This window comes from Armatimonadota bacterium, from assembly GCA_016789105.1.
Classification (GTDB): Bacteria; Armatimonadota; Fimbriimonadia; order Fimbriimonadales; family Fimbriimonadaceae; genus UphvI-Ar2.
Window position 1 is genome coordinate 115,344 of the sequence record JAEURN010000002.1, and the last position, 56,559, is coordinate 171,902.

Genomic DNA, 56,559 nt, shown 5'->3' on the forward strand with positions numbered 1-56,559 from the left:
GGGCTATCCCAAGGTGGCAACGGAACGTTTGAACTTGCAGGATCCTTGGCATGGCAATTTGCCGCGGCCGCCCCAGTTTGCGGGTGGATCGATTCCGAAGGAGCCGCCGCCAAGATCGCGCACATCCCGGTCTGGGTGTTCCATGGCGATGCCGACACCGCCGTCCCCATTGCCAAAGGCCGAGCCGCTGTTGAATCGATCCGTTTGGCCGGCGGCAACGCCAAACTCACCGAATATCCGGGCGTCGGGCACAATTCATGGGACAACGCCTACCAAAAAGAGTCGCTTGGGGCCTGGTTCCTTGAGCACAGCCTGGATTAACGCCGCAATCCCGCGAACGGAGGGTTAACCGTCGGCCTTCACGCCAAAGAGCCGGCGTCGTCCGCCGCCATTGTTTGATGCGGCAACGGGGGCCTCACGCACTGGTTCGGGCTTGGGCGCCGGTTTGGCGGCCGGTTTTTCTTTTTTCGGCTTCTTATCTTTCTTTTTTTCAGCTTTTGGTTCTTTCTTAGCCTCAGATCCAGCCGGGGGCACTGGGGCGGCCTCGGGGGCAGAGGAAGGCTTAGGAACAGCAACAGGTTTAGGTTCAGCAGCGGGTGCTTCCGCCAAAGTGCTCCTCAAAAGCCATGCCGATTTGTCGTGGGCTTGCACGCGGCGAACCAAAATGTCCTGGCTGCCGGGATCGCCCGCCTTTTCCAAGGCCGCGATGTCGGCCAGGAGCCCAGATGCCAAGGCTTCGTTGGCAGAAACCAAGTCGCCGAGCATCTCTGAAGCATTCCCTTTCACTCCCTCGGCCAATCGCGTGAGCTTCAAATATTCGGCCATTGTTGCCGGGGCCGGTGCGCCCAGCGCGCGGATGCGTTCGGCCAATTCGTCTTGAGCCGCGAACAAGTCCTCATACTGGCTTTCGGTCAATTTGTGGACGCCATAAAAATCCCCACCCGACACATTCCAGTGGACACCTTGGGTTTTCACCGTCAAAACCGCCGTGTCTGCCAAAACCCGCGCCAAAATCTGCGCTGCTGCCCGCTTGTCCATGTCGCCCACAGTCTATCATACGGGCCCTTTTGGCTGCGCATCCCCGACTTGAGGACGTAGACATTCGGGTACATTCCAGCCGATGATCGCCCGCCTGCGCGGTGAAGTCCTCGAAGCCGGGGGGAGTCCCATCGTCGTTTTGTGCCACGGTGTCGGCTACGAAGTCCACGTCCCCCACTCGGTTCTTGTCGAGCACGCCTTGCCCGGCGAACCGATCGACCTCTACACCCGGTTGGTGATCCGGGAAGACGAGCACACCCTGTACGGATTTGGGAACGCAAGGCAAAGGGCCTTGTTCGAGATGCTCCGGGAAGTCAAAGGATGCGGGGCGAAAATCTCACTCGCCCTCATTAGCACTTTGGGCGAAGGCGGTGCCGTCGAAGCCATCGCCAGCCAAAACTCCAAGTCGCTAGCCACCACCCCCGGGATCGGCACAAGATTGGCCGAGAGGATCATCTTGGAACTCAAAGAAAAAGTTCTCGAACTCCACTCGGCAATCGGTGGGCACGATGCCCATATCCCGGCAAAACCCCTGCCCCAAGATGACCCATTGGCCGAGGCCCTGCTCGCCCTCGGCTACCGGCGTCAAGAATTTGAAGAGGCCGCCGCCCAGGCCCGCGAAGCCACCGGCGACCTTGGCGAGCAAGTCCGCCACGCCCTGAGGAGCCTGAAGAAATGAGCCGAAACGATCAGATTGCACCCGACCGGCTCCCCGGTGAAGATGAATACTCCCTGCGACCCCGACGTCTCAGCGAATTTATTGGGCAGGAAGGCGTCAAGTCGAACCTCAGCATCTTCCTGCAAGCCGCCCGCCAACGCGAAGAACCGCTCGACCATCTCTTGCTCTATGGCCCGCCCGGATTGGGCAAAACCACCCTCGCCCACATCGTCGCGGTCGAAATGGAGGCCGTCATCCACATCACCTCGGGTCCTGCCATTGTCCGCCCCGGCGACCTCGTCGGCATCCTCACCAACCTCGAGCCCGGCGCAGTGTTGTTCATCGACGAAATCCACCGCCTCAGCCGCCAAGTCGAAGAGATTCTCTACCCTGCCATGGAAGACCGCAAGGTCGATATCATGATTGGGCAAGGGCCGGCCGCCCGCTCCATCCGGCTGGATGTGCCCCCGTTCACCGTTGTCGGGGCAACTACCCGCCAAGGCAACCTCACCGGCCCCCTCCGCGACCGCTTCGGCATCGTCATGAACTTCGGCTTCTACGAACCTGACGCCCTGGAACTCATCATCCGCCGAAGCGCAACTATCCTCGGCATCGAAGTCGACCAGCCGGGCGGACAGACCATTGCCCGCCGCTCTCGGGGTACCCCCCGCATCGCCAACCGCCTGCTCCGCCGAATCCGCGACTTTGCCCAAGTCGACGGTCATGGCACCGTCACCGAACCCGTCGCCGACCGCGCACTTGCTGCCCTCGGCATCGACCACCTGGGGCTAGACGGCCTCGACCGCGCCGTGCTCAAAAGCATCATCGAAAAGTACAAAGGCGGCCCGGTCGGCCTGGAAACCATCGCCGCTTCCACCGGCGAGGATTCTGGCACCATCGAAGATGTTTGCGAACCGTTCCTTCTCCAATGCGGACTCCTCGCCCGCACCCCCCGAGGGCGTGTCGCCACCGACCACGCTTTCCGACACCTCGGCCTCACCCCACCCAAAAAGTCCGCCGACCTCACCCTCCCCCTTGAGGACTGATCCATGCGGCCCGATGACCGCCGCTGGATCAAGCGGAACTTCGCACTCCGCCCCTACGAAGCGGCCCGGCAATGGCTTGCCCTGAACTCCGACCAACCCGTCACCATCCGCGAAGCCGCGCAGATCGCGGGATATTCGCCCAGCCACTTCACCCGGGCATTTACCGAATCCTACGGTGAAAGCCCGCGCGACTACCTGGCCCGACTGAGGATCGAAAAAGCCGTGCGGTTGCTCGCCGGGTCAAAGATCTCTGTCCAAGAAGCCGCCAGCGAAGTCGGGTTCGGCTCTCTCCCAACATTCTGCAACCGGTTCAAAGCCCTGACCGGCCAAACCCCGGCGGAGTTCCAACGCGCCGCCCTCGCCCATTCCCGCGAGACGGGCCAGCCCGCCAACCCCGTCATTCCGACCTGCCTCTCCGGATCTTTTTCTCCGCCCAAAATCAGCAAACCGGAATAACCGCTGCCGATCTGGGCTCAGGCATCATGGAGGGCGACATGGTTACAAAACTTTCCCACGCCACCATTTGGGTGCTCGACCACGAAATTGCCTACGACTTCTATGTGAACAAACTCGGGTTTGAGGTTCGCACCGACGCCAAGATGGACAACGGCTTCCGCTGGCTCACGGTCGGCCCCAAAACCCAGCCCGACCTCGAAATTGTCCTCATGAAACTCGAACCCGGGATGGCCTTGAACGAAGAGCAAGCGGCCACCCTCAAAGGACTCATCGAATCGGGCGCCCTCGGCGCCGGAGTCTTTGAATGCGACGATTGCGACGCCACCTACGAGGAACTCGTGGGAAAAGGGGTTGAGTTCAAATCGCCCCCGACCCAACAGTTCTATGGCAAAGAAGCACTCATGAAAGACCCGTTCGGCAACTGGTTCAGCATGACTTCGCACTAGGCATCTCGAAAACCCACCCCGGCCGGCCCAAGGCCGCGCCCTCGTCCCCGCTCCACGGGGACTCTGCCCCGGCCGGGGGGTTCCTGAATCCCTGAGACGACGGGAGCCCTCATTCCCGCGCAGGGCGGGAAGCGGGATAACCCGAACCGAAATCCCGGATTATCCAAAAGGCTAACCTTGACCCTTCCCAGTCCTGGGGAGGGCTATGGTGGGGTCGAGCGCGGAGGCAACCACCTTCGCGAAATCACTAAACCCCGAGGTCGATTCCGAGCTTGCCGTAAAGCCGCCGTTCCAAACGCTCCCGCACCACCTCGTCGGAAATCAGTTCGAGAACTTCAGCCGCAAACGCATACACCAAAATCGCATCCGCCTCGGCTTTGGGGATGCCCCGCGAGCGCATGTAGAACCGAAACGTCTCTTCGATCTGCCCGACTGTCGCCCCGTGCGTGCATTTCACGTCGTCGGCGAAAATCTCCAGCTGGGGCTTGGAATTGATCGTCGCGTTCGGGGAGAGCAGCAGGGCCTGGTTGGTCTGCTTGGCATCGGTCTTTTGGGCGTCCTGGTGGACGAAGATCTTGCCGTTGAAGACCACCGTGGCATCGTCATCGACGATCTGCTTGTAGATCTCAAAGCTGTTGCAGTTCGGCAAGGCGTGGTCGAGCTTGGTGTGGTTGTCGATGACTTGCGAGCCGTTTGCCACGACAACGCCATCCAAGCGCGTCGTGATGTGCTCGCCGCCCAAGACAATATTCTGGTCCAGCCGCGCCAAAGAACCGCCGAACGCCACGTTATAGCTCCGGTATTCGCTTTCGCCAGCCTGTGCGGTTTGCCAAAGCGCGATGTGCATGTTCGTGACCGCTTCATCTTGGAGCCGCACATGTTCGATGTTGGCGTGCTTGCCCACGATGACTTCCGTCACCGGGATCGTCAGGTTTGCCGAAGGGCCATCGGACGTGTAATGCTCCACAATCTTGGCGGTCGAGCCGTCTTCGGCCACCACCAAAATGCGGGGGGCAACCACCATCCCCTGGCCTGAGGTCACATGCACGACCTCGATCACCGGCTCAACCGCCGTTCCTGCCTTGAGGTGCAAAAAGAGCCCATCGACGAAAACCGCCGTGTTCAAGGCCGCAAACGTGAAGCCTTCCAACGTCGCTACCGAACCTAAAAGACCCTCGATCCCCGGCCGCTCATAAACCGCGTCTCTCAGGCTCATCGCCGTCAAACCAGGCTGCGCCGGGATTTCGCTCAGGTTCCGATCCAAACGGCCGTTGACCATAACAAGCCGGATCGGTGAATCGGAGTAGCGGCCCAGTTCGGATTCAAAGACAGCCGGCCCGGGTTCGCCAGGCTGCCAATCGACGGAAGCTACCGGGCGCAAAGCTGTGTACTTCCACTCTTCTTGGCGCATGGTGGGCACTCCCGATTCCCGGTGGATCGCGGCGCCCTTTTCGCGCAAGGCCGCCAGCCAGCCCGGCTCCTGTTCTCGGGCGACCAAGTCGATGACCGACGCCAGGCTGCTTTCGTAGACGAGGGGTTTGGACACGATCAATTCACCGCCAATTCGTCAAGCCAACCGTAACCTTTGTCCTCAAGTTCCAGGGCCAGCTCTTTGCCCCCGCTCTTGACGATTCGCCCTTCTTTGAGGATGTGAACATAGTCCGGGACAATGTAGTTGAGGAGCCGCTGGTAGTGCGTGACCACGACAAAGGCCCGCTCGGGCGAGCGGAGCGCGTTCACCCCGTCTGCCACCGTCTTCAGGGCGTCGATATCTAGTCCGGAATCCGTTTCATCCAAAACGCACAGCGCCGGTTCCAAAACCGCCATTTGGAAGATCTCGTTTCGTTTCTTCTCCCCGCCGCTGAACCCCTCGTTCACGCTCCGGGTCAACAAGTCGTCTTTCAAGCCGAGCAACTTCACCTTTTCGCGGATGAACGACATGAATTGCAGGGAACCGATCTCTTCTTCCCCATTTGCCACTCGTTTGGCGTTCACCGCCGCCCGCAGGAAATAGGTGTTGCTCACGCCGGGGATCTCGACCGGGTACTGGAACGCCATGAAAACACCTTTGTGCGCCCGGTCTTCCGGTTCCATCTCCGTCAGGTCTTCTCCCTGGTAGGTGATCGAACCCTCTGTGACTTCGTAATCCTCTCGGCCGGCCAGGATGTTGGCCAGGGTGCTCTTCCCGCTGCCGTTCGGACCCATGATCGCGTGCACCTCGCCCGCCTTCACCGAAAGGTCAATCCCCTTCAAGATCTCTTTCCCGTCTTCGGCAACGCAGGCGTGCAGATTCTTAATTTCCAACATTTGCGTAGAGCAGTTTACGACCTGCCGATTGGGCCACTGAGCCCGAACCCCCATCAAACCTTACAAAATTGTCATGTTTCAGGCCCTTTGCCCGGAACTTTCGCGGAGTCGCCACCTGCCCAGGCTAAATTTCACGCTCGCCCTTGCCGAACATTTTCCTTGACGGGCCCGCCAGAGGCCCGCATGTTTCAGCAACCAGGGAAAACAAGCTGAAAGAGGGTATGGGCGCTCCACAACGGGGCGCCATTTTTTTTGTTCCAGCCAGCCAAATGGGCATTCCGCTCGTTCGCCCTGAAAAACATTGGCTCCGGGCCGGGGATCGCGTATCGTTTTCCATATGACCAAACTCGCTTGGCCCGCCGCCCTTGCCCTGGGGTTCACTCTCGGATCGGTGGCGACCCATCAATCCGCCCCCACCACTCCGGATAACGCGGAGCTCGCGGAGATGTACAGAATCGACCAGGCTGACAGGGCGGGCGATCTATCCAAACTGGATTGGAAGGCGATTGCCGAACACGATGATGCCCACCAAAAGCGGGTTGCCGAAATGCTCGGCCAAGACCTGGTGAAAACCCCAAGGGACTACTACCACGCCGCCATGGTCTTCCAACATGCCAGCACTCCCCAAGGCTACAAAATGGCCCACGAATTGGCCATGATCTCGGCCGCAAAAGGGGAACCGGACGCCAAGTGGCTCTGCGCCGCCTCATGGGACCGGTTGCTCCGCAGCCTCAAGCAAAACCAGAGGTTTGCCACCCAATATTCGTCAAAAAATATGAAATCATTTGAACTCGACCCGGTCGACCCCGAGCCCACAGATTCCATGCGCAAAGCCCTGGATTGCCCGACCTTGCAAGAAGCCAAGCGACGCGCCAAAGATTTCTGAGCCGCCCGCCCCCGCAAGCCAACGGGTAATCTCGCCCCTATGCTTCTGGAAGGCAAGAAAGGACTTGTCCTCAACGTCACCAACCAAAATTCCATCGGTTGGGGCATCGTCCAAGCCCTCCACGCCCAAGGGGCCACCATCGGGATTGGGGCCCAAAACGAGCGAACGCTGCCCAAAGTCGAAAAACTGATCGAGGGAATGGATCGCATCGACACGTTCGTCTGCGACTTCACCTCCGACGACGACCTCAAAAAACTCCGCGACCAAGTCCACCAGAAGTACGGGAAAATCGACTTTTACGTCCACAGCGCGGCATTTGCCAACAAAGAAGACTTGGAGGGCCGGTTCATCGACACGTCTCGAGCCGGCTTCGCCCTCGCCTTGGATATCTCCGCCTATTCGTTGGTGGCCAGTTGCAAAGCCCTGGAAGACTTGTTCGTCGACGATGCCAGCATCGTCACCATCAGCTACATCGGCTCAACCCGGGCCGCCGGGAATTACAACATCATGGGGGTCGCCAAGGCCGCATTGGAATCCGCCGTCCGCTACCTGGCGGTCGACCTGGGAGAGCGGGGGATCCGCGTCAACACCATGAGCCCCGGCCCCATCAACACGGTCAGTGCCCGGGGGGTCAAAGGCCTCCTGGATATGCTCAAACTCATGGAAGAGCGCACCCCCCTCAAACGGCCATATGGCCAAGATGAATGCGGGCTCAGTGCCGTCTACCTGTGCAGCGACCTCAGCAAAGGCGTCACCGGGCAAATCCTTTTCATCGATAGCGGCTACAACTTCCAAGGGTTCTGATGCCACTGCTCACCGTCCCCAACTGGTCTCTGGGACGCGAGCGGTCGGTACTCAGGGAGGCGTTCGACTACTTGACCGCCCAGCCGGTCACCGTCCATTACGCCGAAGCCGACATCGACCACAACCGCACGGTCACCGCGTTTTCCGGGACACCGGAAAACGTCCGCGAGGCCCTTCTCGGACTCGCCGCAATATTCCTCCCCTGTATCGACCTCCAACGCCATAGTGGCGTCCACCCCCGGATCGGCGGGCTCGATGTCTGCCCCTTTGTGCCCCTCCCCCCCCTCCGGTCCCCAGGGGACGAAAACTTCAGCCAAGACCCCCCCGGGCATGATGCTGGCAACGCCGGAGATCTCAACCGGTACATTGCCAGTGTCGCCCAAACCCTGGCCGAAACCTTTCAGATCCCCATTTTCCTCTACGAGCATTCCGCCCCCGGCCGGGATCTGCCAAACCTCCGCAAAGGCGGGTTCGGAAGCCTCCTCGATCGGACTCTCTCCCCCGATTTCGGCCCAAACCGCGCCCACCCCCACCTCGGCGCAACCGTCCTGGGCTGGCGGGATTTTCTTGTTGCCCTCAACGTCAATTTCCCAGACGCCCCCGGGGCGGTCGAGACCATGCGCCTCATCGCCTCTCAAATCCGGGACAAGCGACGGAACGGTGATCCGCTCTTTCAAGGCGTCCGGGCCCTCGGGCTCTCCCTGCAGGCCCAGGGGCTCTGCCAGCTCAGCATGAACATCACTAAACCCGACGCCGCCGACTTCGACTCCATCGTGGCGTTTATCGAAGAAAAGGCCGCCAAACACGGCATCGGCGACGGCTACACCCAACTCATCGGGGTCATCCGCGACACAGATGTTGAACGTTCAGTCAAAATTTTCCCCCGGGTCGAGCAAATTGTCCCGACCCGGCAAGCCACCCACTGGTCGGAGGATTGGCAGTGACCTACCGCTTCGATATCGGGTTTTTGGGCGGAGGGCAGCTGGCCCGGATGTCCATCATGGCCGCCCAACGCATGGGATTCCATTGCCTCAGCCTCGATCCCGGCCGGGTGACCCCCGCAAGCCAAGTCGCCCCATCGCTCGAGGGCGCCCTGGACGACCCCGAGAAGGTAGCCCACTTCATTCACCAGTGCCAATTCGTCACGCTCGAAAACGAGTTCATCCCCGCCCAAGCCATCCGCCAGGCCCTCATCATTGCCGACCGGGAGCCCGGTTGCCTCACCCCGGGGCTCGGCACCTTGGCGACCATTCAAGACAAACTCCTCCAACGCCAGGCGTATCTGACCCATGGGGCACCGAGCCCGCTGGCCGTGGCTTTAGAAGGTGATTTTTCGACCGCCTTTGAACAAATCGGGTTCCCGATGGTGCTCAAGGCCCGGTTTGGCGGATACGACGGCAAAGGCACCCGATACGCCCGCAACCCGGAGGAGTTTGCAACCCACCGGGAACTCGTCGCCGGGGGCAACTGGATGGCTGAACAGTTCGTGCCGTTCACCCGCGAACTCGCCGTCATGGTCTACCGCTCCAAAACCCAGACCGGGTGCTTCCCCACCATGGAGACCATCCAGGTCAACCACGTGTGCGACCAAGTGTTTCCGAGCGGAACCGATGCCTCCGCCGCCGCCATTGCCGCTGTCGAAGCCGTCCAGGGTTACGGCCTGTTCGGAGTGGAGCTGTTCGAAACCGGGTCTGGCGAATTCTTGGTCAACGAAATCGCGCCCCGGCCCCACAACACCGGCCACTACACCCTGGATTGGGGTGGAGTCAGCCAGTTTGAACAACACGTGCGCCTTGCCACCGGGCTCACCTGTGCCCAACCGATTGGGCAAGAAGCCTGCATGGCCAACGTATTGGGCCCGAGCGCGATGGGTTCCACGGGCGAAACCGGCACCGACTGGCTCACCCGGGCCCGCGCCGCACTCTATGCCGCGGAACCTGCCGCCCACCTCCATTGGTACGGCAAGGAAGAATCCCGGCCCGGCCGGAAAATGGCCCACATCAACGCCGTCGGCCCCGATTGCCGCGCCCGCGCGCTCCGGGCCCGAGAAGCGTTTCTTGCGACTTGGACCCAAAACTCTCCGAGCTAGCCTGCTTGGCCGAACCGGGACCCCAACCGGTAAGAGGGCCGCACCGGGTATCTTTTAGCGCTTGCGAATCCTGGGTTCGAGTGAACCTGGTTCGGGACGGTTTTCCACATGGCTACGTTGCAACTCACCACCCGCGAAGACGCCTCATCGGCCGGCACCCGCCGATTGCGCCGAGACGGTGTCCTCCCCATGGCGCTCATCGCCAAAGGCGGCGAGACCAAAAAGGTCCAGGCCGACCGCATGGACACCAAACACCTGTTCCACGACATCACCGGCGTCGCCATCTTCGATGTCGCCATCGACGGCGGTTCGCCAACACGGGTCATCATGAAGGACGTGCAACGCGACCCCGTCAGCCGCCGGGTCAGCCACCTCACCGTCATGGAAATTGCCGAAGACGACATCGTGAAGGTCTTCATCCCTGTCGTGGTGGAAGGCACCCCCAACGCGGTCGCCAAACGCGCCGCCACCCTCATGGTGCCCATGAACCAAATCGAAATCAAAGCCCGCGTCAAAGACCTGCCGGAACAGATCCTGGTCGACGCCAGCAAAATGAAGCAAAACGACAAAATTGTCGTCGGCGACCTGAGTCTCGGGGAAGGCGTCGAATTCCTGGCCTCTGACCAAACTGTCCTCGCCTCCACCAAACAACTCCGCGGGATGGCCGCCCTGGAAGAAGGCGGCGAAGAATCCCCGGCTGAAGAAGGCGGGGAAGCCGCTGCCGAAGAAGCATCAGCCGAGTAGCCTGTCCCTGGATCGGCCCAACCTCCCCTGGCCCAAAGCCGGGGGAGGTTTTTTGTTCCCGTACCCCCTCCCAATTCCCACTTTTTGGAAACCGGTTTAGGCTCCGCTGACTCCGGGATAGGTCATTCCATCCGCCTCACCCACAGGCACTTTAAATACAGGCTTTGCGGGAACTCGGCCACGGCGGGATGATCCCGATCCTGAAGGGTTACCGCCTCCAATGCCACTTTGACCCCGCAATCCCCCGCCGCCAACTGGACGACATCCCAGCAATCCTCAATCCCCATCTGCCAGGTGCAAGCGCAAACCACAACCCGCCCGCCGGGATTCAAATGCGGCAAGGCATCATGGACTAACTTCCATATTCCCCATTTCAGCGAATCCCGCTTATCCCGGGTTTTGGCGATGGCCGGCGGATCCAAGATGATCCAGTTGTAACCCCCCTCGGCAGACTCCGCAAGGTAATCGAACGCATTGGCCTGCACAAACTCCACTGTGAGGCCGTTCAACTGGGCGTTCGCCTGCCCGCACAACACGGGCAGTTGCTTGATATCCACACCCAGGCAATCCGCCCCCGCCGATGCCGCCGCCAAGCTGAACCCCCCGGTGTAACAAAAAAGGTCTAAAACCCGGTCGCCTTGCCGGACTTGCTTGGCCAGGTGGGCGCGTGAGTTCCGCTGATCCAAAAAGTGGCCCGTCTTTAAACCGTCTTTGGCCGGGACCAGATACCGCAGGCCACGCTCGCGGATTTCAATCCGCTCTGGAGTCTCTCCCGCCAATTGGCCCGAAAACTCTTCCATGCCCTCCTCCTTCCGGCCTTGCATGTCCGAGCGTTCAAAAACGCTTTCGCATCGCTCGGCCAGGATGGGCAGCCAAACAGGCTTGAGCTTTTCCATTCCCAGGTTCCGGACTTGCACCACGGCATGGCCGGCAAAAAAATCGACAATCAAGCCAGGGAGGCCATCTGCCTCACCATGCGCCCATCGAAAGGCATCGGATTCAAGATCTATGGTCTGACGATAATCCCAGGCGCGGTCGAGACGGTCGCGGAAAAACGCCCCGTCCACCCCGCCATCGCCTAAGCGCAAGATCTTCACGGGATAGCGCGCGCCCGGGTTTACCAGCCCCATGCCGAGCCGAGTGCCGTCGGCCCCGCACAGTTCGGCCAAAGACCCCGGCGCCACGTCCGATTCCCACCGGACATCGCTCCGCTGGAGCCACGGGTAGCCCCGTTGGAGTTTGCGGATAGCGCTGCCTTTGACCGTGACGACCGACATAATTCAAGCACAGTCTATCCGCCCGTGAACGGATGGCCCCCCTCAACCGATCATGGTAATATATGCGGATTCCGGACAGGTGGCTGAGTGGACGAAAGCGCCCGCCTGCTAAGTGGGTAGGGGAGCAATCCTCTCTCGGGTTCGAATCCCGACCTGTCCGCCAGTTTTCTTACCGAGGGCCAACCATGTTCAAGCTCCTCCCAGCCGCGATCCTCGCCACCGCCCTGTTCGGCGTGGCCCATGCGCAAGGGTTCGACCAATACATGGCCCTCCGCAAGCAATACGGGATCACCCAGGCCTCCACACCCGCTGCCCTCACCTCGTTTGTCGGGGAAAAAACTCTGGAAGTGCGCGGCGTCGTCCGAGGCATCATCGGATCGGCCAAGGGCCAGTTGCTCGTCCTGGAAAACCCCGATTCCAACCGCGAGATCTACATCAACGCCACCGATGCCCCGGCTTGGCTCAAAACGTCCAACACCACTGCAAGGCTCATCATCAAAGCCAAACGCGATTCTGAAAGCGCTGCGCTGGAAACGATGCTCCTCGCCGCCAGCGCCGAAGGGCCCGTCGCCGAATTCGAAGCCAGGGAAATCGAAAAGGCCCGCAAAAAGGCTGAAGAAGAAGCCAAGCGGCAAGCTGACCGGAACAGCCGCAATGCAACGGCTCCTTCCGATCGGGGAGGGCGGCCGCCCAAAATGCCGGGCAACCTGCCAGACCTCAAAACCAATCCCCTGCAGGACGGTCCGCAACTCTCGGCCGACTTCTTGGCCCTCGTTGCCCCGTACACGGATTTCATCCTCAAGCAAAACCGCAAACTCTCGCCCGCCCAGGCCCAACACATCGCGGAGACCATCCTCGCCTACAGTGCTCATTACGGGGTTGACCCCCGGCTGGTCATGGCACTTGTTTTGTGCGAGTCGAATTTCGACCCCAACTCCACCAGCGGGGCAGGAGCCCAAGGGCTCGGCCAACTCATGCCCGGCACCGCCCGGGGGCTCGGCGTCGGCAACAGCTACGACACCGAAGAAAACCTCTACGGCACCGTCAAGCTCCTTCGCGGCAACCTGGACAAATACACCGCCAAAACCGGCGACTCGTTCGAAGGTTTGGTCCTGGCTTTGGCCGCGTATAACGCCGGCCCGGGGGCCGTATCCAAGCATGGCGGCGTTCCGCCCTACCGCGAAACGCAGAACTACGTCCGCAAGGTCATTGCGACATACAAAAAGCTCTGCGGAGAGTGATCAGCCGCCCGATTGGCGCCCTTCGATCGAGGCCAGCAGGCACGCCCCAGCCAACACCATGCGCCGATCCAACTGGTCTGGCGGCTGGAAGCAATCGATCGCCAGGTGGTAGGTGAACGGGTTGAAGTTCTGCTTCAAATCCGCAACCCTCATTTCCCCCACCAACATGTCGTAATTCTGGGGGATCAAATTTGTGAGCAGGCGCCGCACCAACGCCATCCACAACTGGTCTTCGATCAGAACCGCTACCGGCTGATCCATGGCGTTCATCACCGTCCATTCGTCGCGCGCCAACGAAGCCCAGCCCTTCCGCTGGAACGCACCGATCTTCTGCCCAGTTCGCGCATCCATCACGTCATAGGCGGCCGAAAAATCGATGATCTGACGGGCGAAAATCCCGACCAACTCGGTTTGAAAACCCGGCCCGCCAAATATCCGGATGTCTTCTTTGAGCTTGAATCCCTTTTTTTGCGCCTGCAACACCTGTTGCCCGCCGGAATCATAAATATCGAACGTCGCGCCGATCATCTTCAGCAACTGGCGCTTGAGATAATAGTGGCTCCCCGCAAACGGGTCGATTTCAGAAGGCACAAGCGGCGGCATCGACATAACCGCCGGATTCTAACCCGGAAACCCAATCAATTACAATCGAAAATTTGGTGGAGGCGCCGGGAATTGAACCCGGTTCCAAAACTGTCGTCCCTAAAGCGTCCACGAGCGTCCCCTTCTTTTTGTGTCTCGGCGCGGGCCAATCCCGAAGGTTAGGCTGGCTTCGCACCCAGTCCGGTTGATCTAGCCTTTGGGGTACGGACAGAACCCTTCCAGGCGATCCCTTATTTGCGACGTCTAACTAGGCGGGAAGGGAACCCTACTAGCCGACGAGCTGCGTCAATTAGGCAGCGTAAGCGAAGTTGTTATCTTCGGCAGTTGTTTTTTTGCCGTTTGTTTACGAGGCCAACGGCACCTCGGCTCGCAACCTTAAAGCGATCCAGCTCTGTCGAAGCCTGACGCCCCCAGTTGTCTATCCATTATAACGTCGGGAGCTCCGCCGCGTTCCATAGCCCTAGCCGAGTTGATCAGAACTCAAGGTGGAGAAAACATTCTAGTTTCTCAAACAAACCTTAATATTTGTTTCGTAAACTCGAATGGCTATGCCGACTAAAGTGTACGAAACCCGCATCCGGGCCTCCGTGCAAAGCGTCTGGGACTTCCTGGCTTCCCCCCTTTCGCTGAGGCTCCTCACACCCCCCGACCAAGAAATGGAGATCGTCTCCAAAGACAACCAACTCCGAGAAGGGGTAGTGCAAGAATTCAAAACCAAGCAACTCGGCATTTGGGTCACTTGGAAAATCAGGGTCACCAAAGTCTCAGCCCCCCGCGCCTACACCTATTCCGGCATCAAGACCCCGTTCAAGGAATTCACCCACCACGTCGACCTCATCGACGATTGCGGCGAATCCATCGTGAGGGAAACCGTTCATTACGAACTCAAGGGCGGGGCAATCGGGAACCTGGTCAACGCGGTCAGTTCCGATGAGCGGCTTGACAAATACTTCAAATTTCGGCAACGGACCCTGCGCAACCACATGGAAACCAGCAAAGCCGCCATCAACGCCGAACTTTTTGAAAAAGAAACGGAATATGTCAGCGACTTCGCCCTAGACGAGCAGAAACCCGTCGGCTAATCCATCAGCGATTCCAGGCCGGTCAAAAACCCGTTCCGCCCTTGGATTTTGCGGATGGCCAGCAAGACCCCGGGCATGAAACCGGCCCGGTCGACCGAATCGTGCCGCACCGAAAGCCGCTCGCCAGGGCCGCCGAACAGCACTTCTTGGCTGGCCACGTAGCCGGGCAACCTCACGGAATGCACACGCACCCCTTTGACATCCCCGCCACGGGCCCCATCTGCCTTTTGGACTTCCCCTTGTAGGCGGCGCGGCGCATTCTCCCCCCGGGCGGTAGCAATCCGTTCTGCCGTGTGCCATGCGGTTCCGCTCGGTGCATCCAGCTTTTGCTCGTGGTGCAACTCAATCACCTCGACTTGAGGGAAAAAGGCCGCGGCCCTCTCGGCAAACTGCATCATCAACACCGCACCGATTGCAAAATTGGGCACCAGGATCGCCGGGGTCCCGGAATCTTCGACCGCCATTTGGATCGAACGGAGGTCTTGGGAACCCAAGCCGCTAGTGCCAATCACCACCGCACAATTGCGTTTCAAAGCGCTTATGGCATGGTCGGCCGCACCCGCCAAATGGGTGAACTCGACCAACACGTCGGGGTGGCATCCGTCCAGCATTGCTCCGAGTTTTTGGCTGATCGGGACATCTGGCAAATCGGGGCCCAACGCCGCTGTCGAGGCGAAGTCGCTTGTCCGGTCATAGGCTCCGACGAGTTCCATATCCGGGGCACCGGAGACGGCTTTAACCACTTCCCGGCCCATGCGCCCGCAGGCCCCCGCCACCGCAACGCGCGTCACTTTGCCCTCCGGGTCATTTTCCCATTCGGGGTTTCCACCACATAGGGGTCACCGGATTCGTCCAAGTAAGCCTTGGCATCGCCCATGGTCACATAATGCGCTTTCACCGTTTTGCCCGCCCAAGTCACTTCCCGGGTTCCCAGATACGTGCAATTGATCTCCTTCCACGTCTGGCTGCCGATATCGAAACGGGAATAATTTCGCTGGCCACCTGAGGCCACCTGATCCCGGATGAACCAAAACTCGGGCAGGGCGGCAATCGATTTTCCGCTCGGATAGGCAACCAGGTCGTTGACCGTTTTGCCTCCTTGGTCGACCTTGACATTCGCACCCGATTCATCGAATGTCACCACAATCGATTGCGTGGCAGAATTCCCCTTGAGCGAAGTCCGCTGCAACATCCTCACAGGTTTCCCCTCCTTGTCGTAGGTCGATTCTTGCAAAACGCTGACCTCACGGCCAGCCGATTCCTTGAGCAACATCCCCAGGCGAACGTATTTCGATCCGTCCGGCAAAACTTTGTTGACCAATGTCGCCGACCCCTTGAGGTTCCCGGCGACAACGTCCATCACAACTTCCCCCGCTTGGGCTGCCGTCGCTGATCCGATTGCCAAAACACAGGCGATTACTTTCATACCGTTTCCATGATCTGTTTCGCCGCGCGGACCCCGGCCGAATAAGCTTGGTGGATCCGGGCTCCGCTCAAACCGTCACCCGCAACCAAAATCTTAGCCCCTTCTGGGTTTGCCGATTCAAACCCCACCGTGTTCGCCGCATGGCTGTACCGCCACCGCTTCACCTGAGCTTCAATGAAATCGGGCCGGGAAATGTGCAGCACGCGCCGGACATCCACCCATGTCTCAGCCAAGATGTCCTCGTCCGGTCGCTCAAAGCTGTAACGGCTGTACCGCGCGCTCATCTGGGCCAAGACAGCCGATTTCCCCTTTGGGGCCCGGAACCCGCCCGGAACCTTCACATGCTCTAAGCTGAGCCACGTCAACGGCTGCGACTGGTCCGGGTCGATCAAGGCATGATACGGGCGGTCCAATTCTTCATCGACGCAAAACATCACGCTCAAACATTGCCGGTATTGGGAACCGGCAAAGGTGCGCCGGTCGTTCGCCGATGCCAACAGGGCTTCGGCCTGGGGCAAAGGGGGGGTCAATACGACGTGGCTGAAGGCCTCCCCCCCGATCCGGTAATGGTGGTCCGATTTTTCGAGCGATTGGACTTGGGTCTCCAACCGGACGTCCAATCCATCCGCCAACAGCTTCGCCAAGGTGTTGTTGCCTTGCCGGTAGGAAAACCTCCTCAGCTTGCCCCCTTCCGGATCGACCGGGGTCACCCGGTCGCCCGAAGCCATATGGATCGGGCGGTCGATTTCCACCAGTTCCTCCCGGGGAAGGCTGTCCAAAATCACCTGTTCCAGCTCCGTCCCCCGCGGTGAGATAATGGTCGCGCCATGGTCAAACACGTATGGCCCGATCCGGCGGGTGGCAACGCGCCCACCTAGCCCCCGGGATTTTTCAAAAACCACCGTGGCAATCCCCGCCGCATGGAGGGTTCTGGCCGCCCCGAGCCCGGCCATGCCGGCCCCAACGACCGCAACCCTCACGCCCCGACCGGCTCCCGGTCCGGACTCAGCACATGGGCGGCGGCCTGCTGGCCGCTCAGAACCGCCCCATCAAGCCCGGCATAGGTCGTGTGTTCGCCGGCAACCACCAAGCCCGGTTCTGGGGTTTGGGGCGTCAGGAACCGTTCAAACCCTGCTGGTTGCGGCATTTGGGCGCGGGGGATCCGATCCACACGCAAGGGCCGCCAGGAGTCCACCTTCTGGTCTTTAAACCACCCGCTCAGTTCATATTGGACTGATTTCGCCAGGTTCAAATCAGTGCCCCGTGGGCGACCCAGCACCGTCGCCGCCACCAAGTGCTGACCAGCCGGGGCAAGCTCCCGGCTCGCATTCGTGAGGCAGGCGACATGGTTGACCAAGCCGGTATCTGTACCGTTCAGCATCAGAATCGACTCGTGCCAAGGGCGCTCGGCCGCCGCAAAGTGCACGGTCGCGCAAGATTTGAATGTCCACGGAGTACCGATCCCACTCAAGCGGCAGCTCTCGGGCTGATCCACTGCCAAAACGACCGATTCCGCCGCCAACGTTTCGCCAGAATCCAAAACGACACCCGCCACCCGCCCCGCATCGCGGTGCAACGCAACCGCCCGCGCGCCCATACGCAGCGAACCAGGGTCGACCCCCTCCAAAATCTGCTCGGGGATGGCCTGCATACCCAGGGCCGGGATCGTCGCCGGAGAACGGTCGAGCATCTGCCAATAAAACGCAAATGGACGGCAACTCACGTCAAGTGACCGATCCAAAAAGACCCCACCGAAGAACGGGCGCACAAACCGATCGATCGCTGATGCGCTGACCTTGCGGGCAGCCAAGAATTGCCCGAGCGGCACATCCTCCATCGCCCAAATGTCCGATTCCGACATCTTGTCCAGATCGGCCCCTAACTGGTAGAACCGCATCAGGTCGTTCACCGAGACCCAACCGCCGAACGCCGACTGCAGGATGTGCTCACGGTGCACCTCGCGCATTTTGCGGCCGTCAAAAACCAGGCAGCCCGGTTCAAAGTCTTTCAGCCGCAAACGCCCGAGGTCGAGTTCCAGGCGGGCATTGGGATAAGCCTCGAAGTAAACCTGGAAGCCCCGGTCCAGCAAAAAACCGTCCACGCGGTCTGTGCGCACGCGGCCCCCCGGCGCATCCGCACCATCAATGACCACGACATCCAGACCCGCCTGCTGCAACCGCCGGGCGCAGACCAACCCCGCCAGACCGGCGCCCACCACAACCACAGGTTTTTGCATTCAAACCAAATTTACCTGGTTCGGTTTTTTCGTCCGTGGAGGATTCCTTCAACCAAGAGGCCCCCGGCCCTAGTAAACTTGCCGGACCAACCGAGGAGTGAACACGATGAACCGCCCCCTTGCCATCCTTGCCGCCGCTGCAATCGCCGCCACAGGTTCTGCCGACTGGGTCTTCGGTTCTGGCCGCTACAACGGTATGGGCCGTGCCGGATTGGCCCTTCCTGGCGATTACATCTATTCCGGGCGCCTCAACCCCGCCATGTACGGGTTAGCCCCGTCCAGCTTCCGATTCCAGGTTCCCCGGTTCTCGTTTCGGCTCGATGGAGTTGGGTTCAATGATGTCCAAGACTTTTTTGGCGATGTCAACGGCGGGGGGCTAGATAACGACAAATTGGCCGAAGCCGCCCGCCGGCTCGGAGATGGGGATTTCCAATTCGGGGCGGGGACCGGGCTCGGATTTTTGTTCAACGGGTTCGCCTTGGATTTTGAAGGGGACGCCGTTGTTGCCGGCCTCCCCAACGCGGCCCTCCAAACTTGGGTCGGTTCAGGCGCCCAGGGCAATGTTCCGCTCGCGTCGCGCCTCGACGCCTATGGGCTCGGGGGATACCAGATTGGGGTCGGATACGGCCGGAGGCTCAACACCCCCGGCGACATGGATCTTTCCATTGGGGCAAGGGCCAAATTCGTCCGCAGCTATTTCACCCACCGCTTTGCCGATGCCAACAGCATCCAAAACAACACCGCCGGGGCCCTCAGCCCAGAAATGGGGGGCAAGGACGTCCTCGATGAAAGTGGGTTCGGTTTGGATCTCGGGCTGGTGGCAAGCACCTCTAAAGATCGGGGTTACTTTGCCGGCTTGACGGTTGAAAATCTGATCGTTCCCAAAACCACGTTCGACGCCCTCGCCCCCAACCTCTCTACCAACACCGTCCGGCCCTACTCGCGCACCGTCAACACCGGGTTTGGCTACCTGGCACCCGGCAAGTTTGTCTTCGCAGCGGATTTCGTCGATGTGTTCAACGGTGCGGCCCAACAGGAACTCCGGGTCGGATCCGAACTCACGCTCGGCCGTTTCGCCCTCCGGGGAGGATATGAATCTCGCTCGGGGTTCACCGCCGGGGCGGGTTTCGGGGGTTTTAACATCGCCTTTGGCGGGAATTCCAGCGCGGCCCTTTCTTATGCGCTCCGGTTCTGAACCCAAAATCCGGCAATAGTCCCTCCAGGGAACGGAACGGGGCACCAGCCTGTTATTGTCACCGGGCAGGACGGTCTTTTCGCTCGGGCACCCTGGTTCCCAACCTATGGGTCCTACGGATGCATCCTGGGTAACGAGTCGCCCGTCCCTAACATTTGTGGGGGTGTCTGCCAAAAATGCAGGTGTCCCAGCAAAACCACACTGGAGACAAAAAGAACAATGAAAACATCGAAACTCTTCCTGATGGCCATCGTTGCCCTCATGGTCGGCGCTTTCGCACTCGTCGGTTGCGAACAACCCGCTGCCGATGCCGGTAAGACCGAAGACGCCGCGACCACCGGCTCCACCGATACCGCAGGCAAGCCCGAAGCCCCCGCTACCACTCCCGATGGCGGCGCAACAACCACGCCGGACGAGCACAGCATGGGCGGCGAAACCGCTAAGCCCGAAGGCGAAGCCAAGCCGGAAGGCGAAGCTAAACCCGAAGGCGAAGCCAAACCGGAAGGCGAAGCCAAACCCGAAGGCGGAGCCAAGCCCGAAGGTGAAACCAAAACCGAAGGCCACTAAACCCTCAGGTCATTAAACAAAAGGTGTGCCCCCCGTGCCGTGCATGGGGGGCACACCTTTTTACCCAAATCCGCCAACCAGACCATAATGGAGCATGCGGGTTTTTTCTTCCGTGGCCGTTGCGGCCTTCCTCATCGTCGCGGGGTGTTCGCCAAGCGCACCACCCAAACCAAAGTCGAAGCCGATCAAAGTCGGGGCCGGGGATGCGTTCCTCAAAGACCTCGTCGACTCGGCATGCGGGGCCAATTGCGTCTTTGTCCAATCTGATGGGGCCGAATTCAAAGTCACTTGGGAAAGCAACCGGGGGCCAAAACCGGACGAGAACACGCTAACCGTCGCCACCGGGTTTAGCGGCGGGCGCAGCGGCGGGGCAAACGGGTGGCAAAACTTGGAAACATGGTCGCAAGCGGTCGCCAAACTTGGGCCGATGCTTGCCAAACTCCGGCCAGAAGTCGCAAAGGAGGTCGAAGAGCGGGCCGCCAAAGCCGCCGCCGATATGATGGAAACGGAAACCCAATTCAAAGCCGCCTTGGCCGGTTGCAAAGGGCCGCTCATCACCGGCAACGCCAAACTCGGGCCATTTGCCGAACACTATGGGCTCACGGCAAACGTCAAAGCGGCCGAGTTCAAAGGAGATAAGCCGCCCAAGGCTCTGTTCATCGAAGGAGGCGAGGACCCCAGCCCTGTCAAAGCTCTGCAAAAGCAGCTCAATGCCAAAGGTGCCGATATCAAAATTGCTGGCGAGCTCTTTTCAGACCGGCTGGCCCCAGGGCAAACCGTCACAGAAACGCTCCGCCACAACGTGGAAGCCGTTGCCGCCGGCCTCAAATAACCTCCGAGCAGGCCATGATGTAGAATCGCCCGCATGACCCGGCGGGCGATTTATCCCGGCTCGTTCGACCCTCCGACCATCGGACACATCGATATCGTCGAACGAGGGGCCGCCATGTTCGACGAGCTTGTCGTCGCCATCGGGAACAACACCGAAAAATCCCCCTACCTCCCCCTAGACCAAAGACTGGGCGCCCTCAGGGAATCCACGGCCCACATCCCCAACGTCAAAGTCGCCTCGTTCGACGGATTGCTAGTGGATTACGCCAAACAGGAAAGGGCCCGCATCATCCTCCGGGGGCTCCGGGCCATCAGCGACTACGATTACGAACTCAGGATTGGGCTCGCCAACCGCAAACTGAACCCGGAAGTCGAAACCGTCTTCCTCATCGCGCGAGAGGAATTCAGCTTCCTCGCCAGCTCCGTCGTGCGCGAAGTCGCGCGGCTCGGAGGGGATTATCGGCAATTCGTCCCCCCTTCCGTTGTCCCACTCATCGAACGTAGACTCGCAGAAACACGTGGGCCGTGAACCGATCACCATCCCCCATCCGTGTTAAAATGTAACCCCGCCAAGGCGGAACATGACCATGTCGATCCGAAAAGACTATTCCATTGACGTCATTAGGCTCCTTGAGAACCTCAAACGGGACATCGACAGCAAACGCGCAATCGGGCGGATCGTCTTTGGACTCGATAAAGTCGATCTCGGCTTCCAGGTCGAGCAAATCAAAGCCCTCATGCCCAGGGATCTCAAAGACGCCGCTTCCCTGAGCCGGGAAACCGAAAGGATGCTGGCCAGTGCTGAAGAAGAATCGGCCGCAACCTTGGAATCAGCCCGGGCCCAAGCGCAAAAAATGGTCGAAGAGGCCGAAAATCACGCCGCCCTCATCATCCAACAGGCCGAACTCAAAGCCCAACAGCTTGTCGCTGAAGACGAAATCTCCAGGATTGCCAAAGCCCAAGCCGACGAAGTGCGGCGATCGGCCGAAAAGGACGCCCGCGAAATGAAACGTGGGGCCGACCACTACGCCGCCGATGTGCTTACCAACCTCGAAAACGTCGTCGGAAGAGTGCTCAGCACGGTGGAAAAAGGCAAGCGCGAGCTAGAACAGCAAATCGCACCCCTTGAATCCAGCCACGCGGTCGTCGAGGTCGAGCGAGAACGCGCCAAAGTCTGACCCGTGGACAACCTGAGCCCCGCTGCCGCCTATCTGACTGTCGGGATCGGGGGGGCGGCTGGGAGCATGGCCCGCTTTGCCGTCGCCCAAGCATTTCTCAAATTCAAGCCAGATAACCCGTTTTTGGCCGTGGCGGTCGTTAACCTCGTCGGCTCGCTCCTCATCGGATTGGTTGCCGGCCATTATGCGCAGAAAAATGCGGTGGAATACCTGCTCCTGGTCGTCGGGTTCCTCGGGGGGTTCACGACGTTCAGCAGCTTCTCACTTGATCTTTTCGCAATGATCCAACGGCACCTCTATGCGCAAGCCGCCCTCTTTGCCGCCAGCCAGGTTGTGCTGGGGATCGGCGGCGCCGCCCTCGGGTTCGCTGTCACTTCACGGCCGGGTTAGACCTGTTCGGGGCTGGCCGAATCTTTCTTTTCCCGTTTCCGCTTTCGGCGCTTCCACTTCTCAAACTCCTGCACGTTGTCGCTGGATTCCCCCGCAACAAAGGAAAAAAGGTGGATGGCAATGGCGATTCCCCATCCCATCAATGGCCAGTAAGCCCAATTCAAACCGTCCCCGTTCATCAAGTCGATTGCCACCAAAAAGGCGTTGACCGCCAAATAGGAACCCACGTGAGAAATGAGGTCGCCCCGCTGGCTGCGGCGGAACTGCTTCCACAATTGGCGTTCGTTTTCTTCCCGCTCGGCCAAGGTGCGCTCCCCCTTGACTTTCTGCCGATAGGCCTCCTCGGCCGCCGCTACTTGCTCCGGGGTCAAACCGATCTCTTCGGCCGTTGTCATCAGGCGGGTTCGTAGGCTTTCGGATTCTGTCCCGGTCTGCTGCACCGCCAGCCGCAAAATCGCCTCGATGTCTTCGTCTGTTTTCAGATGCTCGTCGGCCATTTTCTGTCGAGGTTACCGGCCCCATCCGCCAAATGGGTTGCCATCCGGACCGTTCATCGTCCCGGTCTCGCGGAACCGCCGGCCCTTGCGCACCGCCTTCACCGCGAACACCATCGGAACCCACATGAACCAGCCAAAGTTGAACCCGCTGCTCCCGCTGGCAACCACGATGAACCCGATGGCCAAGGCGGCAAACAATCCTTGGGTTGCCATGGATCGCCAAAAACGCGCCCGGGACTCCTTTTGTTCGCGCTGCCTTGCGGCTTCTTCGGCCTCTTGAGCTGCCAAGGCTTCCCTTTTGGCCCGATATTCTTCTTCCGCCTCTTGCAACTGCTCTTCGCTGATCCCCAACTCACGGGCGGTGCTGGTCAATCGCTGACGCAGCAGATCACCATCGACAGATGATTTTTCCATCGCGAGCTTGAGGATCTCTTCGACATCCTCGTCTGAGCGCAGGTGCTCTCCGGGCATTGCAACAAGTTTACGCTTTATGCATGGGCCGGGTTCAAAAATAAGGGCCGGGCCGATCTTCATTCAGACCGGCCCGGCGCTATCGAGGGCACGCCGCCCAGCTTATCGCAGGGCTTTTTCGCCCTTGCCGCCGCCCTTGGGTGCGCGGGAGCGTTGATAGTCGCCCAGCGGGTCGGGGTTCGACTTGCTGGAGGCAGCCGGGCTCGCCGCATTGCCGCGGTTCGAGGCATTGACCTCATGGGCTGTCAGGATGAACACGATCTCAGTCTTGTCCTTGCTGTTGTCGGTGCGCTGGAACAGAGCCCCCACGATCGGCAAGTCTTTCAAGAGCGGGATGCCGCTGACGCGTTTCCGGTCTTGCTCCAAGATCAATCCACCCACGGCGAGTGTTTCGCCGGAGTGCATGTTCACAACCATGCTCGTCAGGCGGTCGCTCGTTTGCGGCAATTGGCCGCCACCCGGAACCGGCGTGAAACCGGTGAGGATGTTGAAGTTTTGATCCAGGTTCAACGTGATCTGGCCGTCGCCGCCGATGCGGGCGCCGATCTTGAACGTCACGCCGACCTGCACTTCATCCGTCTCGACCGTCGTCCCGGTTTGGGTCGCCTGGATCGTCTTGATGTAGCGGACCGTGTCGCCGACGAACAAGTTCGCCGTCCGGCCATCGCTGACCAAGGCGTTCGGCCGGGCGATCAGGTTGCGGCCGCCATTGAGCTTGTCGATCGATGCCAAGAAGGTCGCGCTATCGTTGGCATTGAACTGAATGCCGCCCGAAACCGTGCCCGGGCTGGCCGCGGTGTCGCCGGCACCCTGGTTGCTGCGGAACGGGTTGAGCCGCCCACCGGTGATCAGGTTCCAGTCGATCCCAAGCCGCAGGGCTTCGTTTTGGGTCAATTCCAGGACCCGCAGTTCCAAAGCGATCTGCTTCGGAGCGACATCCACCATCGCCAGGTAGGCCTTGGCTTCATCGATCTGCGAGCGGGTGCCCCGGAGGACGATCTTCATCGGCTCGATGCCGGTGATGGTCTTTTCACTCGAAGAGGTCGAGGATTGGCTTTCGCTACCGCCGTTGGCTTGGCCAGCCGCACCGGCTGCACCAGAGCCCTGGCCCGTGCTGTTTTTGCTCGTTTCAGAACTCGTGCTCTTGCCGGACATGCCCGGGGTGACCGGGTTCGGCATCAAGCTCACCTGCAGACCCTTGAACCGGGACTTCAGATCGAGTTCGGCCAACGTCGGTTCGATGTACATCAGTTCGACGACTTCCCACTGCTTTTCCAAACCGGCAAGGTCTTCTTCGTAGGATTTGCCCATAACCGAGCACAGTTCTTTGTCCAAGGCCTTGGCAAAGTTTTCAAGCTTGGCCACATCTTCTTTAGGCCCAATCATCAGCAAGGTCATCGTCGAAGCCTCGCCCTTGGTCGTGCCTTCCAAAATGCTTTCTTGGATGCTGAACTCGGCGGCGCGCGGATGCTCGCTCACCAAGCGGTCAATCATCATCTTGATCCGGCCCGTCTCGCCGCTCTGCACCGGCACGACGACGGTCGCCATGTCGGCCTTGCGGTTGAAAGAACTGGAATCGGCGATCCGCTGGTCAAGCTCGCGGATGTAGTTATCCACTTCGGTGACCCGCTCCGGATCGCCGACGACCATCAGGTAGTAAACGCGGCCCGTCGAGGTCGGCTTAGCCGGTTGAGTTTTCCCATCCGCATCTTTGGTGCCGCCGTTGTCCAAAGCGACGCCCGGAAGGTCGTTCGCCGTCGGAACAATCACCTCATAGAAGCCCTTGGGGCCAGCCGGGGAAAGGGCTTTTTCTACTGCTTCCTTGATCTTTTGCGCTTGGCCGCTGATCAGGTTGACGACGCGGGTTTCATACCGGCCGCCCATCCGTTCCATGACCTGGCGCATCGCGGCACTGAAGTTCTCGGCCGGAGTCACGATGTAGGTGTTGCCTACCTTGGCATAACGCAAGTTGGCGATGGCGGTGACATAAGTCAAGGCTTCGTCAAGCGAAACCCGGTTCAACGAAATCGTCACGCGGACCGGCTTGTCGTTCGGGCTCACTTCGGGCGAGCTCACGATGTTCACTCCCGATTGGATCGAAAGCGCTTTCAAAATTTGGATGATGTCCGTGCTGACAAAGTCCAGGCTCACCATCTGTGCGGCGGGGATCCCGGCTGTCACTGCCGCCGATTGGTTAGCAGAGGTTGTCTCCGTCCGGGTTTGATAAGAAGCCTGCGCCGTTTGGCTTTGGGCCAACGGGCTTCCCGGAACCGGGGTCGGGGCACCGGCTTCGCCGGGCATTGGCAGGGCGTCGCCGGTCGGCAATTTGGGAACCGCAGGCGTCTTGTCCGCAACGGGTTGGCTCACCGGCGCAACCGGTTTGGAAACTTTCGGCGCAACCGCCGGGGTTCCAAACTGGATTGCCCAACCACCCTTGGCCGCAACGACCGTGGGAGTGAACGCACCGTTTGTGCGGAAGGCCACGCGGACTTTGGGCGGATTGGCCGAATACCAACCGTAAGTGACGGTGGCCACTCCGGCGGAATCGACCGCAAAAGAGCCCTTGGCCGTGCGGAGGTTGGCCGCAAATTCGACGATCGTCGTCTTGCGGGCGGGAATGGCGATGACCGTCGGCTTCGCCAGATCTGTACCCTTCACCAAAACGGTGTGGGTGCCGTCGGAGCCCTTGTGAAAGGTCACCGACTGGATATCGGACCGTGCCTGGGCCAGGCTCGCCGTAGCGGCAAGGCCGAGGGCCACAATCCATGTGAGTGTCTTAGTCATTGCGTGCTTCCTCGTCAATCGTGAGCGTGTGCTCTTTTCCTTTGTGGGAGACCCGGACTTTGCCCTTTTCAATGGCAACGACCTTGGTGTCCCCGTCGATCGAACCGCCCAGCGGCACCAGTTTCTGGTTCCCCGAGCCATCTTCGAAAACTGCCATGGGCTTGGCGCCCAACAAAATCCCTTTCACCCGGTACATCGGTGTGGCAACCATCGGCGCACCCGCCGGGCCGGATTGGCCCGGGGCCGGCAGAGAACCCCTCATCGGATCCATCGGCTGATAGCCAGAGTTCGTGCCCGGGCGGACCGGTGCCTCAACCTTGGGGTTTTTCGGCGGTGTCGGTTGCGCCGGCGGCGGGGCCGGAACGTTCATTGCATAGGTGCTGGGAACCAAGAACGGATCCCGCGGCACAAACGGGGTTGCCGAGAGCGCCCCCGGATTCTCTGGGGTTGCACCCGTGGCGGTATCGGCCGTCGCCGCACCTTGGTCGCCGGTTGCCGGAACAGGGTTTGTGCCAGTTCCTTCCGGAGTGCCGCCCGTTGCCGGCAGAGACTTGCCGGTTTGCCCGGCCTCGGAGCCAGAATCGGTCGCTGCCCCAGCTTCGGCTGAACCAGTGGACCCGCCTTTGGGGGCCCTGTCGGTATGGGTCGATGCCACGACGCTGCCGCCGCCAGAACCGCCACCCATAAAACTAAACGCCCCGACGGCCACAAGGACCAAGCCTAGCGCCCCCAGGATGAGGATCTTCTTTTTGTCGTTGTTCATAGGGCACCTTCCTTTGAGGGTGTGTTCGTATGCAAGTCGGAGCTTTTCGCGCCGGGAGCCGGTGCCGCATGCGTGCCGGAACCGTTGCCGGTGCCCGGAGCCTGCGTGCCGGTGCCGTTTGGCGAGGTGCCGCTCGAGGTGGTGTCGTTCGGGGTGGTCGGCTGTTCCGATCCCGCCGCGCCATTGGCCGCACCCGGTTGCGCCGGAGTGTCCGAGACCTGGGCCGGGTCAACCGGCAGGCCGTTCTCATCCAGCTGCTGCTTGAAAACATAAGCCCGCAACCGGATCGTCGCATCCAGCAAACCGGTACCAGTTGCCTTCGCATCTTGCCGGGGTTGCATGGAAATTGTGCTCACCGCCAAAATCTTGGGGAATCCCTTCAAAGCCGAAATGAACTCCAACAGGGCGCGATAAGTCCCCTGGCCCGTGATGTCGATCTCAACGCTTTCGTAAGCTTCTTCGCCCTTCTTGGCCTTGGGGTCAACAGAGGCCTGCACGATAGGGCGGATTCCGGCGATCTTGACGTTCTTAGAAGCCCCGAGGGACTCCAGTTCCTTCAGCAAGGTCGGGATATAGGCCGTTTCCGGCAAAGATTTCTCCAGGTGATCCAACTCCATGCGGGCCGCTTGGAGATCCTGCTGGCTTTTGGCCAAATCGGCGTTCACTTGGTCGGCATCCGGCAACTTCGACCTCAAGTCGCTCAGCCGGGCTTCCGCCTCGGATCGCGCGCCGAACTGCCAGTAGGTCAATCCGCCACCGATCAAGATGACGACCAACGCCAACAAGATCACAGTCTTCAAAGAATCGTTTTTCATTTCTGCTTCACCTCTTTGGCATCGTCTTCTTGTTTGGTGCCCTTCATATCGGCGGTGACCTCGAATTCGACCAATTGGCCCTTTTCAGTCACCCGGGGCTGCGTGTATTTCAGTGTCGGGTGCTCCAATTCGCTGCAAAGGCCCAACCGGTATTGGAAGTCCCCGACGAACTCTTGCTTGGTGCTGACCCCATTAAACGTCACGACCATCGGGGTGGCGATATCCTGTTTGAAAGCCTTCACACTTGTCAGCCAGGTGTCGCCCGGGGTGTTGGTCGTCAAGTACGCCAAAACGTTTTCCCACTTGGTGGAATCCTTGCGGGCCGCGTTCAGGGTCTCGATTCGGGGCTGGTAAGCCTCCAACGCCTCCTGGTTCTTGTCCAACTCCTCAAGGGTCGGTTTCAGCTCGTCGGCCTTTTGTTGCAAGGCGACGGCCTCAAGGTTGAGCCGCGTCGTGTCCAAAAACAGCGTGACGGCGGCCAAAAAGAGCAAGGCGCCGAGGCCGCCCGTGCCCAAAATCGCAAACTGCACCTGCTTTTGCTGCGCCCGCGCAACCAGGCGCTGTTCTTGGATGAGGTTGATCGATGGCATGGTTCTAACTCCTTAAGCCGCCTTCATGAAGGCGCGCATGGCAAGTCCGGTGGCAACCGACCACTCCAGGCCTTTGCCTGGCGGCAAGTCGCCGATGGGGATGAATTTCGGGTTGTCGTAGATCCCGGTCGTGATCACTTCGGCGCCGAGCTTGCTCGACATGTATTCGCCAAGGCCGCGGAGCTTGGCGCCCCCGCCTGTCAGCAAAATGTGGGTCACGGGGTTCGATTTCGCCCCTTCCGCCTGTTGGGTCTGGAAGTAGCCGATCGACCGGCGGATCTCACGGGCCAAGTCGTCGACATGGCCTTGGACCACCTTCAGCGGCGGGTTGTCCGTCAGCGGGTTCGCCGCCAACGGCGTGAAATCAAGCTGCGATTTTCCGATCTCAGCCTGCTCATCATTCAGTTGGAAATAGCTCTTCAGGGCATCCGTCATCGCCTGGCCGGCGGCAACGATGGTCCGCGTCATCATGAACTTCCCGTCGCTGACCACGCTCACCGTGGTCGCGGCAGCCCCGACGTCCACAATCGCCACCGTCATGTTGTGCAAAACCGAATTCTCGTCGGCTTCAATCAAGCTCCGGTAGATCGCAAACGCCTCGATATCCACAATGTCGACTTCAAGGTCGGCACGCTCTACCGCGCGCTTCTTGCTTTCAACCACTTCCCGCGGGGCGGCGACGATCATCACGTCCAATTGGCCGTCTTCCGTCTCGCCCAGGATTTCAAATTCGATATAGCTGTCCTCAATCGAGGAAGGGACATAGTGGCCCGCTTCGTAGCGGATCGACTTTCGCAGCATTTGCGGTGTCATCTTTGCCGTCTTGATCATCCGCACAATCACCGATGCCCCAGAAACGGCGACAACGGCCGAAGAGGCCGAAATCTTGAACTCCCGCAAGGCACCTTTAATCGCAATGCCCACAACGTCCGGGTCGATCACCACGCCGTCTTTCACCGAATCGCTCGGCGTGGGGATCATCCCCTGGCGCGACACTTTCCAACCGTGGCCAACCTTTTCGAGTTGAACCAGGTTGATGGTCTTGTGGCCGATATCAATGCCCACGTAGCTGCGTTTTTTGAAGGGGTTAAGCGACATCGTCGATCTCCTCTTGGCCATGCTGGTTCAGCATCAGCCAGTCGTCCAAGTTCGGCTTGGGGAACCGCCACCGGCCATCGATCAAGATGCCGGGGATCTCGCCTTCTTCGGCGAGCTTCATCAAAGTGTCTTTGCCAATCCGGAGATAGGCGGCCGCCTCGCGGGCCGTCATCACCGTGTGCTGGCCAGCCATGATCGCCCGGAACATCCCGGACATCTGCTCTGCACTCAAAAAGAGCTCAAGCCGCACCACGTTGCCAGCAAGCACCGAAGCCGATGCCGGCGCCGGCAGGCCATCGGCACAGAACCCCAACTGAGGCACGCCGGAATTCGGCTGAAGGTCATAAGCGTCCGGTTGGACCGCGGCTTGCGGTTCCCCGTGGACTTTGCGGATCGCATCGGCAAAATTCATGCGGCGGCTCCAAAGTCGTTGGCAATCTCGTTGATCAAGAATCCATCGACAAACTTTTCTTTGCGGGCCATCGCCATCAACATCGCGTTGTCGGCCAGTTGGATCGCAACCCGGGGCGCCCCGTTGCTCAGCCGATGGATCTCATGGATCGCCTCCGGCGTGAACGGGCTCCGGTCACCAGAAAATCCGGCGACGCGCAGGCGGAACAGAATCAGTTCGCCGGTGTCCAAAATGTCCAGCGGTTTAATCAGGTGCTTCACCGCCAACCGCTGCTCCAGTGCCGGAACCTTTTTCAATTTCGGCAGCAACTCCTTTTGGCCCAGCAGAACCAGGCTCAACAGGAACTGGTCGTTCATCTGACAATTCAGCAGCAGGCGCAACTCTTCAAAACTGTTGCTCGAGCGAATCAAGTGCGCCTCGTCGATCATCAGAACAACGCGGCGACCCCGATCGTAATTCTCGATCAAGGTCAGGTGGAGCTGCTGAACAAGCACTTGGCGGTTGCGCGAAGTCGTCTCCACATCCAACTGGGAGAGGATCTCTTGCAGCATCTGGGTCGGGGTCAGGATCGGGTTGACAATGAGCACGATCCGGTATTGCACCGGGTCGAGCATCTCAAGCAGCTTCCGGCTGATCGTCGTCTTCCCAAGCCCGATCTCGCCGCAGAGCATCGCCGCCCCTTTGTTGCGGGCAATGGCGTAATGCAGCATCATCAACGCATCTTCGTGAGAGCGGCTCATATAGAGGAACCGCGGATCTGGCGTCAATGTGAATGGTGCTTCGTTAAGTCCCCAGTACTGCTCGTACATTCCGATAACCTTCTCCGGTCGATCTGACCCAGGTATTTCTATCGGCCCGACTCAATCGGATTCTTAGGGGGATGGATGAGGTTTGAGCCGCAACAACCTAGAAAATTCCTCGAATGCACCGTTGCGGCCCCGGCACGGATGCCGGATTCAATGGAAAGAAGGGGGCATTGAGTTCAGCGGTGGGCCGGTGGCGGCGAGCCCCGGATTCCTTTGTACTCGTTGCGGTACTTCTCAAGAAGCTCGTAATACTTCTTCCGTTGCGCTTCTGGCAACGAATCGATCGGGCCGGATTTGCCCGAAGGCTGCGTCAACATTGTGAACGTGCCGCCGGGAACCTCATAGACCCCAAAGTGGACCGTCAGCTCCACAGTCAGCTGCTGGGTGGCCGCCACGCCGTTCATTACCGGAGGCGTGTAGCCGCTATCCGGCGGGAACGCTTCCATCGATGCCTGCTGCATCGCCAAATCATCCAGCGATTGGAACTGGGTGAACGTAAAGGTTTGACCGCCAGAACTGTACGTGCGCTCCACCACATAACCTTCCCTCACACGGGCCCGCAAGTGGAAACTTGGAGGTTGGGCCTGCCCAAAGGTCAAAAACACCGAGGGCTCATGGTTCCACGCCACATCGGGGATCCCGCCCGGCAACGGCTCCAAGGCCTGCCTGTCCGGCCGGGGCCTCGGCTCGTTCGCCATCTGGGCATCAGAGTTCGCCACCGTGTCGGCAAACAACTTGCGGATTGCGGGCGGGGCCGTGAGCACGTCCACCGTCAGTCCTTCTGGAGAAAACACCTGCTTGCGCTGCTGGGGGCCCAACGCGGCATAGCTAAAGAGCAAGAAATCGCTCCACTCGTAAGGCTGGATGTAGCTGCTTTGGTCATATTGGCCGGTCAGCGAGAGCGCGGCCGGCACAAAGAGCATCGCCTGAACCCGCTGGCTCAGCGAACCCACGCCGTCCGCCAAGTCATCAAACGTGAGCCGGCCATTGGCCATGGCGCGCCGGGCCACCTGCGCAATGGCCGGGCGCGAGACCAGGAACTGATAGATCCAAGATGGCATCGGCTTGGAGATAACCAAACTGTTCCGTGACGGCTCCATCGCCCCAAAAGGAGATTGCATCAGCAGGGCCGCAAAGGCCTGGCCCGCGGTCACCTTTTCCAGGCCCGTCAGGGCCTGCGTCGGCATCAGCACCTCGCAAATCACCTCGTTGCCCGTTTGATCCGCCCCGAAATCGAAAATCCGGCTGACGACGCCAGAGAACGGCTCGTGCTCGTCCACATGGGCGAGCCATTCGATATCTTTCGCGACGGCTTCCGATGCAGCCCGATTCCCGCCAAACATGGCGTTGATCCGCCGGATCTCGTCCCGTTCATCCCCCGAGAGTTTCATCTCCTGGGTCAAATCTTTCGTCGCTTCCGCCACCCTTTCCTGCATGGAGGCAAACCCTTCCATGTCAAGACCCGTGAGTTGGGTTTGATAGGCCGCGATCCCTCCCCCATCTTTGTCATACATGCTGAAGGTAACCATGTACATATAAGGCATCCGGCGAATGGAAAGCGTCATGGCGGCCACCGGCCGCGCCAACCCGCCGGCTACGGCCTGCAACTGGCTCATCGGAAGCCGGTTGCTGTCCATCACCATCCCAAAGCTTTCCATGTTCTCCGTCGCTTCAACGACCTCGTTCCGGATCTGCATCGCGGCATTCAAACTTTGGAGCTCGGCGGCAGGCTTGCCTGGCCACGGGCGTTGCATCCGCGTTGGTTGGGTCGAGTACACCACCCGTTCAAAATCTCGGATCCCCAACAAGTTCTGCACCCCTACCCCTCGCAGTGCGACCGCTGCCGCAACCGCCGCCGGATCGAGGTTTGCGAAATCCGTCCACTTCTTGAAGTCCGGGCTCGAAGCGGAAAACGTTCCCGATTGCATCGCCTTTTGGATCCGCGCCAGTTCCGGGATTGCCTCTTCGATGTCAGCCCGGGTCGGCATTTTTGTCGGCTTGGAATCCAGCTCCTTTTGCAACCCCGGGCCATTCACCAACCCGACGGGTTGCACCGTTGGCGAAACCATCAGGGTCAGCGCCCCGTTTTTGTCCGAGACTTTGACCCCGGCCGCCTGTTCCAATAAATCGTAAAGCTCAGCGAATGTCCGGTTCTTCAAGTGAATGTAGACCATCCGGTCACGGACTTCCGGCACCACGAACACAGGTTTGCCAACCTCTTCGTGAAGCCAATCCGCCAACTGGTGCACCGGCATCACAGGGAACATAAAATCCCGCCGGACTTCCTGCACCGGGTGGAAGAGGAGTGTCGCAAGGATCGTTGTCAGCATCGATTTCACCCAGTGCCGGCCAGCCGCCGAGCCTATTGACTTATTACCGCGCGAACCCTCTCAGAGGTTCAGTTTTTTTCGACTTTCAGGGAGCTGAACTGGTCTCCTGTCAATCGGTAAACCGGTTGGATCAACAGCCGCGAATCGTAGAACGGACTCCGCTGGAAGAACCAGTCCAGCCGTGCCGACGGGTTTGCCGCAAATTGGGGATCCTTCAGAGCCTCTTCAAACGCCGCCTTTACCGCGGGGTCTTCGAGCATCTTTTTCGCGACCGGCTCCATGGCGTAAGCCTCCGCATATTCTTTCTGCTCAAAAAAGTTGTTGAAGAAGCCCCAGTTGGCGAAGCTCTCGCCCGACTGCGGTTCCAAAAGCTGGGCCGCCAACCTGACCAAAGGTTGCCCGACCGGGACGATCACGCTCCCCTCGGGGACGTCGACGGTGCGGCGGACTTCCACAACCTTGTAGCGGGGCATGGTGCGGCCCTCGAAAGTCTCCGTGCCCAGGGCGACATTTTCGAACCGGTAGGCGGTGAGTTCGACCCTGCCCGGCCGCGCGGGAACCATCACAATCTTGTGGAGAGCCAACCGCTCGATGACATCGGTCATCGGAGCCGGCACCAGCCAGCCTGCCGGCGCTTTGACCGTCAGCCCCGGTTCATATTGGTCGCGGATCACCGTCGGTGTATCCACCTTCTCCTTGGTCCAATGCGGGATCTCGCCCCCGCTCACCTCACTCTGATAAGGCGCAAACTTGAATCCCCGGAAGGTGAACGGCCGGGTCTTGCCGGAATTGCGCGCGGTCAACACAATGTCATCGCCTTCTTCCACTGCCTGCCCCAGCATGTCGGCCATCCGGCCCGCCTCCATCAGCGCCTGGCCATGCTTGCCAACCCATTCCAACGTCAGCCGGTTCGCTTCCAACGTAGCCATTACCCGGTCCCGGTAAGGCTTCAAAACATGGGTCTCAACCAACATCGAAGGCCGGTTACGGGCCGCCCAATATCCCGTCGAATACCGGATCCCAAACGTGCCCACGGTCAGCCCCCGCTCGGGGTGACGCTCGTCGAAGCCGCCGAAGTAAGGAGCGGTCAAGAACCCTGCCTTGTCCAACTTGGGCATCACGTCGTCGACGAAATTCTGCGAAACGGCGACCACCCGATCATCCATCGTCGGGTTCCTCGGCACGTCGTATTGGACCGTGTATTGCCAATCCCCGCCGTCGGTTGTGTGATTGTCCACATAAAAATCGGGGGCCAGGTCGTTGACAAAGTCGACCAGATTGCGCATTTCTAGGGCGTCCAATTTGCCCCAATCCCGGTTCAGGTTGATGTTTTGCCCCGTCACTCGCCACCCCATTTCCCGAGGGCCGTTCTGGTTGGCTCGGTTAAAGGGCGACATGCGCTCGTGGGCATCCACGCTCAAAACAGGGATGAACGCAAAGCTGGCCTTGTCCAACAAATCGCCCCAAAAAGGTTCATCCGGCGCGCCATCGGGGTGGAGCAACCGGCGCGCCAAAATCAAGTCGGCATCCTTTCCTTCGATCTCTCCGCTGTGGATGCCGTTGTTGATGAAAAGCAGCGGCTTTTTCCGTTCTTTGGGCAGCAAAACATTGCTATCTGTGCTGACCACCACCACCAACATCTCCCGGCCTTCCGGCGATTTGCCGATCGGGAAGACATGGGTGTTGGGCTGCAGGCGCAACTGGTCGCAAAATGCCAGGGCCTCGGCATAGCGACCCGTCTCGGCGTATTCCGTCCGCTCGCATGTCAAGGTCCAATCGAAGTCTGCCCGCACCATCCCCAGAGCCAAGGCCGCCGTCACCATCCTTCCATTATCCCCCCAATCGGCCGGCCCCGGATCAGGCGAGCCGTTTGCAAAACCCCAAGTAAACTCCGGACATGACTCCCACCGTTCTGGCGGCAGCAATGATCACCCAAGCCTGGCCCTATCCCCCAACCAAAACCGTTGACCAAAAGGACACCTACCACGGAATCACCGTCGCTGACCCCTACCGCTGGCTGGAACAACCCATCTCCACGCCCGAAGTCAAAGCATGGGCCTATGCAGAATCCGAACTGACCAACCGCTACCTTGCCCAAATCCCCAACCGGCAAACGCTGCTTGGCGAACTCATGCGCCGTGTCAACTATGAACGGTACGGCGTGCCCACTACCAAAGGTCAACGCACGTTCTACACCTACAACACCGGGTTGCAACCCCAAGATGTGATCTATGTCGTGGACAAACCGGGTGCCGAACCCAGGATCCTCCTTGACCCCAACAATCTCAGCAAAGACGGCACCGTCGCCCTCACCGCAACCGATTACGACAACTCAGGAAACCGGATGCTCTATGCCGTGGCGGCTTCCGGGTCGGACTGGTTGGAATGGCACATGTTGGATGTGGCCACCGGCAAGGAAATCGGTGACCCCGTCAAATGGGGCAAATTCGGAGTCGGCACCATCAACGCGGACGGCACCGGCTTCTATTACCTGCGGTTCCCCGAACCAAAGGGCGACACCGCTTTCACGGCTGCCAACGAAAACGCCGCCATCTATTTCCACAGCACGGGAACCCCGCAATCTCAAGACCAACTGATCTATAAAGATCCGGATAACCCGCAACGGTTCTTCTCGCCGGTCTTTGACGATGCCAAAAAAGAGCTCTTCCTTTATGTGGAAGATCCCGGTTCCACCAACAACCGCATCTGGTGGGTTCACCACCAAGGGGCCTCGGTCAAGATCGACAAGATCCTCGACGCCAACGACGCCAACTATTCGCCACTCGGCGTTCGCGGATCTGATCTCTATGTCCAGACCAACAAGGGGGCCCCGACCGGCAAAATCGCAACCATGCCGCTCTCGGGCGGCACACTCCGCGATGTCGTACCGGCGCGCAAAGAAGCCATCGAGGGCGCATCCCTCAGCCTCAGTCGGATCACCGTCCAATACATGAGGGATGCCCACGCCCTCGTTTCGACCTTTGACCTGCAAGGGAAGCCGGCCGGTGACGTCCCGCTCCCGGGGCTGGGGGCCGTTGCCGGATTTGCCGGCGACCCGGAAAACGATGACACCTATTACAGCTATGCAGACTTCACCACGCCCGTCGTGATCTACAAGTACAATTCCAAGACCAATCAGTCAACAATTTACAAAAAGCCCGAACTCCCGCTCGACCCCGAAAAGTACACGGCCAAGCAAGTTTTTGTCACCAGTAACGACGGAACCAAAGTGCCGATGACTATCGTCCACCGCAAGGATTTGAAACTGACTGGTCAAAATCCGACTCTCATGTATGCCTATGGCGGTTTTGGCCTAAGCCAGACCCCCTGGTTCAGCACCTCCCGCACGGTTTGGATGGACATGGGCGGAATTTGGTGCCTGGCCAACATCCGCGGCGGGGCTGAATATGGCAAGGAATGGCACGAAGCGGCCACCAAAGTCCGGCGACAAAACGCTTACGATGACTTCATCGCATGCGGCGAATACCTGGTTGCTAACGGTTACACCACCAACAAGCACCTGGCCATCCAGGGCGGATCCAACGGCGGGCTGCTCGTCGGGGCCACCATGGCCCAAAGGCCCGACCTTTGCGGGGTCGCCATCCCAGAAGTCGGGGTCATGGACATGCTCCGGTTCAACAAGTTCACCATCGGTTCGGCATGGGAGGGCGATTATGGGTCGCCGGAAAACCAAGACGAGTTCTTTGCCCTCTACCGGATCAGCCCCTACCACAACCTCAAGCCCAACACCAACTACCCGGCAACGCTGGTGACAACTGCCGACACGGATGACCGTGTCGTTCCCGCCCACTCATTCAAATTTGCCGCCCGGTTGCAGGCCTGCCAAGCCGGCCCGGCCCCCTGCCTCATCCGGATCGAATCCTCGGCCGGCCACGGCGGCGGCAAACCAATTCAAAAGGCGCTGGAAGAAGTCGCGGATATCTACGCGTTCATCCTCCACAACATGGATACCGCCATACCGGCCAAGTTCTAAAAAAATCTGGAGGGGTGGAATCTCTCCACCCCTCCAGACTAACCGAATCAGTGAGAGCGGTTAGCTCTTCTTGCGTCGGCGGGCAGCGATGCCAGCGGCGGCAACGGCGAGCAGGCTCATCGTCGCCGGTTCGGGAACCGCTTGGCCCCGAATTTGGAAGACCGCGTCGCCACCGAGCGGGCCAGCGCCGCCATCGACGAAAGCCGGGGCAAAGGCGCCACCAGCCAGCGACTGTTGGGCGTTTTGACCGTTGACGGCTTGGCCGGTCGGGATTGCCGGGGCCCACGGGCCGCTGTTGGCCGTGCTGCCAACAAAGTTGAACTTAAGGAAGTAGGTTCCCGCGCTCAGGTTGATGTTCAAGCCACTGACTTCAACCAACTGCAAGCGGCGGTTTGCATCGCTGGTTACACCTGTGGCCACCCGGTAGGTGTTGGTGAGAGTCGTGGTGACGGTTGCCGCCGGATTGACCGTGACCGAAGTCAGGTCGGAATCGATGGCAAAGTTGACACCGGTGATCGTCGCCGTCGTAGCGCCGGTTTGGTAAGACCAGAACCGCAGCCCCGTGATGTTCCAACCACCCGCGCCGACGGTGAAGTCATCGGCCATCACGTTGGTGTTGGCCGCTTGCGCGCCCCAACCAAACAGCGTTTCGGTTCCGGAGAGTTGGCTCAGGTCGGCACCAGCAATGGCACCGGTTCCGCCGCCAGCAACGTTGACGACATTGCTTTGATCCCAAAGGACTTGTGCGAAGGAGACAGGGCCGAGGGCGGCCATTGCAAGCAGGGTTATTCCTTTCATTTTTTCCTCTTCTGTTCAAGCGCGACCGAAAGTGCCGCGGAACTTCAACACCACTATAGCTAAACTGAGCATGGAATTTCTTAATATTGCGAAAGCAAGTACTATTACTGGCCGTAATACCGTTCTCACTATTGGCATTGCAGTCACGTTGCAGACATTTGGCCCATCAATAGGCAACCGGCATTCCTTGAGTGGTGCCGGTTGCCCGTTTGACATTTGCCTAAGACTTATTCCAGACCATAGATTCCGGCATATTTTGCCCGGATCCGCCGCAAGTAGGGCTCGGCATCCAGCCCGCCGCCCGTGACCCGCTGCAAAAGCTCCTGGGGCGGATATTTGGAGCCCATCCGGTAAACCTTCTCCCGGAGCCAACCCAAAATCGGGGCAAAATCGCCCTTCTCCATCAGCGCATCCGTATCGCCCAAGTCAGATTCCAAGAGTTCCCATAGTTGGTAGCTCAAAATGTTCCCCATTGAATAGGTGGGGAAGTAACCGAGCATCCCCCCGCTCCAATGGACATCTTGCAGGCATCCCTTGGCGTCCGAATCCGGGACGATGCCCAAATAGGTTTTGTACCGGTCGTTCCATTCCGTTGGGATGTCGGCAACCTTGATCGAGCCATCCATCATCCCTTTTTCCAGCTCGTACCTGACCATGATGTGCAGGTTGTAAGTGACCTCGTCGGCCTCTACCCGGATCAGCGTGGGCCGGCTCCGGTTAACCGCCCGGTAGAACGTTTCTAGATCAACCGATCCCAATTGCGGGAACGCCGCCTGCAAGTCCGCGTAATAGTGCTTCCAAAACGGCAGGCTTCGTCCCACGATGTTTTCCCATGTCCGCGACTGGCTCTCGTGCCAGCCCAAACTGACCCCGCCGGCAAGCGGCGTCCGATCCCACTCGTCTGGACTCCCTTGCTCGTAATGGCCATGCCCCGCCTCGTGCAAACTCCCGAAAATGGCGCTCGGAAGGTAATCCAAAAACCGGGTGGTCAAACGGACATCGCCAATCGCGAAGTTTGTGCAGAACGGGTGCGGGGCCGTATCCAAACGGCCGCGGTCCATGCGGAAACCAATCCCTTCGATCAATTTGAGACTGAACGATCTCTGTGCGGACTCGTCCCAATCCCCGTAAAGGAACGAATCATCGGGCTGGCTGGGGCTGTTCTTGATTTCAGACACCAGATCCGTCAACGGCTGGCGGATCGAATCGAACATCGCATCCCAAAACTTCCGGGTCGCCCCTTGCTCGAACTGGTCGGTCACTGCGTCATAGGGGTGGTCTTCATATCCCAGGCACTCGGCAATCTTCCGACTGATATCGACCGTTTGTTCCAAAATAGGCTGGAACGATTTGTAATCGTTGTTCTTGCGGGCCTTGACCCAAACCTCGTGCCCGACCGCCGCCAGCTTGGCCTGCTCGGCCACCAGGTCTCCCGGGATCTTGGTCTTGATGTCCATCTGCCGACGCACAACCCGCACCATTGCAGAATCGTCGTCGTCGCCGCCGCTCACTTCTGATTCGGCCGATTCCAACGCCCGTTGAGTTTCTTCGGCAACAAACAGGCTATGGGCCATCTCGCTCAGCAAGCCCACGTGCTCGCTCCGCGCACCGGCCCCGCCTTCCGGCATCAAGCACTGTTGATCCCACTCCATCAGGGCGGTGGCCGCGCCCAAGGCGTTCACTTGGGCCATTCGGGCCTTCAAAGATTCCAAACCTGAACTCATGGCGGCAGATTACTCGGGACCCGCGAACTTTGCATGAAACCATGTCCCGACATCCATCAGACTTGGCGTATGGTGCCCATTTCTTTCGGCGATTTCGAGCGGGTCGAACTCCGGGTCGGAACGATCCTGGCCGCCGAACCCTTCCCGCAGGCCCGCAAGCCCGCCTACAAACTCACCATCGACTTCGGCCCCGAATTCGGCACCAGGCGCAGCTCCGCCCAAATCACCCGCCACTACACGCCGCAAGACCTGGTGGGCACCCAAGTCGTGGCCGTCTTGAACTTCCCGCCCAAGCAGATCGGGCCGTTCGTGTCGGAGTGTTTGGTCACCGGGTTCGCCGATGCAGAAGGCGCCGTTATCCTGGCCCGGCCAGAGCGGCCCGTCCCCAACGGAACCAAGCTGTTCTGACTAGGGCCGCCCCTCAGCCGATCCGGCGAGGCGTGAAACTCGTGCCGCAACCGCAAGAGCGTTCCGCATTCGGATTCTCAAAACGGAAGCCGCCACCCATCAGATTTCCCGTGTAAACCAAGGCTGCGCCCTCCAAGAACTTTGCCGACTTGGCATCAAGGCGGACGGCAAAACCTTCCCCTTCAAAGACAAAATCGCCGTCGCGGGGAACAGTGTCCAGCATGAAGAGATATTCCAGACCCGAGCAACCGCCACCTTTGACTCCGATGCGCAAAAACGAACCCTCCGTCCCCTTTCGGGCCAAGAGCCGCACAATTTGCGCAGCCGCTTCCGGCGCAATGACAACCGGGAAATCCGGCACCGGCGTCACGCCCCCTCGCGGCTGGGCCGCGAAACCGAGAGGTGGATAGCCGGGGCTTCCACCGATCCATCCAAAAGATCCTGAACCGTATACCGCCCCAAGACCCCGTCTACCGCCTGTTGGACACCCGTCCAAAGCGGCCTTAAAGCGCAGTCGGTTTCATGGACGCAGGCCGCTTGGATCCCGGTATGGCGCGCACAAAATTCCTCGCCAAAAAGTCGCCCGCCCAACGGGGAGAGCACATCGCGCAAAACCATTTCTCTGGGCTTCATTGCCAGCTGGTAGCCGCCCTGCTGACCCCGCGTGCTGGTGACAAAGCCGGACCGGCGCAGGATTCCCAAGATTTTTGCCACGTGGCTCGCCGTCAGGCCTTCCACTTCGCTGATCTCGGGGATCGTCATCGATGCCCCGGGGCCGCGCCGGGCCAACGAGACCAGGCAACGCAGGCCGTACTCTTCTTGTGCACTGAACTTCATCGCTTAAGCCTCAAAACAACCCCAATTCCAGCCGGATGTGCTCCGGCATGCGGTCGATCGTATAGGGGGGATCCCACACCAACTCCACCGTGGCATCCGTGACCCCCGGCGTGTTGCGCGCGGCATCTTCTGCCTGGCCCGGCAAAATCCCGGCAACCGGGCAAGCCGGGCTTGTGAGGGTCATCGTGATCGCCACCTCACCGAATTGGTCGACGTGGATGCCGTAAATCAAGCCCAAGTCATAGATGTTCACGGGCAGCTCGGGGTCATAGACCTGGCGGAGGGATTCGATCACCTCCCCTTCCAACATGGCGCGTTCAATCGAATTCAAAGCCTTCCGGCCGGTTTCGGGAGGGGGGATCGGTTCAGGCACCGGCTTCTCCTGCACCCAAGGCATCTTTGACCGCATGCCACGCCAGGGTTGCGCATTTGACCCGGTTCGGGTAGTTTTTCACGCCGGTCAGGGCTTCCAATTCGCCAAGCCCTCCGCTCGGGGCACCTTCCACTGTCACGGCCTGTTGGAATTGGGTGAACAGATCCCGGACTTCAGCAACCGACTTCCCACGGATCATTTGCGTCATCAGGCTGGCGCTCGCCATGCAGATCGCGCAGCCCGACCCCTTGAAACGGATCTCTTCCACCCGGTCGCCGCGCACGGCCAAACTCACCAAAACCCGGTCGCCGCAAAGCGTGTTGAATCCTTCCGCCACATGGGTCGGATCTTGGAGGTCGCCAAAGTTCCGGGGTTTCCGGCCGTGATCCAAAATCACGTCTTGGTACAGGTCGTTCAGCATCAAGCGAATATCCCCCGCGTAGCGAGAACCCCTTCAATCAGGACTTTTAAGTCCACATCAGTATTATACGCCGCGAAGCTCGCCCGGACCGTCCCCGGGATGCCAAGCCGGTCCATCAGCGGCATGCAACAGTGGTGGCCCGTCCGCACGGCCACCCCATGGCGATCCAAAACGGTTCCCACATCATGGGGATGCGCGAATTCCGTCACGAAACTCACAACCGCTGCCTTTTCTCCCCCTTCCGCCACCAAACGCACTCCGGGGATCTCGCGCAATGCCTTGCGGCACGCTTCCGCCAATTCATTTTCGTGGCAGGCAATGGCTTCAACCCCATTTTCGACCATCCAGTCCAAAGCCCGGCTAAACCCGATCGCCCCATCGACGTGCGGGGTTCCCGGTTCAAACCGGTTCGGAATGGTGTTGAACGTCGTCCCGTCAAAACTCACCGATCGAATCATATCCCCGCCGCCCTGGAACGGGGGCATCGAGTCAAGCAGTTCCCGCCGGCCGTAGAGTGCCCCCATCCCCATCGGCCCATAGACCTTGTGCGAGCTCATGGCGTAAAAGTCGGCGCCGAGGGCTTGCACGTCGACCTGCACATGGGCTAGAGCCTGGGCACCGTCAACGACTGCGACCGCCCCAACATCATGCGCCATCCGGGCGATTTCGGCGACCGGGTTGACCCGGCCCGTCGCATTGCAGACATGTTTGACCCCGACCACCTTGACCGGTCCGGAAAGCATCCGCTGAAGGGCCCCCAGGTCGATCTGGCAATCGTCATCGATGGGGATTGGTTTGACCTGCGCGCCAACCCGGTTGGCGGCCAACTGCCACGGCACGATGTTGGCGTGGTGCTCCATCGTGCTCAACAAGATCTCGTCCCCTGGCCCGAGATTGGCCGCTCCCCAAGAGTGGGCGACGAGGTTTAGGCTCTCCGTGCATCCTTTGGTCCAGATGATTTCTGCCGACTCTTTGGCATTGACAAACGTCCGCACGCGGTCGCGGGCCGATTCAAAGGCATCGGTCGCCTCCTGGCTCAATGTGTGCACCCCGCGGTGCACGTTTGCGTTGCAACTGCGCGAAAAAGCGTCCATCGCCGCCAGCACACAATCTGGCCGCTGCATCGTCGCCGCATTATCTAAATAGGCAAGCGCCCGGCCATGAACCTGCCTTTCCAAAATCGGGAATTGGGGATGCAGATCTTTTCCGACCACATTCCGTTTCTACCGGTTTTGAACCCCGTGGACGCTTCAGGTCCCGGCAGGGGGCAAATTGCAACTGACATTTGCCCTTTTTCAACACATTTTTCCACATATGGGGAAAACTCCGGCCAACACTGGTATTATTCCCGCTGGCATTAGTTCGGGCATCGAATGGTGAGAACCCGAATTGATCCAAAGAGGATTCATCTTGCCATTGCGCGCGTTCATTTTCAGCGCCCAAGGCCGGCAAAAAAATGAATACCGGGGCTCCGGGGTCGCCGTCTTCAGCGACGACCGGGATGTGGCCGCAAAGGGTCGGGGATTGGGACAACCCGATTTGGTCAACGGCTCGGTGTTCCATTTCGCAGGCCACGGGTGGGAAGAAGCCCTGGAAGGCTTTGCGCAATCCCTGTCACACGGTGAGATATCCACATGTGCCGCCGTGCGCTACTGCTCCGATGAACCTGTGGAGCCATGGCGGGCCCTGTCTCTCGGCGACCTGCTCACCCAGATTTCCGGCAAATGGTTTGAAGACCTATTGGACGACAACCGGCTCATTGCCCACTTCCAGCCGATCTACAGCCTTAAATCTTGCCGGACCATCGGCTTTGAAGCCCTGGCGCGCGGAGTCGAGCACGACGGGCTCCGATCCGGGTTCGAACTCTCATCCACCGCCAACCGGTTGGGAATGGGAAAGATCTTTGACCAACGCGCCCGGCTTGCCGCCTGCGACGGTTTGAACGGACTCGTCCATCCGGATGAGTCGATCTTCCTCAACTTGGCGCCCGCCGAATACGGCACCGGTTGCGATGAAATCCATATGACGGTCTTTGCGTTGCGGAACGCTGGCGTCGCCCCCGCGCAAGTCGTTTTCGAATTCATTGAATCCGAAGGGTTCCCAGGCGAATCCGCCCTCCTCAACTTGGTGGCTTGCATTCGGGAATCCGGGGCCCGCATCGCCCTCGACGATTTTGGATCTGGGCACAGCACCATCGCCACCGCAGAAATCGTCCGGCCTGACATCGTCAAATTCGACCGGTCACTGATCCAATCCGCCGATTGCGAAGCCAAGGAAGCCGTTTGCACGTCGCTCGTGGCCTTTTGCCGGGCTCTGGGATCCCAAACCGTTGCCGAAGGGATCGAAACCCTCCCGCAGCTAGCCTTTGCGGAACGGTGCGGGTTCGATTGCGTCCAAGGGTGGCTGATCGGGCGACCCGCCGCTGTCCCCTTCCGGCCGAACCTCGAACTCCAACAGAGCCTGATCGACTACTGAGCCCAAGACCAATCGTCGAGACGGTTCTGGGGTACCCGGAGCCCCGGGCCGACCAATGTCCGGAGCACGCCTGGCCGCATCGAAAACTCCAACACGTCGAACCATGATTCCTCGCCGTCGATGACCACCGGCAATTGGGGATTGGTCTGCAACACCAAACGGTCTGTCTTCATCCAATCGACCTCCTCGGTTTCGGTGTGCTTGCCGGCCAACGCCAAAACCGACGCCCCGATCATATGGCCCACATCGATCGGCTTCACCGCGTAAACGTCGAATTGGCCGTCGGTCACCGTTGCATCCGGACTGGCCAAAAACGGGCCCGCATGCGTGCGGCCATTGCACACCACCACCTGGATCATCTCGCCGCTGATCGTTTCGCGTTCCCCCACGATCTCCACCTCGAACGGTTTTGCCTTGCGGATGGCGGAAACGACTGCCGGGCCGTAACTGGCCTTGCCCAAAATCCCCTTTCCCTGCAGCCCCCGGGCGATGTCGGTGGTCAGACCCACGGTCGCCACGGTCAAAAACGGGCGACCGCTGCAAACCCCCATGTCTAGCCGGGCGACCCGGCCCTGGGCCAAGGTTTGCGCCGCGCCCGCCAAGTCCTGCGGGATGCCAGACTCCCGAGCGAATTGATTGCCCGTCCCCAATGGCATCACTCCAAACACGGTTTTGGATCCGGCGAAAAGCCCGGCTACACTGCCCAGCGTTCCGTCTCCGCCCCCGACGATGACGGCTTTGGCCCCGCCTGCGACCCGTGATTCCACCAAGGCCCGCATTTCTTCGAAGCTGGAACAGAGGCGCGACTCGGCCAATTCCAGGCCCGCCGCCAACAAGGCGCCTTCGGCCGACGGGAACTCCGATTGGGACCGCCGTGACCCTTCATTGGCATAAAAGAACACCCCGCCCATAAGCCAGATTATCCATACGCCGCCAAACTGCGAACATTTCCGGCGTCCAAAACATTAGGACGGACATGAAGGCACTCCTCATCGCTTCCCTTGCCGCACTCGCCGGGTTCGGCCTTTACGCCACCCAAAACCGGGCCCAATCCAATGGGGAACCCGAAAAGATCGGCGGAATCCCTGTGACCAACAAGTCGCCCCAACGCAAGGACAAAGTTGTTAAGACCGATGCCCAATGGAAAGCCCAACTCACCGATCAGCAATACCGGATTTTGCGCGCCAAGGGCACCGAGGCTGCCTTTTGTGGCGGTCACCTAAACAACCACGAAGAAGGCGTCTTCTCGTGCGTCGGTTGCGGGCTTCCTTTGTTCAAATCGGATGCCAAATTTGAATCCGGCACCGGATGGCCCAGCTTTTTCCAACCCTATAACCAAGAAAACATCTGGCTCAAAGCCGACGACAGTTACGGCATGCACCGGATCGAAGTCCTTTGCGCCCGGTGCGATGGACACCTCGGACACGTTTTCGATGACGGACCGAGCGACAAAACGGGGCTCCGGTATTGCATCAACGGAGACATCCTGACGTTCAAAAAATCCGGAAACTGATTTTTGGCCGCTTCGTCGGGCACAATGCAAAAATGTTGCGTGCCCGAATTTTCGTGGCGTTGGCGGCCCTCGCCGCCTTGGCAGTCCCCGTTGCCGCCCAAAACCCCCAGGATCAGTACCAAAAGTACGAGTACATGATCCCAATGCGGGACGGGGCAAAGCTCTACACCGCCGTCTATGTGCCCAAAAGCCTGACCGGCCAATCGCCGATCCTGCTGGAAAGGACGCCCTATTCCGCCGGGCCATACGGGCCCACCGCCTACCGGGGCGGCCACCGGGGATCGCAAAAGTTCAAAGATGCCCAATACATCTTTGCCTATCAGGACGTGCGGGGGCACTACATGTCCGAGGGCACCTTCGTTGATGTCCGGCCCCAGCTCAGCCAGACCTTCCAGCACAACGGGATCGAACCCAACCCCCACGACATCGATGAAAGCACCGACACCTACGATACTGTAGACTACTTGATCCAAAATGTGCCGCACACCAACGGCCGGGTCGGAATCTGGGGAATCAGCTATCCCGGGGGCTATGCCGCACTTGGCGCCCTGTGCGGGCATCCGGCCCTGGTGGCCGCCAGCCCCCAAGCCCCAACGGCCGATTGGTTCCTCGGTGACGACTTCCACCACAACGGCGCATTCATGCTCCAGGATTTCATTTCCTTTTACAGCGGTTTCGGCGTCGTGCAAGATAAACCCGGCCCCACTCGGCCGCCGGGCATCCCGATCAACATCAATGGGGACGCCTACAAATACTTCCTGGATCTCGGCGGCCTTGCCAATGTCGAGACCAAGCTCTACAAGGGTCAAATCCCGTTTTGGCAAGACGGCATCCGCAACGACACCTACAACGACTTTTGGCAGGCCCGTTCCATCCATTCGCACCTCATTAACGTCAAACCCGCGTGCCTTTGGGTGGGCGGGTTCTATGACGCCGAAGACTGCTATGGTCCGATGGCCTGCTACAAAGCGATGGAACTCACCGGCCGCCAACCCAACAACTGGCTGGTGATGGGCCCCTGGTACCACGGCATGTGGGCCAGCGGCGCCGGACAAAAATTCCATGTGCACGACTGGGGCTCAAACACCAGCACCTATTTCCAGGACGAAATCGAGTTCCCGTTCTTCGATGCCTTCCTGCGGGGAGACCGCAAGTATTCGCGTCCCAAAGCCACCGTTTTCGATAGCGGGGCAAAGGTTTGGAAAACGTTTGACACATGGCCGCCAACGCAGTCCAAACTGGCCAACCACTACCTGGATCCAGCCGGAAAGTTGACCGAGACCAAACGGTCTCAAATTGGCAAGTTGAGTTATGTCAGCGACCCCGCCAACCCGGTTCCTTACCAAGGGGGCACCCTGACCAGGCGCACCCGGGAATACATGCTCGATGACCAAAAGTTCGCCATCGGCCGGCCCGACGTCCTCACATTCACCACCGATGCGCTCACCGCCGACTACGCCGTGGCGGGCAACGTCCAGGCCGAGATTTTCACCCAGATCTCCGGTACCGACTGCGATTTCGTCGTCAAGGTCATCGACGTGTTCCCTGCCAACGACCCGGTCAACCCCAACTTCCACATGCTCGTCCGGGGTGAAGTCATGCGTTCCAAATTCCGCAATAGCTTCAGCAACCCCCAACCCATGGATCCAGACCGGATCGAAAGGGTGCCCTTTAGCCTGCCCGACATCTGCCACACCTTCAAAAAAGGCCACCGCATCGAAGTCCAGGTGCAGTCCAGCTGGTTCCCGCTGGTCGACCGGAATCCCGGGAAGTTTATGAACATCTTCACGGCGACGGACGCCGACTTCCAAAAGTGCAACATCGCCGTGTTCATGGGAGGGGATTCGCCCAGTCGGATCCGGCTCGGCAAAACCGATTGACGGCCATCAGGCCCGGGCGGCGGCGCGCGCTTCTTTGCTCACCCGGCTGAACAGCGTGTGGATCTGCCGGGCCTCTTCGTCCGTCACAACTTTTTCCCAGCATTCCAAAAGGGCGGTCTGTACGATTTCGCACGCCTTGTGCCGGGCGGCAATGCCTTCCGGAGTTACCACGGCGAACCATCCGCGGCGGTCATCGGGAAACGGCTCACGGCGCACCAACCCCTGTTCTTCCAAACGGTCAACCATCCGGGTCAGGCCACTCCGGCTGAACATCACCGTGTCGGCCAACTCGCTCATCCGAAGCCGATGGCCATCCGCTTCTTCCAAGGTCGAAAGCACATCATAGACTTCCAGCGGCACTTCGTGCGCTTGTCTCAGGCGCCTATCCAACTCTTTCGTAATCGAAGATTGCGCTTCCAGTAATGTTCGCCATGCTAGGCGGTGATTTTCCGAAATGATGTGAGGCATTTTTCTCTCAGGACCGTTTGAGTAGGCAAAACCCGCAATTGTTCCATGCCTGGTATCAGTTACGGGCCAAATTCTCTATCCGACGCAGCCACTGGCTCAACATTCCATTTGCAACTAATTTTCACCGCAGTTTTCAGACTCAGCGAAGTCATTGAATCGGAAACATGAACAAATATTTATGAAGATCAATTGTTCCAAAAACAACCACCTTGACCAGCTGGAACATCATGCCGGGCACCCATCCTGACGGGCTGGGGCCAGCGGCGTTGCAATGCGGTCAAAGATTACAAAACCAGCGCGCTGGCGCCATCTCGCCGCTGCCCCGCAACCGCCAAGGGCATTTAACCCACGGAGTGTTCCAGAGAAACCGCCAAAAGCTTTTGGGCCTCCACGGCAAACTCCATGGGCAGCTCGCGGAACACATCTTTGCAGAACCCGCTGACGATCATGTTCACGGCGTCTTCCTCGCTGATCCCGCGCTGGGCCAAGTAAAACAGCTGATCCTCGCCGATTTTGGATGTTGTCGCTTCGTGCTCCATCATCGCCGTGTTGTTCTTGACTTCAATATAGGGGAACGTGTGCGCGCCGCACCGGTCGCCCATCAGCATCGAATCGCAAACGGAATAGTTCCGGGCGCCCGCCGCGCCGGGATTGATCTTGACCAGGCCGCGATAGGTGTTCTGCCCGTTGCCTGCGCTGATCCCTTTGCTCACGATCGTCGAGCGCGTGTTCTTGCCAATGTGCACCATCTTGGTTCCGGTGTCGGCTTGCTGCTTGCCTGCCGTCAACGCGACCGAATAAAACTCGCCGACGCTGGAATCCCCTTTCAGGATCACGCTTGGGTACTTCCAAGTGATGCTGGAACCGGTTTCCACCTGAGTCCAAGTCACCTTGGAGCGGTCGCCTTCGGCCCGGGCCCGTTTGGTGACGAAATTGAAAATTCCGCCCTTGCCCTCTTTGTCGCCGGGATACCAGTTTTGGACTGTTGAGTATTTAATCTCCGCATCCGCGTCGGCCCAAAGCTCAACCACGGCCGCATGCAGTTGGTTTTCGTCCCGCTTTGGAGCCGTGCACCCTTCCAAATAACTTACCTTGGCCCCTTCTTCACACACGATCAATGTCCGTTCGAACTGGCCAGTGTTCTGCTCATTGATGCGGAAGTACGTGCTCAGCTCCATGGGGCAGGTCACCCCTTTCGGCACAAAGACAAACGAACCATCCGTGAACACCGCCGAATTCAGGGTCGCATAGAAGTTGTCCGTATAGGGGACAACCTGCCCCAGGTACTTCTTCACGAGCTCAGAGTGCTCCTTGACCGCCTCGCTGATCGGCATAAAGATCACGCCCGCCTCTTTCAACTTCTCCTTGAATGTGGTGGCCACGCTGACACTGTCGAAAACCGCATCGACCGCGACATTGGCCAGCATCATCTGCTCTTGCAGGGGAATGCCCAATTTGTTGAAGGTCGCGATCAGCTCGGGATCAGCTTCATCGAGCGAATTCAACTTCGGCATCTTTTTTGGCGCGCTGAAATAGCTGATTGATTGCAGATCCGGCTGTTGGTAGCCCACGTTCGGCCACTGCGGGTATTCCATCGTCTGCAGGTGGCGGTACGCCTTGAGCCGGAAATCCAAGAGCCATTCAGGTTCGCCCTTTTTGGCGCTGATGAACCGGATCACATCCTCATTGAGCCCCGGCGGAAGCGTGTCGCTTTCGACATTGCTAACGAATCCCCATTTGTACTCGCGCTCCGCGTAATGCTCCAAAAGGGCGTCGTCGTTCTCGAATTCAATGGCGGTGGCTTCCGGGTTTTCCAACATCGGACAAATGCATCCTGTGGGAGGGGAGATCCCCGTCCCACGACCAAAGTGTACTTTATGGTCCGGATTGGGCCGGGGCAGACGCCCCGGCCCAATCCCGCTTAGGGCAGGACCCGGAACCGCACCCGGTCGACCCGGGTTGTGAACTGGGTGGCCGGCGGGCCGCTGACGACCAGGATCACTTGAAGCTGGCCACTGGGCCCGACATAGATCGAGGGGTTGTTGAGGTCGATCTGGATCACGCCGTCGGTAGCCCCGAGAGTCCCGGTTCCCAGCAGATTAGTTTTGGACGTCGTGACGCCCGGCACGTAGACCGCATAGGAAACCCCAGACAAGCTGGACGACCCTTCGATTTCGATCCTGACCTTGGAGGGGTTGACAACCCCAATCACCGTCTCATAGACCGCCTTGGAGGCTTGGCGGTCGATCCGGTCGATTTGCCAGGTCTGCCGGATGTCATCCGAGTTCAGGATCTCCGGCAAACCGCCCGAGATGTTTGTCGCATTCAGCAAGTTGAATGCGGTCGCGGCAAAGTCCGTCGTGGCCTTGATGGTGACAGTCGCCGAAGCCGAAGCCCCCATGGAAGCCGTGACCAAGGCGTTTTCGTCCACAGCCACCTCATCGGTGGTGTAGGCCACCTGCGCCGAACTTTGCCCAGCCGGAATGAACACCGTTGCCGGCACGTGGAGTTTCGGCGAACCCGAAGCCAGCGGCACAGTCACGCCGCCTGCCGGGGCCGGTCGGTCGATCGTCACCGTGACAGAACCGCCATCGCCGCCCATGACCGAAGTCGGGCTAACGGAAACACCGGTGACAACCGCAGGAACCAACTTGATCCGCCACATGCCCCGGCCAAACGTCGCCGCCGTCAGGTATCCGGTCGCCGCGTTGGCCTTGAGCCGGCTCACTTGGGTGTTGGGCAGCCCAAGCGGGCGGGTCATGTCGGTATAAGACCCGCCCGAGTTCGCCGTTGTGAAAACCCCGACGTCGGTCGCGATGTACCAGCGCGTTTCAGGTTGCCACGGATCCCGCGCGATGGAGTTCGCCGCCAGGTTGGGCAGGCCCGTCGCCCCGCTGCCGCTGACGTCGGTCAACGTCGGGGTGGGGGTGTCCGTGCCGGTGATCCGGTACAGGTGGGGGCCGGAACCGCCAACCGCAACCAAGATGTCGTTTTTGTTGTTCGGGTTCACCGAGATGTCCAAAATGGAGCGGTTAGTGAATCCGATCAGGTTGTCCAACCTCGTCCAAGACGCCCCGAAGTTGCGGCTCATGTAGAGGTCGCCGTCGCTGGCACCCGTGTAGATGATGTTCGAATCCCCGGGGGCGATGCCGACCGCGCGGATCTGGCCAGAAGTCGAAAGGGCGGTGCCGCCCAACCGGGCCGACCAAGTCCCCGTGCCTTCTTTGTAACGCCACAGGTAGTTGGTGTTGATGTAGACGTTGGTTTGGTCGTTGGGATCCAGCCACAGGTCGCCGATGAACGGGACACTATCGCTGCCAAAACTCGGCGCAAAGCTGGAAGAGCTCGCCCAGGCGTTGGTCGTGCGCTCCAACCCGTGGAATTGGCTGGAATGGTATTGGATGTTCGGGTTCGTCTGGTTGATCCCGCAACCGGCCCCGTCACCCGCCCCGGGGTTGCCCCATTGCAGGAGGTTGCCAAATGAGTGGGGCGATGAGTTGTCTTGAGTCCCGCCCATGGCGTAGTCGCCGTTGGTCGGGTGGGTGGCCAAGGTGTAGAACTGGGTGATCCCCAAGTTCTTGTTCAGCCGGATCCACGAATACGTGTCGCTAGCCGGGTTATAGACAAAATCAAACGCCCCCCCGTCCGTTGTGATCACCGCATGGTTCGGATTGGTCGGGTCGACCGCGCAGTTGTGGTTGTCTTGGTGGACAATCGCCGTGTTGGTGTAAGCCGCCGTGTAGTTGCTGCCGCCGATGTTGCGCCAAGTCGAACCGCCGTTGACCGAAAGCACCACGTCGATCAGCCCGACAAAGACCATGTCTTGGCCGTTCACGGAAGACGTTTTGATGTAGTAGTCGTACCAACCTTGGCTCCAGTTATAGGTGGATGTTCCACCGGTGCCGTTGGGGAATCCGGCCGTCACATCGGTCCAGGTTGCCCCCGCATCAATCGTTTTGTAGATCTTCCGGTTGGTGGTCGAAAGCAGATAGGCGGTATCCGGGTTGATCTTGGAAGCCGCAATGTGCAGCGGATTGACGCTGCCCGAAACCGGCGAGGTGACGCTTGTCCAAGTCGCTCCGTGGTCGTTGGACTTAACAATCGTCGCCGTACCCCCGGCAACGGCCCAAACCGTACGGGTTCCGTCGCCCCGCAACGCGCCGAAATCGACATAGCTCCAATCCTGATCGGTCGTGACGACCTCAGTCCAGTTTTGGCCAGAATCCGTTGAGCGGTAGACGCCGCGCGTTGCACCGCCCGTGCGCCCGGCCACCGCCAAAACCACGTTTGGCGTGTCGGGGTCAAAGGCCAAGCCCGGGATGTAGGATGAACCCATGTTCAAACCCGTCCGGACCCACGTCGCTCCGGCATCCGTGCTGCGCATCACACCGATCCCCGTCACATCTCCGCCATAAAAGTCGCCCGTCCCGGCAAGCACGATGTCTGGGTTGTTCGGATGCACCGCCAAGGAACTGACACCCATCAGGGGCCAGCCATCCGATGTTGTCGACCAATTTACGCCGCCATCGGTGGTTTTCCAAACCCCGCCATTGGAGCCGCCGATGTAAAACGTTTGCGGGTCGAGCGGATTGAAGGCCACCGCGTTCGCCCGACCGTTGACCGGGCTCAACCCAAAGTAGATCCGGTAAGGGGCCGCCAGGTCGCGCGGGCCCATGAACTCCCACATCCCCGCATAATCTTCAGTTGGGCCGCCGCCCGAATTCTTGCCCGAAAGGCCAAAGCTCGGGTTGAAGTTCCATGCCTCTTTGACCCGTGTGCCCTGAGGCTCCCGGGTCAAGGCCGAGGAATAGGTTCGACGGTCGGCGATTTCCGTGTAGCCCGAATAGTCGATTTCATCGTTGGGATAAGCGCGGTCGTGCTTCCATTGGAGATAGGCTTCCAGGTAGTCGAGCCCGGGGACTTCGAACATGCCTTCCCCTTCTTCGCTTTCGAGCTCCTGGCCCGTGGCTTCGGCCCATTCAATATACGCCTCGCGGTACTCCTCAACGATTTGCTTTGCTTCGCCGAGGGGGCGGTGCAAGATGCCTTCCCCCGGGAGGCGGGGGGCCAGCGGTTCGGCCTTGGCCACGCTTTTGCGAGCAGAAATCGCCTCAAGCTGACCCTCCAAATGATCCGGCGAATCCAGCCGCAGAACAAAGCCGTTGCCAGAAACGGAGACGACTTTCCCCCGCCCCGCCGCAAGGGCAGTAGCCGACGACACGACGTCCGTGCCCGGTTTTAACTGAACACGGACATCGACAGAAACGAATTGAGCCCGGGAGAAGCCGAGTGCGGCCAAAGCAAGAACCGACAACACCGAAGGCAACCGACGCAGAGTGCAACCAACCATCACAAAATCCTCCCCTCCCCAAATTAGGGATGGGATCGACTTCTATATTAACTGGGGAACCGCCCCGTTGCAAAGGGGGACGAGAAAGGTTAATCAAATCCGGTAATTCCCCCACGGCATCCCCCTCTGGGGAGTCCGAACCCCCAAACCAGACAAATTAGGGTACACACGCCGCCAAGGGCGAAAACCCCGAGCACAGTCCGCCATGGCCACCGTCGCACAAGAAAACCTCGTCACCGTCACCATCAACGATGTCGAAATCCAGGTGCCGAACGGAGAACTCATCGTCGAAAGCGTCAAACGCCTCGGCCTCGAAGTCCCCATTTTCTGCTACCACCCCCGGATGAAGCCCGTCGGGATGTGCCGGATGTGCCTGGTGGAAGTCGGATTCAAGCAGGCCGACGGGTCTGTGCGGAAAATGCCCAAGCCGCAGGCCGCCTGCACCTTGCCCGCCAGCGACAACATGGTGGTCTACACCGACACCGCCCAAGTCCACAAAGACCGCAAAGGCGTCCTTGAATTCCTGCTCGTCAACCACCCGCTGGATTGCCCGATCTGCGACCGGGGCGGGGAATGCCCCCTCCAAAACAACACGATCGCCTATGGGCCATCGACATCGCGGTTCCTTGAAATCAAGCGGCACGCCCCAAAGGCGTTCCCCCTCAGCCAATACGTCACCCTAGATCTTGAACGCTGCATCCAGTGCGGCCGGTGCGTGCGGTTCACTGAAGAGATCAGCGGCGACGCCCAGCTCGCATTCCGGTTCCGTGGGGCGGAAATGCAACCCTCCACGTTCCAACTCACCGATTTTGAATCCAAATTTAGCGGGAACGTCATCGAAATCTGTCCCGTCGGCGCACTCACCAGTTCCCACTACCGGTTTCGGGCACGACCCTGGGATTTGGAAACCGCACCGGGAATCTGCACGGTTACGCCCTGCGGCACAAACGTCTGGTTCGACCACCGGGCAGGCAAATTCGTCCGGATCAACGGGCGCACCAACGAGGAGGTCAACGAGGAGTGGACGGCCGACCGGTGCAAATTCGGCCATGATTTCTACAATAACCCGACTCGGGTCATGGCCCCGAACATGCGCGATGGCGATGGGTTCCGGTTGGCAACGTGGGGGGAAATCAACCAATCGGTCGCCTCGCTCTTGGAGGGGGCCGGCAATTCGGCCGCCCTGCTGGCAAGCCAAAAAGTCTCGAACGAAGGCCTCTTTGCCGCCAAAAAGCTGTTCGACCTCATCGGGTCGACCAATGTGGATTCACGGTCCACCGGCGATTACATGGATGCATCAGCCCGGCCGGCCAACCGGTTCGGGGCTCCCGCACCCGCTCCCATCGCGGAATTGGAACGCCAGGACTCCGTCTTGGTGTTCGGCACATCTCCCGCCGATGAGCAGCCCATGTCGTTCCTGCGTATCCGCAAAGGCTGGTTCCAGCGCGGCATGAAAGTCGTCGTGGCTCACCACGGCCCCACAGATGCCGACTCGTTCGCCCATGTTGTGCTGCGCTACAACCCCGGCACCGAAAACTACGCCGCCGCCGCCTTGGCCTCGGCGATGGGTGTCGAAGCCGCAAAGGATGTCGATTTTGCTAAGTCGTGCACCAAATCTGGTTTGAATGAATCCGACGTCCGGGCCGCCGCCGAAGCCCTGAAAGGCAAAGTGACGATCCTGACAACCCACACCTTGCCGACTACCAATCCTGGCGTGGAGGCGCTCACCATTTTAACGGGGACGGCAGGTTCCCTTGGCCATAGCTTCAATTACATGGGTCTTGAGTGCAACTCCGAAGGGGCAGCCCGCCTCGGCCTCGTCCCGGCATCCGACGACCACAACACCAAGTCGATCCTGGAGAACTGCGCTCAAGGCAAAATCAAAACGCTCGTGCTCCTCGATTTCGACCCCATCGACGATTGCCCGTTCCCCGAACTCGCCGTCAAAGCGCTGGAAGCAGTCGAGAACCTCATTCTCATCTGCGCCGTTCCCGGCTCAAGCGCCGCCTATGCCACCCACATCCTCCCGATGGCTCTGCCCGCCGAACAGGATGGGACCTACACCTCCGCTGAATCGCGGATCCAAAGGATGAAACAGGCCATCGCCGCACCTGGCGAAACCAAAGCCCCGTGGCGGATTTTCACAGAACTTTCCCTCAGGATCCAGCCAGGCACCCCACCCTTCAACCCCGCCGAGATCATGGGCCAGATCGCCATCGGGCATCCAGAATTCGCCGGGGCCGAATACGGCAGACTCCCGGCAACCGGGTTCTTGCTCCCACCTGCGGCCAAGCCGTTCGACGCCAAGGCATTCGCCGGGAGCTTCCCCAAACCCGCTTAGCCGGGAGGGGTAAAGTGAGGCTCACGTGGTCGCCGAGTGGTTCTATTGGCTGAATGAGAACAACCCCCTGCTATTGGGGCTGATCCGCGTCCTTTTCGTTATCGTTGCCATCCTTGGCCTCGTCCCTCCGTTGATCTGGTGGGAGCGGCGACTCTTGAGCTGGATGCAGGATCGCATTGGGCCCAACCGGTCGGGCACGATCACCTTTAGAGACAATTTCCCCATCAAGGGTCTTGCCGGAAAGCAGGTTCGGACGTTTGGGCTCATCCAACCGCTGTTGGACGGCGTGAAGCTGTTTTTCAAAGAAGACATCACCCCCACCGCCATCGACCGGAAAATCTATTTCATTGCCCCGGCACTGGCGCTGTTCCCCGCCTTCACGATTGCGGCAACCTTGCCCTGGGGGCCCAGCCACGGGCTCTACGGCCTGCTGACCCCTATCGCCGATGTCGAAATCGGCGTGCTGTACGTCTTGGCGATCTCGTCGCTCGGCGCCTACGGGATCGTCTTGGCCGGATACGCCAGCAACAACAAGTATTCGCTCATGGGGGGGCTCCGCGCATCGGCCCAACTCATCAGCTACGAACTGGCCATGGCCATGGCCGTCGCGGGGATCGTCTTGGCAACCGGCAGCATGAAGCTCACCGAAGTCGTCAAGGCGCAAGAACAAGAACTGTGGGGCGCGGTCCCCTGGCTCCAAAACTGGTACATCTTCACGCCCTTTGGGTTCATCGCTGCCGTCATCTTTATGATCGCCATCATTGCGGAAACCAACCGCGCCCCCTTTGACCTGCCCGAAGCGGAAAACGAACTCATCGCCGGTTACCACACGGAATACAGCTCCATGAAGTTCGCGGTCTTCTTTATGGGGGAATATGCCGCGATGTTTGTGTTCGGCGGGGTGTTCAGCG

At 59.8% G+C, this 56,559-nt stretch carries 56 protein-coding genes, 1 tRNA gene and 1 other RNA gene (2 of these 58 running past the window's edge); 26 read left to right on the plus strand and 32 right to left on the minus strand.

Annotated features, from left to right (window positions below; all coding sequences use genetic code 11):
* A protein-coding gene (locus JNM28_01385) for a dienelactone hydrolase family protein (protein ID MBL8067078.1) crosses the window boundary here: on the plus strand, nt 1-321 show its end. 321 nt of this gene lie to the left of the window's left edge; the window shows 321 of its 642 coding nt (coding positions 322-642); its start codon lies beyond the left edge, outside the window; its stop codon occupies nt 319-321.
* A 24-nt stretch (nt 322-345) separates the two neighbouring features.
* Here JNM28_01385 and JNM28_01390 read toward each other — a convergent pair whose 3' ends face one another.
* The gene (locus JNM28_01390) at nt 346-1,038 is read right to left on the minus strand and encodes a DNA starvation/stationary phase protection protein (GenBank protein MBL8067079.1); all 693 of its coding nucleotides are present in this window, start codon (nt 1,036-1,038) and stop codon (nt 346-348) included.
* 82 nt (nt 1,039-1,120) lie between these two features.
* On the opposite strand from JNM28_01390, the gene ruvA reads away from it, so the two are divergent.
* The 4 genes from ruvA to JNM28_01410 are packed head-to-tail and all read left to right on the plus strand — an operon-like array spanning nt 1,121 to nt 3,644.
* The gene (gene ruvA / locus JNM28_01395) at nt 1,121-1,717 is read left to right on the plus strand and encodes a Holliday junction branch migration protein RuvA (protein MBL8067080.1); all 597 of its coding nucleotides are present in this window, start codon (nt 1,121-1,123) and stop codon (nt 1,715-1,717) included.
* Complete coding sequence (gene ruvB, locus JNM28_01400) at nt 1,714-2,742, plus strand: Holliday junction branch migration DNA helicase RuvB (protein MBL8067081.1); 1,029 nt, start codon at nt 1,714-1,716, stop codon at nt 2,740-2,742. The genes ruvA and ruvB overlap by 4 nt, the downstream gene beginning before the upstream one ends.
* 3 nt (nt 2,743-2,745) lie before the next feature.
* The gene (locus JNM28_01405; protein MBL8067082.1) at nt 2,746-3,198 is read left to right on the plus strand and encodes a helix-turn-helix transcriptional regulator; all 453 of its coding nucleotides are present in this window, start codon (nt 2,746-2,748) and stop codon (nt 3,196-3,198) included.
* Between the two features lie 38 nt (nt 3,199-3,236).
* Nucleotides 3,237-3,644: a VOC family protein gene (locus JNM28_01410; GenBank protein MBL8067083.1), complete on the plus strand. Its 408-nt coding sequence runs from the start codon at nt 3,237-3,239 to the stop codon at nt 3,642-3,644.
* 247 nt (nt 3,645-3,891) lie between these two features.
* On the opposite strand, the gene sufD is transcribed toward JNM28_01410, so the two are convergent.
* Both sufD and sufC read right to left on the minus strand, forming a co-directional pair.
* Nucleotides 3,892-5,190, minus strand: a complete 1,299-nt coding sequence (gene sufD, locus JNM28_01415) for a Fe-S cluster assembly protein SufD (GenBank protein MBL8067084.1) — start codon at nt 5,188-5,190, stop codon at nt 3,892-3,894.
* A 2-nt stretch (nt 5,191-5,192) separates the two neighbouring features.
* The gene (gene sufC, locus JNM28_01420; protein ID MBL8067085.1) at nt 5,193-5,951 is read right to left on the minus strand and encodes a Fe-S cluster assembly ATPase SufC; all 759 of its coding nucleotides are present in this window, start codon (nt 5,949-5,951) and stop codon (nt 5,193-5,195) included.
* Between the two features lie 337 nt (nt 5,952-6,288).
* Between sufC and JNM28_01425 the strand changes: the two genes are divergently transcribed.
* The 5 genes from JNM28_01425 (at nt 6,289) to JNM28_01445 (ending at nt 10,474) form a co-directional block, all read left to right on the plus strand.
* Nucleotides 6,289-6,837, plus strand: a complete 549-nt coding sequence (locus tag JNM28_01425; GenBank protein MBL8067086.1) for a hypothetical protein — start codon at nt 6,289-6,291, stop codon at nt 6,835-6,837.
* Between the two features lie 39 nt (nt 6,838-6,876).
* Nucleotides 6,877-7,641, plus strand: a complete 765-nt coding sequence (locus tag JNM28_01430) for an enoyl-ACP reductase (protein MBL8067087.1) — start codon at nt 6,877-6,879, stop codon at nt 7,639-7,641.
* Nucleotides 7,641-8,585: a hypothetical protein gene (locus tag JNM28_01435; GenBank protein MBL8067088.1), complete on the plus strand. Its 945-nt coding sequence runs from the start codon at nt 7,641-7,643 to the stop codon at nt 8,583-8,585. The genes JNM28_01430 and JNM28_01435 overlap by 1 nt, the downstream gene beginning before the upstream one ends.
* The gene (locus JNM28_01440) at nt 8,582-9,730 is read left to right on the plus strand and encodes an ATP-grasp domain-containing protein (GenBank protein ID MBL8067089.1); all 1,149 of its coding nucleotides are present in this window, start codon (nt 8,582-8,584) and stop codon (nt 9,728-9,730) included. Before JNM28_01435 ends, JNM28_01440 begins: the two co-directional genes overlap by 4 nt.
* A gap of 108 nt (nt 9,731-9,838) precedes the next feature.
* Complete coding sequence (locus JNM28_01445; GenBank protein ID MBL8067090.1) at nt 9,839-10,474, plus strand: 50S ribosomal protein L25; 636 nt, start codon at nt 9,839-9,841, stop codon at nt 10,472-10,474.
* A gap of 122 nt (nt 10,475-10,596) precedes the next feature.
* On the opposite strand, the gene JNM28_01450 is transcribed toward JNM28_01445, so the two are convergent.
* Nucleotides 10,597-11,751: a class I SAM-dependent rRNA methyltransferase gene (locus JNM28_01450; GenBank protein MBL8067091.1), complete on the minus strand. Its 1,155-nt coding sequence runs from the start codon at nt 11,749-11,751 to the stop codon at nt 10,597-10,599.
* A gap of 73 nt (nt 11,752-11,824) precedes the next feature.
* On the opposite strand from JNM28_01450, the gene JNM28_01455 reads away from it, so the two are divergent.
* Nucleotides 11,825-11,914 (plus strand) — tRNA-Ser (locus tag JNM28_01455).
* A gap of 532 nt (nt 11,915-12,446) precedes the next feature.
* Nucleotides 12,447-12,992, plus strand: a complete 546-nt coding sequence (locus tag JNM28_01460) for a lytic transglycosylase domain-containing protein (GenBank protein MBL8067092.1) — start codon at nt 12,447-12,449, stop codon at nt 12,990-12,992.
* Here the strand turns inward: JNM28_01460 and JNM28_01465 are convergent, their stop codons facing one another.
* Nucleotides 12,993-13,601: a hypothetical protein gene (locus JNM28_01465; GenBank protein ID MBL8067093.1), complete on the minus strand. Its 609-nt coding sequence runs from the start codon at nt 13,599-13,601 to the stop codon at nt 12,993-12,995.
* Between the two features lie 48 nt (nt 13,602-13,649).
* Nucleotides 13,650-14,007, minus strand: a transfer-messenger RNA (tmRNA) gene (ssrA, locus tag JNM28_01470).
* Nucleotides 14,008-14,143: 136 nt separating this feature from the next.
* Between ssrA and JNM28_01475 the strand changes: the two genes are divergently transcribed.
* The gene (locus JNM28_01475) at nt 14,144-14,677 is read left to right on the plus strand and encodes an SRPBCC family protein (protein MBL8067094.1); all 534 of its coding nucleotides are present in this window, start codon (nt 14,144-14,146) and stop codon (nt 14,675-14,677) included.
* Here the strand turns inward: JNM28_01475 and JNM28_01480 are convergent.
* The 4 genes from JNM28_01480 to JNM28_01495 are packed head-to-tail and all read right to left on the minus strand — an operon-like array spanning nt 14,674 to nt 18,339.
* Entirely contained in the window at nt 14,674-15,468 is a 795-nt protein-coding gene (locus JNM28_01480; GenBank protein ID MBL8067095.1) for a 4-hydroxy-tetrahydrodipicolinate reductase, read from the minus strand. The genes JNM28_01475 and JNM28_01480 overlap by 4 nt on opposite strands.
* Complete coding sequence (locus JNM28_01485; GenBank protein ID MBL8067096.1) at nt 15,465-16,103, minus strand: hypothetical protein; 639 nt, start codon at nt 16,101-16,103, stop codon at nt 15,465-15,467. Before JNM28_01485 ends, JNM28_01480 begins: the two co-directional genes overlap by 4 nt.
* Nucleotides 16,100-17,083, minus strand: a complete 984-nt coding sequence (locus JNM28_01490; GenBank protein MBL8067097.1) for an FAD-dependent oxidoreductase — start codon at nt 17,081-17,083, stop codon at nt 16,100-16,102. The genes JNM28_01485 and JNM28_01490 overlap by 4 nt, the downstream gene beginning before the upstream one ends.
* On the minus strand, nt 17,080-18,339 hold the full coding sequence (locus JNM28_01495; protein ID MBL8067098.1) for an FAD-dependent oxidoreductase: 1,260 nt from the start codon (nt 18,337-18,339) through the stop codon (nt 17,080-17,082). Before JNM28_01495 ends, JNM28_01490 begins: the two co-directional genes overlap by 4 nt.
* A gap of 106 nt (nt 18,340-18,445) precedes the next feature.
* Between JNM28_01495 and traF the strand changes: the two genes are divergently transcribed.
* From traF to JNM28_01525, 6 genes are all read left to right on the plus strand, one after another.
* The gene (gene traF, locus JNM28_01500; GenBank protein MBL8067099.1) at nt 18,446-19,534 is read left to right on the plus strand and encodes a conjugal transfer protein TraF; all 1,089 of its coding nucleotides are present in this window, start codon (nt 18,446-18,448) and stop codon (nt 19,532-19,534) included.
* 219 nt (nt 19,535-19,753) lie between these two features.
* Complete coding sequence (locus tag JNM28_01505; protein ID MBL8067100.1) at nt 19,754-20,101, plus strand: hypothetical protein; 348 nt, start codon at nt 19,754-19,756, stop codon at nt 20,099-20,101.
* Nucleotides 20,102-20,195: 94 nt separating this feature from the next.
* A complete protein-coding gene (locus JNM28_01510; protein MBL8067101.1) occupies nt 20,196-20,933 on the plus strand; it encodes a zinc ABC transporter substrate-binding protein in 738 nt (245 codons plus the stop codon).
* Nucleotides 20,934-20,966: 33 nt separating this feature from the next.
* Nucleotides 20,967-21,461: a pantetheine-phosphate adenylyltransferase gene (gene coaD / locus JNM28_01515; protein ID MBL8067102.1), complete on the plus strand. Its 495-nt coding sequence runs from the start codon at nt 20,967-20,969 to the stop codon at nt 21,459-21,461.
* Nucleotides 21,462-21,519: 58 nt separating this feature from the next.
* Complete coding sequence (locus JNM28_01520; GenBank protein ID MBL8067103.1) at nt 21,520-22,110, plus strand: hypothetical protein; 591 nt, start codon at nt 21,520-21,522, stop codon at nt 22,108-22,110.
* A 3-nt stretch (nt 22,111-22,113) separates the two neighbouring features.
* Nucleotides 22,114-22,500 carry a CrcB family protein gene (locus tag JNM28_01525; GenBank protein ID MBL8067104.1) on the plus strand — a complete coding sequence of 129 codons (387 nt, stop codon included), beginning with the start codon at nt 22,114-22,116 and terminating at the stop codon, nt 22,498-22,500.
* Here JNM28_01525 and JNM28_01530 read toward each other — a convergent pair.
* The 11 genes from JNM28_01530 to JNM28_01580 form a co-directional block, all read right to left on the minus strand.
* Entirely contained in the window at nt 22,497-22,997 is a 501-nt protein-coding gene (locus tag JNM28_01530) for a 2TM domain-containing protein (GenBank protein MBL8067105.1), read from the minus strand. The genes JNM28_01525 and JNM28_01530 overlap by 4 nt on opposite strands.
* A 12-nt stretch (nt 22,998-23,009) precedes the next feature.
* Nucleotides 23,010-23,468: a hypothetical protein gene (locus JNM28_01535; protein MBL8067106.1), complete on the minus strand. Its 459-nt coding sequence runs from the start codon at nt 23,466-23,468 to the stop codon at nt 23,010-23,012.
* A gap of 102 nt (nt 23,469-23,570) precedes the next feature.
* Nucleotides 23,571-26,252 carry a hypothetical protein gene (locus tag JNM28_01540; GenBank protein MBL8067107.1) on the minus strand — a complete coding sequence of 894 codons (2,682 nt, stop codon included), beginning with the start codon at nt 26,250-26,252 and terminating at the stop codon, nt 23,571-23,573.
* Nucleotides 26,245-27,015, minus strand: a complete 771-nt coding sequence (locus tag JNM28_01545) for a hypothetical protein (GenBank protein MBL8067108.1) — start codon at nt 27,013-27,015, stop codon at nt 26,245-26,247. The genes JNM28_01540 and JNM28_01545 overlap by 8 nt, the downstream gene beginning before the upstream one ends.
* Complete coding sequence (gene pilO, locus JNM28_01550) at nt 27,012-27,830, minus strand: type 4a pilus biogenesis protein PilO (GenBank protein ID MBL8067109.1); 819 nt, start codon at nt 27,828-27,830, stop codon at nt 27,012-27,014. The genes JNM28_01545 and pilO overlap by 4 nt, the downstream gene beginning before the upstream one ends.
* On the minus strand, nt 27,827-28,420 hold the full coding sequence (locus JNM28_01555) for a hypothetical protein (protein ID MBL8067110.1): 594 nt from the start codon (nt 28,418-28,420) through the stop codon (nt 27,827-27,829). The genes pilO and JNM28_01555 overlap by 4 nt, the downstream gene beginning before the upstream one ends.
* Nucleotides 28,421-28,432: 12 nt before the next feature.
* Nucleotides 28,433-29,539, minus strand: a complete 1,107-nt coding sequence (gene pilM / locus JNM28_01560; protein MBL8067111.1) for a type IV pilus assembly protein PilM — start codon at nt 29,537-29,539, stop codon at nt 28,433-28,435.
* Nucleotides 29,508-29,930: a helix-turn-helix domain-containing protein gene (locus JNM28_01565; protein MBL8067112.1), complete on the minus strand. Its 423-nt coding sequence runs from the start codon at nt 29,928-29,930 to the stop codon at nt 29,508-29,510. The genes pilM and JNM28_01565 overlap by 32 nt, the downstream gene beginning before the upstream one ends.
* Nucleotides 29,927-30,739 carry an AAA family ATPase gene (locus JNM28_01570; protein ID MBL8067113.1) on the minus strand — a complete coding sequence of 271 codons (813 nt, stop codon included), beginning with the start codon at nt 30,737-30,739 and terminating at the stop codon, nt 29,927-29,929. Before JNM28_01570 ends, JNM28_01565 begins: the two co-directional genes overlap by 4 nt.
* A gap of 173 nt (nt 30,740-30,912) precedes the next feature.
* The gene (locus JNM28_01575; protein ID MBL8067114.1) at nt 30,913-33,066 is read right to left on the minus strand and encodes a hypothetical protein; all 2,154 of its coding nucleotides are present in this window, start codon (nt 33,064-33,066) and stop codon (nt 30,913-30,915) included.
* 68 nt (nt 33,067-33,134) lie between these two features.
* Nucleotides 33,135-34,889, minus strand: a complete 1,755-nt coding sequence (locus JNM28_01580; protein MBL8067115.1) for a hypothetical protein — start codon at nt 34,887-34,889, stop codon at nt 33,135-33,137.
* A gap of 74 nt (nt 34,890-34,963) precedes the next feature.
* Between JNM28_01580 and JNM28_01585 the strand changes: the two genes are divergently transcribed.
* Nucleotides 34,964-37,060 carry a S9 family peptidase gene (locus tag JNM28_01585; GenBank protein MBL8067116.1) on the plus strand — a complete coding sequence of 699 codons (2,097 nt, stop codon included), beginning with the start codon at nt 34,964-34,966 and terminating at the stop codon, nt 37,058-37,060.
* A gap of 60 nt (nt 37,061-37,120) precedes the next feature.
* Here JNM28_01585 and JNM28_01590 read toward each other — a convergent pair whose 3' ends face one another.
* Both JNM28_01590 and JNM28_01595 read right to left on the minus strand, forming a co-directional pair.
* Entirely contained in the window at nt 37,121-37,858 is a 738-nt protein-coding gene (locus JNM28_01590) for a PEP-CTERM sorting domain-containing protein (protein ID MBL8067117.1), read from the minus strand.
* 227 nt (nt 37,859-38,085) lie between these two features.
* Nucleotides 38,086-39,582 carry a carboxypeptidase M32 gene (locus JNM28_01595; GenBank protein MBL8067118.1) on the minus strand — a complete coding sequence of 499 codons (1,497 nt, stop codon included), beginning with the start codon at nt 39,580-39,582 and terminating at the stop codon, nt 38,086-38,088.
* A gap of 69 nt (nt 39,583-39,651) precedes the next feature.
* Here JNM28_01595 and JNM28_01600 point away from each other — a divergent pair, with 69 nt between their 5' ends.
* Nucleotides 39,652-39,990, plus strand: a complete 339-nt coding sequence (locus tag JNM28_01600; protein MBL8067119.1) for a tRNA-binding protein — start codon at nt 39,652-39,654, stop codon at nt 39,988-39,990.
* Nucleotides 39,991-40,003: 13 nt separating this feature from the next.
* Here the strand turns inward: JNM28_01600 and JNM28_01605 are convergent, their stop codons facing one another.
* From JNM28_01605 to JNM28_01625, 5 genes are read right to left on the minus strand one after another with little or no spacing between them, the layout of a single operon-like run.
* Entirely contained in the window at nt 40,004-40,351 is a 348-nt protein-coding gene (locus JNM28_01605) for an iron-sulfur cluster assembly accessory protein (GenBank protein MBL8067120.1), read from the minus strand.
* Nucleotides 40,352-40,356: 5 nt separating this feature from the next.
* Nucleotides 40,357-40,827 (minus strand): Rrf2 family transcriptional regulator, encoded by a 471-nt coding sequence (locus tag JNM28_01610; protein ID MBL8067121.1) that lies wholly within the window; start codon nt 40,825-40,827, stop codon nt 40,357-40,359.
* 10 nt (nt 40,828-40,837) lie between these two features.
* The gene (locus JNM28_01615; GenBank protein ID MBL8067122.1) at nt 40,838-41,137 is read right to left on the minus strand and encodes a DUF59 domain-containing protein; all 300 of its coding nucleotides are present in this window, start codon (nt 41,135-41,137) and stop codon (nt 40,838-40,840) included.
* Nucleotides 41,138-41,192: 55 nt separating this feature from the next.
* Nucleotides 41,193-41,621: an SUF system NifU family Fe-S cluster assembly protein gene (locus JNM28_01620; GenBank protein ID MBL8067123.1), complete on the minus strand. Its 429-nt coding sequence runs from the start codon at nt 41,619-41,621 to the stop codon at nt 41,193-41,195.
* Nucleotides 41,621-42,835: a SufS family cysteine desulfurase gene (locus JNM28_01625; GenBank protein MBL8067124.1), complete on the minus strand. Its 1,215-nt coding sequence runs from the start codon at nt 42,833-42,835 to the stop codon at nt 41,621-41,623. Before JNM28_01625 ends, JNM28_01620 begins: the two co-directional genes overlap by 1 nt.
* Nucleotides 42,836-43,031: 196 nt before the next feature.
* Here JNM28_01625 and JNM28_01630 point away from each other — a divergent pair, with 196 nt between their 5' ends.
* Entirely contained in the window at nt 43,032-44,096 is a 1,065-nt protein-coding gene (locus tag JNM28_01630) for an EAL domain-containing protein (GenBank protein ID MBL8067125.1), read from the plus strand.
* On the opposite strand, the gene JNM28_01635 is transcribed toward JNM28_01630, so the two are convergent.
* Nucleotides 44,090-45,007, minus strand: coding sequence for a YegS/Rv2252/BmrU family lipid kinase (locus JNM28_01635; protein ID MBL8067126.1), 918 nt, complete (start codon nt 45,005-45,007; stop codon nt 44,090-44,092). The two genes, JNM28_01630 and JNM28_01635, sit on opposite strands and share 7 nt — an antisense overlap.
* A gap of 65 nt (nt 45,008-45,072) precedes the next feature.
* On the opposite strand from JNM28_01635, the gene msrB reads away from it, so the two are divergent.
* Together msrB and JNM28_01645 are read left to right on the plus strand one after the other, a co-directional pair.
* Complete coding sequence (gene msrB / locus JNM28_01640; GenBank protein MBL8067127.1) at nt 45,073-45,609, plus strand: peptide-methionine (R)-S-oxide reductase MsrB; 537 nt, start codon at nt 45,073-45,075, stop codon at nt 45,607-45,609.
* A gap of 32 nt (nt 45,610-45,641) precedes the next feature.
* On the plus strand, nt 45,642-47,489 hold the full coding sequence (locus JNM28_01645; protein ID MBL8067128.1) for a CocE/NonD family hydrolase: 1,848 nt from the start codon (nt 45,642-45,644) through the stop codon (nt 47,487-47,489).
* A 6-nt stretch (nt 47,490-47,495) separates the two neighbouring features.
* Here JNM28_01645 and JNM28_01650 read toward each other — a convergent pair whose 3' ends face one another.
* The 3 genes from JNM28_01650 to JNM28_01660 form a co-directional block, all read right to left on the minus strand.
* Entirely contained in the window at nt 47,496-47,849 is a 354-nt protein-coding gene (locus JNM28_01650) for a MarR family transcriptional regulator (GenBank protein MBL8067129.1), read from the minus strand.
* 449 nt (nt 47,850-48,298) lie between these two features.
* Nucleotides 48,299-49,777, minus strand: a complete 1,479-nt coding sequence (gene sufB / locus JNM28_01655) for a Fe-S cluster assembly protein SufB (protein ID MBL8067130.1) — start codon at nt 49,775-49,777, stop codon at nt 48,299-48,301.
* A 101-nt stretch (nt 49,778-49,878) separates the two neighbouring features.
* The gene (locus JNM28_01660) at nt 49,879-53,307 is read right to left on the minus strand and encodes a hypothetical protein (GenBank protein MBL8067131.1); all 3,429 of its coding nucleotides are present in this window, start codon (nt 53,305-53,307) and stop codon (nt 49,879-49,881) included.
* 205 nt (nt 53,308-53,512) lie between these two features.
* Between JNM28_01660 and nuoG the strand changes: the two genes are divergently transcribed.
* Nucleotides 53,513-55,648, plus strand: a complete 2,136-nt coding sequence (gene nuoG, locus JNM28_01665; protein MBL8067132.1) for an NADH-quinone oxidoreductase subunit NuoG — start codon at nt 53,513-53,515, stop codon at nt 55,646-55,648.
* Nucleotides 55,649-55,697: 49 nt separating this feature from the next.
* Nucleotides 55,698-56,559 carry the 5' portion of an NADH-quinone oxidoreductase subunit H gene (locus JNM28_01670; GenBank protein MBL8067133.1) on the plus strand. The gene runs 482 nt beyond the window's last position, so 862 of the gene's 1,344 nt are visible here — the first part of the coding sequence; it begins with the start codon at nt 55,698-55,700; its stop codon lies off the right edge, out of view.

Coding starts and splice junctions, on each gene's coding strand:
- ruvA (MBL8067080.1), top strand. CDS start 1,121: ATGATCGCCCGCCTGCGCGGTGAAGTCCTCGAAGCCGGGGGGAGTCCC.
- JNM28_01545 (MBL8067108.1), bottom strand. CDS start 27,015: ATGAACAACGACAAAAAGAAGATCCTCATCCTGGGGGCGCTAGGCTTG.
- JNM28_01585 (MBL8067116.1), top strand. CDS start 34,964: ATGACTCCCACCGTTCTGGCGGCAGCAATGATCACCCAAGCCTGGCCC.
- JNM28_01410 (MBL8067083.1), top strand. CDS start 3,237: ATGGTTACAAAACTTTCCCACGCCACCATTTGGGTGCTCGACCACGAA.
- JNM28_01450 (MBL8067091.1), bottom strand. CDS start 11,751: ATGTCGGTCGTCACGGTCAAAGGCAGCGCTATCCGCAAACTCCAACGG.
- JNM28_01565 (MBL8067112.1), bottom strand. CDS start 29,930: ATGAATTTTGCCGATGCGATCCGCAAAGTCCACGGGGAACCGCAAGCC.
- JNM28_01575 (MBL8067114.1), bottom strand. CDS start 33,066: ATGCTGACAACGATCCTTGCGACACTCCTCTTCCACCCGGTGCAGGAA.
- JNM28_01465 (MBL8067093.1), bottom strand. CDS start 13,601: ATGTCGATGCCGCCGCTTGTGCCTTCTGAAATCGACCCGTTTGCGGGG.
- JNM28_01505 (MBL8067100.1), top strand. CDS start 19,754: ATGAAAACATCGAAACTCTTCCTGATGGCCATCGTTGCCCTCATGGTC.
- JNM28_01390 (MBL8067079.1), bottom strand. CDS start 1,038: ATGGACAAGCGGGCAGCAGCGCAGATTTTGGCGCGGGTTTTGGCAGAC.
- sufB (MBL8067130.1), bottom strand. CDS start 49,777: ATGTTGGAAAACCCGGAAGCCACCGCCATTGAATTCGAGAACGACGAC.
- JNM28_01580 (MBL8067115.1), bottom strand. CDS start 34,889: ATGGTGACGGCGGCCTTGGCTCTGGGGATGGTGCGGGCAGACTTCGAT.
- sufC (MBL8067085.1), bottom strand. CDS start 5,951: ATGTTGGAAATTAAGAATCTGCACGCCTGCGTTGCCGAAGACGGGAAA.
- JNM28_01645 (MBL8067128.1), top strand. CDS start 45,642: ATGTTGCGTGCCCGAATTTTCGTGGCGTTGGCGGCCCTCGCCGCCTTG.
- JNM28_01620 (MBL8067123.1), bottom strand. CDS start 41,621: ATGCTGAACGACCTGTACCAAGACGTGATTTTGGATCACGGCCGGAAA.
- traF (MBL8067099.1), top strand. CDS start 18,446: ATGAACCGCCCCCTTGCCATCCTTGCCGCCGCTGCAATCGCCGCCACA.
- JNM28_01595 (MBL8067118.1), bottom strand. CDS start 39,582: ATGAGTTCAGGTTTGGAATCTTTGAAGGCCCGAATGGCCCAAGTGAAC.
- JNM28_01540 (MBL8067107.1), bottom strand. CDS start 26,252: ATGACTAAGACACTCACATGGATTGTGGCCCTCGGCCTTGCCGCTACG.
- JNM28_01435 (MBL8067088.1), top strand. CDS start 7,641: ATGCCACTGCTCACCGTCCCCAACTGGTCTCTGGGACGCGAGCGGTCG.
- JNM28_01510 (MBL8067101.1), top strand. CDS start 20,196: ATGCGGGTTTTTTCTTCCGTGGCCGTTGCGGCCTTCCTCATCGTCGCG.
- JNM28_01600 (MBL8067119.1), top strand. CDS start 39,652: ATGGTGCCCATTTCTTTCGGCGATTTCGAGCGGGTCGAACTCCGGGTC.
- JNM28_01475 (MBL8067094.1), top strand. CDS start 14,144: ATGCCGACTAAAGTGTACGAAACCCGCATCCGGGCCTCCGTGCAAAGC.
- JNM28_01495 (MBL8067098.1), bottom strand. CDS start 18,339: ATGCAAAAACCTGTGGTTGTGGTGGGCGCCGGTCTGGCGGGGTTGGTC.
- JNM28_01520 (MBL8067103.1), top strand. CDS start 21,520: ATGTCGATCCGAAAAGACTATTCCATTGACGTCATTAGGCTCCTTGAG.
- JNM28_01635 (MBL8067126.1), bottom strand. CDS start 45,007: ATGGGCGGGGTGTTCTTTTATGCCAATGAAGGGTCACGGCGGTCCCAA.
- pilO (MBL8067109.1), bottom strand. CDS start 27,830: ATGAAAAACGATTCTTTGAAGACTGTGATCTTGTTGGCGTTGGTCGTC.
- JNM28_01445 (MBL8067090.1), top strand. CDS start 9,839: ATGGCTACGTTGCAACTCACCACCCGCGAAGACGCCTCATCGGCCGGC.
- JNM28_01530 (MBL8067105.1), bottom strand. CDS start 22,997: ATGGCCGACGAGCATCTGAAAACAGACGAAGACATCGAGGCGATTTTG.
- JNM28_01485 (MBL8067096.1), bottom strand. CDS start 16,103: ATGAAAGTAATCGCCTGTGTTTTGGCAATCGGATCAGCGACGGCAGCC.
- JNM28_01405 (MBL8067082.1), top strand. CDS start 2,746: ATGCGGCCCGATGACCGCCGCTGGATCAAGCGGAACTTCGCACTCCGC.
- JNM28_01460 (MBL8067092.1), top strand. CDS start 12,447: ATGCCGGGCAACCTGCCAGACCTCAAAACCAATCCCCTGCAGGACGGT.
- JNM28_01425 (MBL8067086.1), top strand. CDS start 6,289: ATGACCAAACTCGCTTGGCCCGCCGCCCTTGCCCTGGGGTTCACTCTC.
- JNM28_01535 (MBL8067106.1), bottom strand. CDS start 23,468: ATGCCCGGAGAGCACCTGCGCTCAGACGAGGATGTCGAAGAGATCCTC.
- coaD (MBL8067102.1), top strand. CDS start 20,967: ATGACCCGGCGGGCGATTTATCCCGGCTCGTTCGACCCTCCGACCATC.
- ruvB (MBL8067081.1), top strand. CDS start 1,714: ATGAGCCGAAACGATCAGATTGCACCCGACCGGCTCCCCGGTGAAGAT.
- JNM28_01570 (MBL8067113.1), bottom strand. CDS start 30,739: ATGTACGAGCAGTACTGGGGACTTAACGAAGCACCATTCACATTGACG.
- JNM28_01610 (MBL8067121.1), bottom strand. CDS start 40,827: ATGAAGTTCAGTGCACAAGAAGAGTACGGCCTGCGTTGCCTGGTCTCG.
- JNM28_01615 (MBL8067122.1), bottom strand. CDS start 41,137: ATGTTGGAAGGGGAGGTGATCGAATCCCTCCGCCAGGTCTATGACCCC.
- nuoG (MBL8067132.1), top strand. CDS start 53,513: ATGGCCACCGTCGCACAAGAAAACCTCGTCACCGTCACCATCAACGAT.
- msrB (MBL8067127.1), top strand. CDS start 45,073: ATGAAGGCACTCCTCATCGCTTCCCTTGCCGCACTCGCCGGGTTCGGC.
- JNM28_01660 (MBL8067131.1), bottom strand. CDS start 53,307: ATGGTTGGTTGCACTCTGCGTCGGTTGCCTTCGGTGTTGTCGGTTCTT.
- JNM28_01555 (MBL8067110.1), bottom strand. CDS start 28,420: ATGCCATCGATCAACCTCATCCAAGAACAGCGCCTGGTTGCGCGGGCG.
- pilM (MBL8067111.1), bottom strand. CDS start 29,539: ATGGCCAAGAGGAGATCGACGATGTCGCTTAACCCCTTCAAAAAACGC.
- JNM28_01430 (MBL8067087.1), top strand. CDS start 6,877: ATGCTTCTGGAAGGCAAGAAAGGACTTGTCCTCAACGTCACCAACCAA.
- JNM28_01590 (MBL8067117.1), bottom strand. CDS start 37,858: ATGAAAGGAATAACCCTGCTTGCAATGGCCGCCCTCGGCCCTGTCTCC.